Below are 44,647 nucleotides of genomic sequence, written 5' to 3' on the forward strand. Positions count from 1 at the left end.
GCTTGTATTCTCTTGTGCTGAGACAGCCGAAATAGATAAAAAAATTAAAAATAAAAACACTATAACAATTTTATTCAAATCATTTATCATTTTCATTTACCTCCGTTATTTTTTATTATTTTATTTAAATAAATGAAATTAAAAAGATAAATATGTACAAGTAATTAATAATAATTCTATACATCCACCTATAAATAATTAACGACACTGAATATAAAAAAATTTATATGATTAAAATTAAACTAATATCTATATAATGCTATGATAATAGCTTAGTATTAATATAAAATATTTATAATTATTACTTATTTATAAAAAAACTTTTTTTCTAAATCATTTTTCTTTAATGATCTTTGCTAAAAATGTGATATCTTTTCTTTTTATGAAAAAAACTTTTTCTAGTCCAAATTATGTCTTTAAAATATTTCATTTTTTTTATTAGGCTTTTGTTGAGATTCTATTTTATTTCTATTTTTATATTAAATTTTGCTTTTCTTCTTAAATTCCTTTCCAGAGTCTCTTTTATTATTTTTTCTATACTATTAATATAGCAATGCCTTTTCCAAAATTAAAAAATCACCTTAGATTTAATTGTAATTAATGATTAAAATAAGATTTGAGAATTGATATTTTCGGATAAATAATAATTTTTATTCCTTTTTTTAATAAATACGATTTATTGTCTATTATTTTTTTAATTTTAAACTAATATTTAAAGTATAACTAAGTTTAAATCATTTTTAAAGCTTTATATTTTAACTTGATATAGCTTAATTTTTTTAGCCGATATCTAATTTCAATTTAAAAAGGATTTCAACATAGTGCTATTAAAATGATAGCTTATAGTTTAAAATAATCTATCTTTCATTAAGGTTTAAATAATTCTTTAAATAACTTGAATCATTAATTTATCATAAATTTATAAAGTAAATTATTGCAAATTTATATAATAAAAAAATATGTATTATAAAAAAGTATAAAAAAGAGAATAATTTAGGTAAACTTTTTTTAAAATCCCATTCTAATAGCTAAAAATGTTGAAATACACTCCCCATAAATAATTATAAACACCTTCTAAAAATAGTGTAAAAAGGAAAAAATAGTAAGAATTTAAAATATTTCTTTAAACCACCTTTAGATAGAAATACTTAAAAATGAATAAAAATTATTTCGTTGAATTTAAGATGAGGTATTGATTTAAAATAAATGATTAATGGGAATTCTTTCTTAATGATATGGGGGTATTGGATAAATGAAATTAATGGAAATCCTTTCTTAACGTTATGGGGGTATTGGATAAATGAAATTAATGGGAATTCTTTCTTAACGCTAGATAGGAAACTATTGAAATCAATATTAAACCTAAAATTAAGCAAATAGCTAAATAAATACTTATTTTAAAATTCATAACATTCAGCAATATGTACATTTGTATAAAAGTTAATAAATACCCGCAAATAGATCCAGCTAATACTTGATTAGGGGAATGTTTACTTAAGACAACTCTACTCCACATAACTAAAGGAGCAATCAAGCCCATTAAAAATCCTAATGGATTAAAGAATATTAAAGCAGTAGCTGGACCAGTTACTCCCATAGCATGTACGCTTATTTTCCATTTTAGATTTATGAAAAAAACTATTAAAGTGTTAGTTCCATAACAAAACATTAAAGCAGTAGTTAATGGATTTGCATTTAAAAACCATAGGACAATGGCACCAGTTAAATAAATGATTACTGCAATTATAAAAGGAAAATGTCTGGAATGCCTATCTGTATAATCTCTATCGATTTCTTTATATTTGCTCCAAGATACAACAAAGAGAATTGGAAATATAGTGCCAAAAATCAATGATATAGATTCAATCAATAAGAGATTGCTATAATCAAGGGATAGATTGAATATTAAAAAAACGAATATTGCTAAAATTGGAGCTTCACAAAGGTAGGATACAGATTTAGCTATTTTATCATTAAAATCATCTGAATAGTGATTGTTCATATAATATCTCCTATTGCTGCAAAAGAGAATTTTCACCTTAGCTAGACATTTGCCTTAAGCTTTAAATTAAAGAATCAGCTAGAAAATTTCTATTGGCTGTTTTTCTATCGATAGTAATGTTTAATATTTCTATTATCTTATATTAATTTTAGCTTATAAATTTGTATAAATCCCTGTTTAATGTTTTTGTTAGTTCCTGTTTTAACAATTAATTTTAAATGTATAATAAAACATAACTATAATATCATATTGAAACTTATAATTTTTATAAAAATCTAAATTATTATTTTAACCTATAGTGATAGTTATGTCAATTAAAGAAAGTCTTGAAAAAGTTAGAGATAATGTATGGGAACTACCAAGTGATTATAAGAAGGAAATGAGGGTTCCTGGAAGATTGTATCTTGATGATGAATCTATTAAAGATATTGAAGAAGGGGCTCTTGAACAAGTGGCTAATGTAGCTTGTATGCCAGGTATTCAAGGTGCATCAATAGCTATGCCAGATATTCATTTTGGATATGGATTTAGTATTGGTGGTGTGGGAGCTTTTAATTATAATAATGGTGTTGTAAGTCCTGGAGGAGTTGGTTTTGATATTAACTGTGGAGTTAGAATGCTTAGAACCAACTTAAGTGAGGATGAAATCAAACCTAAACTTAAGGAACTTACTGAAGTTTTATTTAAAAATATTCCATCAGGTGTAGGAAGTAAAGGCCAAATAAGGCTTAAGGACAATGAAATTAATGAAGTTTTAGACTATGGTGCTTGGTGGGCTGTTGAACGTGGATTCGGTTGGGAAGAAGACCTTAAATTCCTAGAAGAAAATGGTAGGATGAAGGAAGCTGAATCTGCTATTGTTAGTGACAAGGCTAAAAAAAGAGGAATTCCCCAATTAGGTTCATTAGGTTCTGGAAACCACTTCTTAGAAGTTCAAAAAATTGATGAAATTTATGATGAAAATGTAGCTAAGGCATTTGGCCTTGAAGCGGGATCAATAGCTATTATGATTCATAGTGGTTCAAGGGGATGCGGACACCAGATCTGTTCTGATTATTTGAGGAAAATGGATAAGGCCTATAGGAATTATAAGATTAACCTTCCAGATAGGCAATTAGCCTGTGCACCTATTGACTCTAAGGAAGCACAAAGCTACTTAAAATCTATGGCTGCCGGAGCTAATTATGCATGGGCAAACCGTCAAATGATGTCTCATTGGATCAGACAATCCTTTGAGGAGGTATTCTCCCGTGATGCTGAAGATATGGGAATGACTACAATCTATGATGTTGCACACAATATTGCTAAAAAAGAGGTTCATAAAGTTAAAGGCTCTCATATGGAGGTTCTTGTTCACAGAAAAGGGGCTACTCGTGCATTTGGCCCTGGAAGACGTGAAATTCCTAAGGAATATAGTTCTGTAGGACAACCAGTTTTAATTCCTGGAACTATGGGATCAGCTTCTTATATTTTGCATGGTACTGACCTTGCTATGGAGGAAACCTTTGGTTCAACTGCTCATGGTGCAGGAAGGGTTTTATCTAGAACCGCTGCTAAAAAGCAATTTACTGCAGAGCAAATAGAAAAAGATTTAAATGCAAAAGGAATTCATGTAAAAGCGAATTCTGCTCCTGTTTTAGCTGAGGAAGCACCTGATGCATATAAGAATGTGGATTCTGTTGTTAAAACCTCTCACGATGCAGGTATTGCTAAATTAGTAGCAAAAGTTCTTCCTTTAGCAGTTACAAAAGGCTAATGTTTTCATTTAAATTATCATTAATTCTTTGTTTTTTTATTTTTATTGAGGTTGTTCTATGATTGGAATTATTGGTGGTAGTGGAGTTGAAGAGATAAGTGGCTTAGCAGAGGCATCTGAAAAAAGAATTGTTGATACTGAATATGGCTCTGTTGAAGTTTCTCTTTTAACAATCGGGGATAAGACAGTTGCCTTTTTACCAAGGCACTCTTTAGGCCATAGCTGTCCTCCCCATAAAATCAATTTTAAAGCAAACATTATGGCATTAAAGCAAATAGGGGTTAATCAGATTATAGCTACAAATGCAGTAGGCTCTCTAGATAGGGATATTGGCCCTGGATCTATTCTTATTCCAGATGACTTTTTGGATTTCACTGTAAATAGGGATAGAACTTTCTATGATGATAGAGTTATTCACATTGATATGACTGAACCTTTCTGTAATAGGTTAAGGGGAGCTATTTTAGCTAATTCTAATTCTGCTAATAAAGATTTGGTTGATGGAGGGACAATTGTTTGTACAGAAGGCCCTAGATTTGAAACCCCTGCTGAGATTAAAATGTTTAGGATCATTGGAGGAACAGTTGTTGGTATGACTACCCTACCTGAAGCAGTTCTTGCAAGGGAGAAAGAGATGTGCTATGCATCTATAGCAATTGTTTCTAATTATTCCACTTCAATTTCTAAAGAAAAATTAGGAGCTGAAGAAATCTATGAGATTATGGAAGTTAAAAAAGAGGAATTGATTAAATTAATGTATAATATAATTAAAGATTTGCCAGATGAGTATGATTGTGATTGCCATCATGCTTTAGGTGATGCAGAGATGTGATTTTTTATTCTATTTCTTTCTGATTCTTTTAACTCTTGTATATTCTTTTTAATTCTTTTAGCTTATATTGTCATTTATTTTTAAATAATTTAAGGAAATAGGGGGTTTAATCTCTATTTTTCTATTTTTTTAAAGAAATAGGGGGATTAATCTCTATTTCTCTATTTTTACACATGTTTATCAGGCTCTTTATTTCTTAATTAGGGATTACATACTCCACAAGGTGATTTTCCATCGGCTATTGCTGATTCTCTTGATTTATAGGTAATTAAATTTTTATCTTTTATTTTTTGAGCCCATTCACAGCTTGGCTTGTGGAATGAATCTGTTTTTTTGCTGGCATAGTAAAGGGTTCTATCTTCACTTTCATCATTTGAATCTGTGAGCTTTGTACTTTCATCTGAACTTTTAACTTCTGTGTTATCATTTGAACTGCTAGCTATTTGGCTTGTATCTTGGAGGTTTGTTGTGCTATTTATAGTAGTGGCAAAAAATGATAAACAAAGTGCAGTTATTGCTATAATTGCTACGATTCCAATAACTAATATTTTTTTATCCATACTTTCATTTTCCTTTTTTGAATCTTTAGAACTTCCAATTGCTTCTGTTTTATCGGATTTAAGTTCATTATTTTGAGAATATACTGGATTATGATTGATGTTTGTAATATTGACTGTTTTTGTATTGTTATACGTTTTATTATCGTTGTAAATGTTGTGGGATTTGGAATGCTGTTCAATAATGGTTTCATTATTGCTTGATGCATATTTCGGTTGTTTGTACTTTGGAATTTCAAAATCTGGATTTATATATTTTTTATAGAAATTAGTGCTTATTTTATATAGATTTTCATGGTTATGGTAGGCATCAGCCATTTCATTTTTAATTTTTTTATCATTGTGAACTTCTGCATTACGCTTTTTACGTATTCTATCATAATATTTAAGCTCATTCTTAGTTAATATTCCTTTTTTATTTAGGTCTCTTGTTCTTGTTTCTTGTGTTTCTTCACATAAGTTGTTTAATTTTTCGAATTTACAAATCTCTTTAGAGATTTTTTCTCCCATTTTTCCACATATGTGGATTGCACTCATTCCATCTCCCTCTATGATGCGCTGCTCCATTTTTCCACATTCTTCGCACCAATCGGGATATTCATCCTTTAAAAAAATAAAACAATGATCTTCCATAGAATTCTACCTCTAATCCTCATGTAAATTAATTTCATTGACCCTTTATAATTTTTTTAAGTTATTATGATTTTCATTGATTCTTTATAATTTTTTTTAAGTTATTATGATTTCATTGAGCTTTTAAGTTTTTTTAATTTTCCTATCTATTTATAATTATATTATATTTTTATAATTAATTAAATTTATTATAATTTTAGTATTTAATTATATTTTTCTTGCAATGCTGTTATAATTTTATAACAATTCTCTTATTTTATGAATTTTTTTAAGTTTAATTGGTGTCTGCTAAAATTATATTTTTTAATTTTTTTTGCAAATAAATGCATTTTAGGGCTTTTTAAAATAATTTTTATAGTTTTTAGAGACACTCTAATATTTTACTAAATGAAAAGCTTTATATCTAAGCAAGTTTATATCTTTGTTAGCATATCAACCACATAATCTAAAATTTTCAAACTATATCTTAAGCATTAAATTATAGATTTAACGAAGGGGTATAAATCTATAAGATTATGTTGTTGGCTAACACCAATAACTTACCATCAGAACTTTCCATCATTCCAATCACCTCTGTATTTCGGTTCTAAATCATCAAGGATTCTTTGTAATTTGTGCTGCTGGTCATCATTTCTCTCATGGTAATTTATTGGCTAATGGGCTTGGCGGGATTTAATTATTTAATAAGTTTAAAAGGGGGGCTTATTTTATAATTTGGGGGGGAATGCTCTTATTTAATGTGTTTTGTAGTTGAACTTTTTACCTTGAGGGGGGCTTTTTAATGAATGATTTCGCTTTAGTACAATTGATTTGGATAAAGAGGCTAGTAAATGAAACAAGTAGGATTAATACTTTAATCGAATGTAAAAAATTATCTCAAAATGATTTAAATAGATATAAATCTCTTATTTCTTCTATTGATGATTTTTCTGCATTTGTTATTAATTCTCAAAATTGGGGAGATAATAAAAGTATTTCTAAAATAGTTGATGAAGTTGAAATGGTTTTATTCCAGCATTTATATGCAAATGGATGCTTTTGAAGATGAAGAAGTTCATCTGGATTTGTCTGGAGATGATGAGGTCAATCTTAGGTTCAATAGTCCTTTTATTGAAGATAAATCCTTTGCTGTAATTGATGAGGGTGGTTTTAAATCTAATGATGATTCTAGACCTTTTAGCATGCCAGTATTGGAAGGGGATATTCTTCCAGATTCTGATAGATTGGATTTTATAGGGGGGAATATTGATTATTCTAGTTTAAGTGAGGATAATCAAAATAATTCAATTGATTCTATATTCGATATGGATGTGGATGAATCTTGTGAAATGTCTTTAGAAGAGTTCATAAGCTTAATTAGTGAAAGTCCAGAGAGTTTTTCATTTGCATTAAATCCTGAAGCATGTGGGGATGTTTTCAGTGAAGATTATAAAGTATCGTTAGAAGAATTTATTGCTAATGTCATTTATAGTTCTTCTAAAGATAAATCAGACTTTGATTTATGATTTGGATGATGATTAGTTTAATATTTTAATTATCTTCTAAATTCTTATTTTCTACTTTTATTTTAATCTCAGTTTTATTCATATTTCACTAATGAATATGTCTTCTATTTTAACATCAAACTTATGGGCTATTTTAAAAGCTAATTCAAGTGATGGATTATACTTGTTATTTTCAATAGCTACTATAGTTTGCCTACTAACTTCCAATTCATCTGCCAATTCTTTTTGAGTAATATTTTCAATAGCTCTATAGATTCTTAAATTGTTTTTCATAATCTCTCTCCTTCATCCATATATAATTTATAATTCATGTCAAGTTATATTTACTTATTGATTAATAGTATATACTTCATGTTAAATATTATTTACTATTCTTATGTATTTATATAGTATTATGAATATATATTCAAAATGTAATTGTGCTAAGTTTTAATAAATTATTTAAAAGTTTGGGATTTGAATTTTTTAATTTAATGTTTCTAAATAATTTAGAAAAAATATAAGGTTTTGTTAATATGGAAAAGGTTTTAACTTTAAAATATAGTTGTAAAGACTGTGGGTTTCAATGGAATAATCCCAAAAAAGAATACACTGCCTGTCCAGACTGTGAATCTGAAAATATTGAAATAATTAAAGGTAGCTTGAACGGTAATTTTGATGATAAGAATAAATCAATAGAACCATCAAAGCTTCAAATACCTAATGTCGGAGAAACTCCAGATTTTCCTTTAAGTGAAAGAAGGTCTTTCGGAGGGCCTGGAGGCGGTAGAGGACCATCAAAAGCATGTGAATGTCCTAAATGCGGTTATACCGCACCAAAAATTAGGGGATTTCCATGTATAAATATGAAATGTCCTGAATGTGGAACACCACTATGTGGATTTAAACATAAATGATTTAAAAAATATAAGGTTTTGTTAATATGGAAAAGGTTTTAACTTTAAAATATAGCTGTAAAGACTGTGGCTTCACCTGGATTACATTAAATGGTGAACATAGCCTCTGTCCAAAATGTCATAGTGAAAATATTGAATTTTTAGAGGAAGTAAAAGATTTAGATATTGATGCAATACTTGCTCATAATAAAAGAAGTGGGGGATGTTGTGGCTCTGCACGTGGAAAAGGCCCTTTAACTTGTGGTAAACCTATGCCTGACCATGCTAATCCAAATATGCCTCACCACAGACATGATAAGAAAACATGCTGCGGTTATAATGAATAATTAATGTTCATTGCCTCAAATTTTTATAATCTCTCCTTTTTTTTATTTTTTTTAATTTCATGGAATATTCTCATTTCATGAAATTTTTTTCTTTTTATTCTACTTTTTTTTTTTATCTGATTCCTATTTCTTCATGAAATTTTTTTTCTTTTTATTCTACTTTTTTTTTTTTATCTGATTCCTATTTCAAATCAATTCTCCTATTTATCCCATATTTAAACAATAAATTATTTATTATAAAGCTAATATAAATTAAGTTATGAGATATATTAGTTAACTGTTAATCATTTGAATTATTAAAATAGCTTAATAATTAAATTATATAGTTTGCTTAAATTATTTATATTATTTCTTTTTTGGAGGATTTTTAATGAATAAAAGTGATTTGAAAAGAGACCATTATATGTTGAAAGGTCCCCTTGCTAAGCAAGGCTATGACTGGTGGTGGCATTCTTTAACTGCATATAACAAGGAAACTGGTGAACCAAGGCCATTCTTTATAGAATACTTTGTATGTAACCCTGACCTTGCTGAAGATGAACCTACTTTAGGCCAAGACCCTAAAAACATTGAAGAAGGTAAAAAGCCTTCTTACTGTATGCTAAAGGTGGGGGCATGGGGAAAGGATCCTAAACAGATTCATAATTTCTATTCTATGAAGGACTTTGAATGTGCTAGTGATAAATTAGATTTAAAAGTTGGGGAATATAGCTTAACTGAAACTCATATGACTGGATATTGCAAAGTTACAGAAGAAGAAGCTCGTGAACATCCAGAGTATATGTGTGATGCAGGAGAAATGAAATGGGATTTGGATATTGACAAACAAATCGCTTTTAATGTAGGTTATGGTGCCAATAGCTTCTTTAGAAAATTAAATGCATTTGAAATGTTTTGGCATGCTGAAGGAATCAAAACTCAATATAAAGGCACTATCGAAATGGATGGTGTTGAATATGAAGTTATCCCTGAAAAATCATTTGGCTATGCCGATAAAAATTGGGGAGGGGATTTTACAAGCCCTTGGCTATGGATTTCCTCATCTAATTTAAGAAGTTTAATCACAGGCAAGAAACTTAATAACTCTGCCTTTGAAGCAGGTGGTGGAAAACCTAAAGCATTTGGCATTTCCCTTCCTCGCAAATTGTTAATTGGTTTCTATTATGAAGGGAAGATGTATGAATACAACTTTGCAAGGTTCTGGAATAATGTTCATGTGGACTTTGGCTTTAAGGAAGGTGAAGAGCTAAACGAATGGTTTATCAACTGTAGTAATTGGAATAGTAAACTTGAATTAAAATTATATTGTAAACGTGATGAAATGTTACTTTTCAATTATGAAGCACCTACTGGCAAAAAATTACACACCCGCCTTTGGAATGGTGGAAATGGCTATGGTGAAATTAAGTTAATGAAAAAGGATGGAACCTTGATTGACCATATAAAAATAGAAAATGCAGGTTGTGAATACGGAGAATATGATGATGATAGAACTCATAATGTTATAGATAAATAGATTTAAATCTATAGATTGAATTTTTCCTATCTTATCATTTATTCTTATGTTTTAATTTTAAGGGCAGATTCTGTGTTTTTTTATCTTATCATTTATTTTATGTTTTGATTTTTAAGCTTAGATGCTGTGTTTTTTTATCTTATCATTTATTTTATGTTTTGATTTTAAAGAGTAGATTATTATGTTATGGACTGATATAATTACATTAATTATTGTTTATCTTTATGTTGTTATCATATTCTTATTGGCAGAGAAAGTCTTAAAGACTAAAGCTGAAGTATCTCGTAAGTTTGTTCATATTATGATTGGTAATATGATATTTGCTATGCCATTTTTCTCAGATTCTTCAATTGCATTCTGGTTTATTACATTGCCTGTAACAATTGCATTGTTTTTCTTAACTGATTATTCGCCAGTAACTATTCACAATAGTATAACTGAATCTGGTCATGCTTTAGGATTATTCTTTTATGCAGGAATATGGTCAATTTTACTTTTAATATTCCCAATATTGATTGACTCTAATTTACTTTGGATTGTAGCAATGGCTATCGTTCCTTTGGTATATGGTGATGGCTTTGCAGCTCTTGTTGGTGGAAAATGGGGTACCCTTAAATACCATATATTTGGTGGAGAGAAAACTCTTATAGGTTCTCTTGCAATGTTTGTAGTAACTGCAGTTCTTTCTGTATTTGTATGGGTTATTTATAGTGCTGTAGGTTACAATATTCCAGAACTTAACGTTTGGTATATCTTGATTATTTCTGCTATAGCAACTGTTGCTGAAGCTATTAGTTATGGGGGAATTGATAATCTCACAGTTCCTTCTGTAACTGCAATTCTATATTATTTAGTTGCAAATTTCTTATAAAAGTCAAGCTTTTAGCCTTCGGCTAAAACCTTGACCAAAAATCTTAACGCACTTTGTAGTGTCTTTTTTATTTTTTACTTTTCTTAATTAAGTAACTTTAGTTTATTTTTATTTTAAATTAATTGTTTAATTTTTAAGGAATTATTTTCATTTATTTGATTATTATTTAAATTTTAAATGATATTTTTGCTATTTTATCCTATTTTATATTTTTGTTTTTATTTTAAACAATTTTAAATTAAAATAACTTTTGGTTAATAAAATAGAAAACTTTATATACTATGAAGTTCAACTATTATTTAGTTACAAAAACTAACTAAAAGATTTACATTAATAATTATTGATAAATTTTTAACAAATTCTTTTAATTTTTTATTTGGTTGTCTAAATTAAATTAATTTAGTTTAAACAATTGATTAAATGAATTATTTGAATTTTACTGGAATTGATTCTTTTAATTATTTATTGATGATTAAATTGTATTTATTTGGTTGTTTAAATAAATTGATGGTCTTTAAATCTTTAGTTTAATTTTAATGTATTGTTGAAATTTTTAATTTCAATTTGTTGTATTGGGCCGGTCTATTAATTTGGACTATTGGTTAAATTCAAACATTGATTGAATAATTTTAAAATTAATTCTAAGTTTAATTGATATTTCTGTGCTATCAATGATTATTAATAATCTTTTATTAGTGTAACTGAATCACATTTATATTTATTGGAATATTATTTATTAAAAAACAAAAAGGAGTTGAAGATTATGGCTGATGTAGAAATTAAAACCAAAGTTGCAGAAACATTATCTCAAAAAGATGTTGGTAAGAATATTGCTAAATTAGATATGGAATCTATGTTTAAACTTGGCCTTAAAGATGGAGATTTAATAGAAATTATCGGATCTAAAAATACTGCAGCTATCGCAATTGCCTCTCAATCTGATATGGAAACAATTGTTAGGATAGATGGTACTACTCGTAAAAATTCAGGTGCTTCAATAGGTGAAGAAGTCACTATTAAAAGAGCAGAAGCAAAAGAAGCTAAAAAGATTGTTCTCGCTCCTATTGATGCAAGAATTAGAATTGGCGGAGATTTGAATAGGGCATTTAGAAACCAGATAATGGTTCAAGGTGACTTAATAAATACTGGAATTAAAACTCCTCAAAGAAGAAGCTCTATGGGTGGAGGATTTTTCGATGATATCTTTGACGATATGATGAATGTTCCAGGTATTGGTGCAATGAGCCAAATCAAATTAGCAGTTGTTAGTACAAATCCTGGAGGAGTTGTTAAAGTTGGACCAAACACTAAAGTAGAAATCAATGAAGAGCCAGTTGATGTTTCTAAATTAGACGGTGTTTCTAATCTTGTAGATATTAGTTACGATGATATTGGAGGCTTAAAAGAGGAGGTTAAAAAGGTAAGAGAGATGATTGAAATTCCTCTTAAAAAGCCGGAATTATTTGATAAATTAGGTATTGCTCCTCCAAAGGGAGTTTTAATGCATGGACCTCCAGGTACTGGTAAGACATTACTTGCAAAGGCTGTAGCAAATGAAAGTGATGCTCACTTTATTGTAATTAATGGTCCTGAAATCATGAGTAAATATGTCGGTGGCTCTGAAGAGAACTTAAGAGAATTCTTTGAAGAAGCAGAAGAAAATGCACCATCCATTATATTTATTGATGAGTTGGATGCTATTGCACCTAAACGTGAAGAAACTCAAGGTGAAGTGGAAAGAAGAACTGTTGCACAACTTTTAACCTTGATGGATGGACTTAATTCAAGAGGTCAAGTGGTTGTTATCGGTGCAACAAATAGGCCAGATTCCCTTGATGGTGCACTTAGAAGACCTGGTAGGTTTGATCGTGAAATCGAAATTGGTGTACCTGATAAAGAGGAACGTAAAGAAATCATGGAAATCCATACAAGAGGAATGCCTCTTGATGAAGATGTTGATTTAGATGATTTGGCGGATACCACTCATGGTTTTGTAGGTGCAGACCTTGAAGCATTAGCTAAAGAAGCAGCTATGAGAGTTGTAAGAAGAATCATTCCGGACTTAGGTGCTGATGATGAGATTCCACCTGAAGTTTTAGAAAAACTTGTAGTAACTAAAGATGACTTTAAATCTGCACTTAGAGAAATTCAACCATCTGCTTTAAGAGAAGTTCTTGTACAAGTTCCAAACGTTGTTTGGGATGATGTTGGTGGATTGGATGAAGCTAAACAAGAATTGAAAGAAGCTGTAGAATGGCCTCTTAAATATCCAGATAAATTTAAAGAATTTGGTGTAAGGCCACCAAAAGGTACTTTATTATATGGTATTCCAGGTACTGGTAAAACCATGCTTGCAAAGGCTGTAGCAAATGAAAGTGAAGCTAACTTCATTGCAATTAAAGGACCAGAACTCTTATCTAAATGGGTTGGTGAGTCTGAGAAAGGTGTAAGAGAAGTCTTTAGAAAAGCAAGACAAACTGCTCCTACTGTAATATTCTTCGATGAAATTGATTCTATTGCAAGTTCAAGAGGAGCAGAATCTGGTGATTCTGGAGTAACTAAACGTGTTGTAAATCAATTATTAACTGAAATCGATGGTCTTGAAGAGTTAGAGGATGTTGCAATTATTGCAGCTACAAACAGGCCGGATATTATTGATCCAGGTCTTATGAGGCCAGGTAGATTTGATAGACATATTAAAGTTGACACTCCTAATGAAGAGGCAAGACTTGCAATATTTAAAGTTCACACTAAGGATATGCCTCTTGCCAAAGATGTAAAACTTAAAAAATTAGCTAAAAATACCGAAGGATATGTTGGAGCAGATATTGAAGCAGTTTGCCGTGAGGCTGCAATGTTATCTTTAAGGGATAATATAGAAGCTAGCGAAGTTTCAGCAAAATTCTTCGATGAAGCTATGGAAAAAGTGAAGCCAAAAAGTGTAAGTGATGAAGAAGAGTTAATCCAATATTACTAATTGGACTAATTCCTTCATTACTTTTTCCTCCTATGATTAATGTTTTCTAAATTATTAAATCACAAATTATACCAATAACCCATAAAAATACACTATAAAACAAATCATATTTAATATATCATATAATATAAAAACACTAAAAACACCTATAATATGTGTAAATGAAATAGGTTTAATAATGAATTAAAGAATAGATTTTTTATGCCTTTTAATCTATCTTTAATTCATTATCTTGTGTTTTTTATTCTCTTTTATTTATTTATTTTTAATTCATTTTTCTGTGTTTTTTTATTCTTTTTTTATTTATTTTTAATTCGTTTTTCTGTGTTTTTTATTCTTTTTTTACTAAATTTTTTATTAAACTTCTAATTATTTTTATCATTTTTTATTTCAAAAATCTATTTATTTAAAAAATAATAAATTAATTATTAAGTTGAATTATTAATCTAAAAATTTTTAATAGATATTTGATTGTCTGATTAATTAATAAAATTGTGGGATTATTATGGATAAACATGTGATTGAAGCTTTAGGTAGAGCTAAAATAACAATTCAAGATGGAAAAGTTGTTGATATAGGGGAACCTATGATTGAATACTGCCCTTTATTTCATAAACATAGGGGAATTGAGAAATTAACAGAAGATGAAATTAGAAATAATATTCAATTTAGAATAGATGACTTTGGAATGTGTAAATCTAATCGCCAATTGAGATTAAAGGACTTTTTGTCATTTGGCATTTCTGAAATATTATCTACCTTGCTTGCTGATGAGATTATAGATTGTGCTGTAATGGTTTGTGAAGGTTGTGGAACTGTAATCGTCTCAGAAAGCGATTTAGCTCAAGGAGTAGGTGGAAGAGTTTCAGGGCTTGTTGAAACTAGTCCAATTCCAGAACTTATCAGTGAATTTTCACCAAATCATATTGTGGATGGAGAAACTGCAATAATTGATCAGGTTGAAGGATTTAAATTAGCTGTTGAAAATGGATATAAAAATATTGCAGTAACGATTGCATTTCCAGAGGATGGGATTATTATTAGGCAGCTAGAAAAAGAGTATGAAGATCTAAATGCTTATTTATTTGCAGTTCATACAACTGGCCTTTCTAGGGAAGAATCAGAGCTTATATTTGATTTAAGTGATGTAGTTACTGCATGTGCTAATAAACACTTAAGGGATATTGCTTATGAGGAAGAAATATTCTCTGTAGGTAGTTCTATTCCTATTTATGCTGGAAGTGAAAAAGGTGAAGAATTTATTAAACTAAGATTGGACAAAATAGGAGGTCCTAAAAAGAAAACAGGAAACTCTAAACATCCCTATCCTTTAATTTAATTTATTTTATTTATTTAAATCATTTTTCATTTTAGATTTTTAATGCTGCTTTTAGAGAAGTGTCCATTTATAAGCTAATTAAAATTATTAAAGAATTGATTAATTAAATGAATGTTTTTTAAATAAATATTCAAATAATTAATTGAAAAGCATAAAATTTATCTTGTGAAAAATATAAAATAAAATTGGTGAAAAGTATAAAATAAATACGATGAAAAGTATAAAATAAATACGATGAAAAGTATAAAATAAAATAGGTGAAAAGTATAAAATAAATATGATGAAAAGTATAAAATAAAACAGGTGAAAAATATAAAAAAGTGATTATGATGAAAAAATATTTGCCAAGATATACTGACCAGGAACTTAAAGAATCTCTAGAATATATGGGTGCTGTACTGATAACTGGTCCGAAGTGGTGCGGTAAGACTACAACAGCCAAACAACAATGTAGAAGTCTAAAAGAATTACAACATCCTATTCATGGAAAATCTTACTTAAAACTTGCAGACACTAATCCGATAGAACTCTTAAAAGGTGAAAAACCAATCTTAATTGATGAATGGCAAATGGCACCAGAACTATGGGATACTGTAAGATATTTGGTAGATGAATCAGATGAAGATGGACTATATGTCTTAACTGGCTCAACAATAGTAGATGAGAGTAAAATCATGCACTCAGGAGCAGGTAGGATAAAAAGAATTCTAATGCGTCCAATGAGCTTATATGAAAGTGGAGAATCCACAGGGGCAATATCATTAATTGACTTATTTGACAATGAGGATTTAAACATTGATGGTATAACATCAAATTTAACAATAACTGATTTAATATTTGCTACTTGCAGAGGTGGCTGGCCAGAATCATTAAGCAAAAAAACTAAAAAACAGCAATTGGCAATTGTATCTGATTATATAGACATAATATGCAATAGCGATATCTCAGAACTTGATGGTGTTAAACGCAGCCCTCAAAGAGTAAAGGCTATCTTAAAATCTTACGCTAGAAATATATCAACATTAGCAACTAAAAAAACACTCATGAAAGATATAAAGGCAGAATACAACGATATTTCCCTACCAACATATAATTCATATATCAATGCTCTTGAAAGATTATATCTTATTCAAAACATTCCTGCATGGTCACCTAACATCAGATCTGCAAATACCATTAGGAAATCCTACAAAAAGGAATTCATTGATCCATCAATAGCAGTGGCAAGTCTTAATCTAACACCTGAAAAACTATTAAAAGACTTTGAAACATTTGGATTTATATTTGAAAACCTATGTATACGTGACTTATTAGTTTACTCAAGTTCAGTTAATGGGGAAGTATTATATTATAATGATGATAGTGGCCTTGAAGCAGATTGCATCATTTATCTAAGTGATGGAAGATATGCATTAATAGAATTTAAATTAGGTAAGAGAGAAATTGATAAAGGAGCAGAAAATTTACTTAAATTAAAAGAATTAATTAAAAAAAGTGTAAAAAACAAAAAAATTGATTTAGAAGAACCAAGTTTTCTAGCTGTAATTACAGGTGGTGAAATGGCATACACTAGAGCTGATGGAGTGAAAGTCATCCCAATAGGATGCTTGCGATAAATGTTTTTTGGATTAGAATGCAGTATGCCCAATTATTAATAGTAATCTTCTCATTGTTTTTGATATTATCAATTGAATTTTGTGATTGCAACTATTTATTATAGTTTCATGTTCAACTAATTTTTAGAAGTAAATTACAATTTTTTAAGTAATAAATGTAAAAATATTTATATAATCAATACTAAATTATTAATTACCCTTTAGTATGATAAGTATGTGAGATGGGCAAATGTTATTAAATGAATTATTTGGAGAAAATGCAAGGATAAAAATATTGGAAGAGCTTTTAACATATGTTGATTCATTTTTAACTGCTGAAGAAATATCTAGGATGGCTGATGTTTCATCAAAAACAGTTTATATTCATATGAATCAATTAGAAGAAATTGGCATTTTAGAAGTTGAAAAAAAAGGTGCTAAAAGGTTTAAATTAAATTCTAATGATGAAAGAGTTTTGGCATTAGGATTAATAGAAGCTAATGAATTTTTAAGAAGATCAAATAAATATGAGTTATCCTTCGAGAGTAGTGAACTTAATCCTGTAGCTATTAAACAATATTCAAATTATGATGAAATTGAAGCATTGTCTGATGAAGTTCCTACTTTAGAGTTTTCAATTACATTTTAAGGGGATGTTATTATGAATGAAGAAAAAAAAGAATTGAATTTGTTTATTCCAGAAGATTTGGCAGAATATTATATTACTGGAGGAGCAATCGCTTCATCTCCCTTTGATATAAGATTAATTTTATTTAAAGATGAAATTGAAAAAAACAATGATATTTTAAATGGTCATAATGTAGGGATGATAAGAACTGCAAAAACAGAAATCATCATATCTCCTGTTGTTGCAAAGCAATTAAGGGATTTGCTTGATAAAGAATTACAGAAATATGAGGATGATTAATTTTTGATTATTTTGGAGGCATTATGATAAATATTGATGATGATCCAAAAGAGATAATCAAGGAATTATGTGAAACTGAAAAAAACATTTTATTTATTTTAGGTAAAATGAGAATTTCAGTTAAAAAGAATTTCAATGAGCATTCTCTAAAAAAGAGATTAAGCAATGATGATTTAAAGGAATATAATAAAGCATTTTCTAATTTGTGTACTAGTGGAATAATAGTTATGTATAGACCTGGAAATTTTGGAGTTTCTAAGCAAGGTCGAAGAATAACGGATGAAATTGTTGAGCAAAAAAGACAGAAGATATATTCTGATTTGAGGATTTTAATACTTCAAGTTTAATTTTGTTTAAGATATTAAAATTATTGAGGTTTTTTATGGTTGTTGTATAGGTAAAGCAAAAAATCTTCTTATGAAAAAATTTTATAAACTTAATCTGCATATAGCACTTCAGAAATATTATAGAATTTACGAATTTCATTTCTGTGATTTTCTAGAATCAATAATTTTAAATATTTCTTTTAACAAAATATAATTTAGGTCTTTGATATATGAATTTAATTTATCCTTCATTATTATTATTATTAATCATATATGTATAAGTATTTTATTTAAATCTATCAAAGACCTACTTTTTATATAGCTAAAAATACAGTTGTATTTTTAGAAATAAAACTATTTTTTAGGTGAATGAATAAAAATAGGGAATATTTAAAGGAATTTACCTATTAAAAAATTCAGACTCCTAATGATTTTTTAATCGTTATTTTATTCTTTTTTGATTATTTTAGTTAATAACTGTTGAATATTAGTTAAGTTTATATAATTTTTAAAACATATTTTTTTTTAATGAGAAGACTTAATTATAACTTTTTTTTAAGTATTTTTCTTTTTAATTTTTTTAAAATTATTTATTTTTATTAATTTTTTATATAAAAATTAAGTATTTTATCAATTTATCAATTTATCAATTTACTTAGATTATGGTGTAATTATATGGATTCAAAAAAGGAAGTAGTTCTTATATTATCTGGGGGATTAGACTCATCTACTTTATTATATAAATTATTAGATGAAGGCAAGGATGTAACTGCTCTTAGTTTCAACTATGGTCAAAAAGCAAGTATAGAGATTGAAAGGGCATCTGAAATATGCAAAATGAATGATGTGAATCATTTTGTATTTGATATACAGAATATTGTAGACTTGCTTAGCAGCAGTTTAACAGATAAAGATAATGATAATGTTCAAGAGCCAATCAACACAGTAGTTCCAAGCAGAAATACAATATTGCTTGAACTTGCAACTGCCTTTGCAATTAGCAATGAAAAGCAAGAGGTTTATTATGGTGCAATTAAAGCGGATATTGGAGATTATCCAGATACCACTCCTGAATTTTTAAAACAGATAAATGAATTAAATAAAGTTAATAATTATGAATACATTCCTATTTGCGCTCCTTTTATTAATACAGATAAAAAAGATGTTGTAAAAGAAGCTTTAAAATTGGGAGTGCCAATAGAAAAAACTTGGAGTTGTTATGTAAACAATGATGGAACTCCATGTGGTGAATGTTTTAGTTGCAGATCAAGAATAAAAGCTATTGAAGAAGCTAAAAAAGAATTAGGTATGGATTAATCAAATTAATTTATTAAATAGTTTAATTAAATAAAATTTAATTAATCCATTAAATAATTAAATTAAAAAAACTAAATCTGATTAAATTATTATAAATTATGGAGGAATAATATGTTAAGATTAGTATCAGAACATAGGATATATGGCTGTCATAAATTAAAAGATCAAGGTGGAAAATGTACTCAATGGCATGGACACCAATATAAAGTTATTTTAACACTTCAGGCACCTTATAAAGATTTAGATTACAGAAATATGATTATGGACACTTATGACATTGAAGCGATCTTCAATGAATTCATTGGTGTGGATCATTTAAATTTAAATGAATTTATGGATTCTGAAAATCCTACTATGGAAGAAATGAGCAAATTCTTCTATGACGGATTAAAAGATAAGATTGAATGTTTAGTAAGTGTCGGAGTTTATGAAACTCCAGAAACTGGCGTAACTTATACTCCAATGGAATAGTTATAAAGTTTTAGGGTTAATATTTATTTTAGTATGGATTAGTTTTCTTTATTATTTATTGCAAATTAATATTTTTTAAATTAGGTGATTAAAATTTGCAAATTAATATTTTTTTAAAGTAGGTGATTAAAATTAAAGTTAGTGAAATCTTCACATCATTTCAAGGAGAAGGGCCTTATGTAGGAACTCCTGCTACTTTTTTAAGATTGTACGGCTGTAATTTAAACTGTGAGTGGTGTGATACTGATGTTTCTACTTATGAAATATTATCTGTTGGGGATGTTTGTGAAATTCTAATAAGTCAAATGGAATTTAACAATATCAAAACATTAATCATAACTGGTGGAGAACCTACTTTACAAATGGATGAAATTAAAGGCTTAATTAAAGAACTTCCAAAGGATATCAAAATTCAATTAGAAACTAATGGTTCTATTTTTGATTATATTACTGAAATAGAATATGTAATTAGCCCAAAAGAAAACAAAGAAAAAGTATTTGAAAATTATTATAAATATGAAAATACATTCTTTAAATTTGTTATTAGCTCTCAAAAGGATATAAATGAAGTAATCTCATTAAAAAATAAATATAATTATAATAAAACAATTTGGCTACAGCCTGAATTTAGTCAAGATATTGAAATTACTAATTTGCTTAGGGAGAATTTCCCTCGCCTAGAGAATGTAAAACTATCTGTTCAAACTCATAAGTATTTAAACCAACGGTGAGTTTATATTACTATGGATTATATATAACTTATCTCAGTTACCTTAAAAATGTACTTATATTATTAAAATAAATATATTAATAAATATTAATAATTTGTTATTTTAAATTGAGCTTTGTATTTTAAAATTTAAGTGTGGAACTATGTATAAAAAAATTTTATTACCAACTGATGGATCCGAATACTCTGTACGTGAAATTGAAAGAGCTACTAAGCTATTGGCAGAAGATGGTGAAATTATTATTCTTTCTGTTGCAATGGAATTAAGAAAAACGGCCTTTCAAAGAAGCAAGGACATTGATAAAGCTAATAAAGAAGCTCTTAAAGAAGCTAATGATAATGTTAAAGCAATGAAAGAAGGTTTTGATGATAGTGTTAATGTAAAAACTAAAGTTGTTGTAGGCTTCCCTGCAGAATCAATTAATGAAGTTGCAGAAGAAGAAGGCTGTGATTTAATTATCATTGCTTCCTCTGGTAAAAGTGGACTTAAGAAATTTGTTATTGGTAGTGTTGCAGAGAGAGTACTTAAAGACTCTGAAAAAGATGTTTTATTAATTCATAATTAAATTAATAAATCATTCATTTTTTTTTTAATCTTTGTTATTTGTTGTTGTTTTTTTTTTCAAATGTTTTTATTTTTTTAATCTTTGTTATTTGTTGTTGTTTTTTTTTCAAATGTTTTTATTTTTTTAATCTTTGTTATTTGTTAGTATTTTTTTAACTTTTTATTTCTATTTCTTATCTTTTTTATTTCTATTTCTTATCTTTTTTAGTTATTTTTAGTTATTTTTAGTTATTTTGACTTGTTTTTAGCTATTTTTGATATCACATACTTTTTATACTTAATTAGTTACAAAATATTTAAATATTTATTTAAGTATAATCATTTTGTAGATAGTTTACTATGAGATTAAGATTTTATTAGTTTTTTTTTATTTTTTTTATTTTTTTGTATTAATTAATTTTAGTTTGATTTCATAGTAATTATTTAAAAAGATTTAAAATTGCTAAGATTTAATAAAATTAGAGGAGTGATATTATGGTAGATAAAAAACCTACTGCTGATACTTGGCCTGTTGTTAGTGGAGATTATATTGTAGGAGACCCAGAAAGCCCTATTGCTGTAACTACTTTAGCTTCTCACAATGAAGATATTCCAGCTGCTGCTGGAGCTGCTATTGCGGGGCCTTGTAAAACTGAAAACCTTGGTATTGAAAAAGTTGTAGCAAACATTATTTCAAACCCAAACATCAGATTTTTAGTTCTTTGTGGTGCTGAAGTGCAAGGTCACATTACTGGTCAAAGTTTCCAAGCATTACATGAAAATGGTTGCGACCCTGAGAAGAAGAAAATCACCGGAGCTACTGGTGCTATTCCATTCGTAGATAACCTTCCACTGGATGGTGTAGAAAGGTTCCAACAACAAGTAGAACTTGTTAGTATGATTGATAATGAAGATGGTGGAGCAATCACTGCTAAAGTTAAAGAATGTATAGAAAAAGATCCGGGTGCTTTAGAAGAGGATGCTTTGCTAATTAATTTAGATGAAAAAAGCAGTAAAGAAAGTGCAAAATTGAATGTATCTTCTAGAAATGAAGATGTAGAAATAGATGCCGAAGCATAATTTATTTTTTTATGTATTTTGTGATTGTAAAAAAGTTTAGGCTTAAAAATAAAAATTTATTATTTATTTATAAATAAAATAATTAAAAATAAATTTAAACCTATAAAATTTTACAGTCCCTTTATTTTTTATATTTTTTAGTAGTTTTAACTATCCCTATTTTTTTAGTAGTTTTAACTATCCCTATTTTTTTAGTAGTTTTAACTATCCCTATTTTACATGGTTTTTTCTTTTTTTAGTATTTTTAGCTATCCCTATTTTTTATAACTAATAAAATGATTTAAATGAGGTATTTTGGGAATATATTACTTTTTACTTTTATTTTTTTATAACATTTATAGATTTATTAGAAATGGTATTAACTTGATTTTCCATTTTTTCTTTTTGGTCTCCAGTTAACCCTTCAAAGAGAATTTTATCGAATTCTTCAAATATTTTCATACATTTTTCAAATGTTTTCACTCCTTTTTCTGTTAAATGTAAATTACGGCGAGCATTATTCTCTTTGTCAATGGTTTTATAGACTAATTCCTTTTCTTCCAATTTTTTAAAAGTTTTTGTAATATTTGCTTCTGAAACATTTAATCCATTTGCAATTTTTCTTTGGCTAATTCCATCTTTATAATAAATCCTTGATAAAAACATGGCTTCTGCAGGATTAATGTTTAGATTTTTACTTTTACTTTTAAAAAAATCTTCAAATCCCTTTCTCATATTATACCAAGAATTTAAAAAACTTTTTTCATGATTAAAAACGGAATCTTTTTTCATATTATGCCTCCTACTATTGTATTTATATATTAAGTTTTTAATATATATAAATTTATTGATGAATTTGAATATATACATAATTAAATGGAGATTTCATACTTTAATGTATAATTTTATTCATTTTTAATAATTATTTATTTTAAATAAATTTTATTATATTACAATTTTGTTTACTTATTATTGATATATTCATTGATTATTATTAGATTTTTATATCTTGTTTATTAATTTATTTAGTAATTTTTTATTTTTTTAATTATCATTAACTTAATTAAGCATGAATCGATTTTAAGAATATCTTTAAATATTTGATTTTAGAATATTATGGAGCTTTTATTATTTTAAATTGGAATTATTAAATCAGTAAAGATTTAATGATAAAATATATTTAACTTGTAAATCTAATTATAATTAATTATTTTTTTATTTTATTAATTGGGGTATTTTCATGGATAGGAATAAAATAATAGTAAAAACTAGTGTTATTGGGATAATGGTAAATTTAATTCTTGTTGCATTTAAAGCAACTATTGGAATAATGGTAAATAGTATTGCAATTACATTGGATGCAGTAAATAACTTAACTGATGCTTTATCTTCGATTATTACTATTATTGGAACAAAATTAGCAGGTAAGGCTCCAGATAAAAAACATCCTTATGGTTATGGTAGGATAGAATACTTTTCATCTGTAATAATATCTGTTATTGTTTTATTAGCAGGTATAACTGCTTTAGAGGAATCATTTCCAAAAATATTTAATCCAGTTCTTGCAGATTATAATTTTGTTTCAATTTTCATAATTGCTGTAGCTGTAGTTGTTAAATTCCTTTTAGGAAGATATGTGAAAGATAAAGGAAAAGAGATAAATTCCCAATCATTAGTTGCATCTGGTAGTGATGCATTGTTTGATGCAATTCTATCGTTGTCTACAGTAGTAGCTGCTATTATTAGTTTAATTTGGAACATTAGTTTGGAAGGTATCCTAGGAACTATAATTGCACTTGTTATTATAAAAGCAGCTATTGAAATGTTATCTGAAACATTAAGTAGTATGATTGGTACTCGTGTAGATAGTGAGATAACTGATAGGCTTAAAGAAACTGTTAAATCATTCGATGAAGTTTTAGGAGCTTATGATTTGGTACTGCATAATTATGGTCCAACACAATTGATGGGTTCTGTACATGTTGAACTTAAGGATAATATGACTGCAAGAGACATACACAAGCTAACAAGAAAGATTCAATACCATATAAACAATGAATTTGGGATTGTTTTAACTGTAGGTATATATGCATCTAATACAGATAAGGAATTTGGAAAAATTAAAGAGGATCTTATAGAAATTATTAAAAACTATCCGGAAATATTGGAAATGCATGGTTTTTATGTGGATGATGATATTAATTTGATTACTTTTGATATTATTGTTGATTTTAATGCAAATAGCCATAAAGTAAAAGAGAAGGTTTTAGAGGAAATTAGAAATAAATATCCAAACTATCAATTTGATGCATTATTAGATGCAGATTACAGTAATTAATTTCACTAGGATTTTCATTGTTTTCATTATTTTCTAATTATTCTTTTTTTTAAATGGCTTTAACAATTTATCTAATTCTAATCATTAAAACAATTCCTTAATTATTTTATTTTTTATTTAATTCAATGGGAAATATTATTTGATTCTAGGAGAGGTATTTTAATTTTTTTATAAATAATCTGGATAAATAGCTTAGAAAAGTAGTATTTAAAATAAGAAAAAAATAAATTATGGGGGAGCTTTAATAGCTCTCCCTTTATTATTTATTATTTATTTTTTAGTTATATTGCAGTCCATCCACCGTCAATACAGATTAATTGGCCTGTACAGTAACTGGAAGCATCGGATGCTAAGTAAATTGCAATACCATCCAATTCACCAGGTTCACCTAAACGGCCTGCTGGACAGTATGCTTTAATAAGATCCATAAATCCGTCTAATGCTATGGAATCTTCGGTTAATTCAGTTGCAAATACTGCTGGGCCAATTGCATTTACAGTAATGTTGTATTGTGCCCATTCAACAGCTAAATCTTTAGTTAAGTTCATCACTCCACCTTTTGCAGAGGAATATGCACTAATTCCTCCTCCAGGGAAGATTACTCTACTGTGGATAGAACCAATGTTGATGATTTTACCGTAATTTTGTTTAATCATGATTTCTCCAACAGCTTTACACATATAATATACACTGCTTAGGTTAATGTTTATGATACTATCCCAGTTTTCTTTAGGCTGGTCAACAACCATTAAGTTGTTTCCAATACCTGCTGCATTAACTAAAATATCAATTCTTCCATAAGCATCCATTACTTTTTGAACAGATTCTGCAATGTTGTCTACATCACTAACATCAGTTACTGCATAGATGACTTCGCAGCCATATTCGTCTTTTAATATTTTAGCATTTTCTTCTAATCTGTCTTCTCTACGAGCGAATAATGCCATTTTTGCACCTTGGCTTGCGAAAGCCTGAGCAATTTGCCAACCTAATCCTGATGATGCTCCAGTAACAAGTGCCACTTTATCTTTAATGTCGAAATAGTTTTTCATTTTAAATCTCCTAAAAATTTTCCAACTTTTGTTGGTTATATAATAATTTAGTTTTTCAATTATTTAAATATATGTTTATTCATTTTTTTCAAAGTTAAAAAAGATAATATCCTTAATTTATTTAGTTTGATTAAATTTTGTTCATTTATTTTATATTATGCTATTCAAAGATTATTTTTAATAACTTTATTTTTTTAGGCTGTCAAAAATTTATAAATTTTTCTAAACTTTTTTTAATTTTAGCATATTGGAGCTATTTTTATTTTTTTATTTTTTTTAATGCAGTGATACATTTGTTTTTTTATTTTTTTTAATGCAGTGATATATTGTTTTTTTATTAACTTTTTTAAAATATAAAAAATTAATTAAATGAGTAATTACAAAATTTTATATGATAAATTATTAAGTTTAGTAAAACTATTGTAAAAAGGTGCTTTAATGACACAGATGACTGAGGCAAAAAAAGGTAATATTACACCTGAAATGAAAGCTGTTGCTGAATTTGAAAAGGTAGATGTAGATAAGATCTTAAAGGGACTTGCAAATGGAACTATTGTAATTCCAAAAAATATTGATAGAGAAACAAAAGCTTGTGGTATTGGTCAAGGATTATCTACTAAAATTAATGCAAATATAGGTTCATCAAATCAAATTGAGGAGATTGATTTAGAAATTAAAAAAGCGAAATTAGCAGTTGATTTTGGTGCAGATGCAATAATGGACTTAAGTACAGGTCCTAAATTACTAGAATTCAGAGAGAAAATTATGGATTCTGTAGATGTTCCTATAGGAACTGTTCCTATTTATGAAGCAGGAGTTATTAAATTAAATAACGGTAAAGAAATCATTGATATGGATGAAGATGATATATTTAATTCAATCATCCATCAGGCTCGTGATGGTGTTGATTTTATGACGCTTCACTGTGGTATTAACTGTGATCTAGTTGATAAACTACAAAAAGCTAAAAGAATGATGGGTATTGTAAGTAGGGGAGGAACTTTCCTTGCATCATGGATTCTACACAATGAAAAGGAAAACCCATTATATGCTAACTATGATTATCTTCTTGAAATTGCATTAGAGCATGATATTACCCTTTCTTTAGGTGATGGACTGCGACCAGGCTGCCTATCTGATGCAACGGACACTTCTCAAATTCAAGAGCTGGTTACTTTAGGAACACTTGTAAAAAGAGCTCAAGAGCTTGGAGTTCAAACGATGGTAGAAGGTCCGGGGCATGTTCCATTAAATCAAATAAAATCAAATATGGAAATACAAAAGACATTATGTCATGGAGCTCCATTTTATGTTTTAGGCCCAATTGTTACAGACTTAGCACCAGGTTATGATCATATTACCTCTGCTATTGGAGGAGCTATTGCTGCTTCAAGTGGAGCTGATTTCTTATGCTATGTAACACCTGCAGAGCACTTATCCCTACCTTCATTAGAAGACGTTAAAGAAGGTGTGGTTGCAAGTAAAATCGCTGCTCAAGCTGCAGATCTTGCTTTAGGTTTAGAAACTGCATGGGATAAAGAAGTAAAGATGGCAACTGCAAGGAAAAATTTTGATTGGGAGGGCCAATTCAATCTGGCTTTTGATAAAGCTAAAGCATATCATTATAGAAATAAATGTGAACTTAAAGATGATGAAATGTGTTCAATGTGTGGAGAATATTGTGCAGTTAAAATAGCTAAAGGAGACTTTTGATCAATACTTACCTTTCAAATATTATAACTAACGATTTTTAAATAGTTTAATTTAGGGGATTAAAATGAAATATGGGGAACTTGTTAAAGTTTACGAGGCATTAGGTGCAACTACAAAAAGATTAGAAAAAAGAGATATTTTAGCAGATTTTCTTAAAACTGTTGATGTTGAAGATTTAGAAAAGATTACTTTAATGGCTTTAGGGCGTGTTTTTCCTTCTTGGAGTGAAGATGAACAGGGTATTGGTGATAAGCTAATCATGAGGGCTGTTGGAGATGTTGTAGGAGTATCGGTAGAATTAGTTGAAGATGCTGTTCGTGATGAAGGGGATATTGGAGCTGCTGCAGAGAAATTATACGCTAAAAAGACTCAAATGACATTTTTTTCACAAGCTTTAACTGTTAACTTTGTTTATAATCAACTAAGAAAATTAAGCACAATATCTGGAAGTAGATCTACTACTCGTAAAATTTCTAATATTCTTGAGCTTTTGTCCTCTGCTTCAGCAATTGAAGCTAAATATATTTGCAGAACTATTTTAGAAGAGCTTAGAATTGGTGTAGGGGAAGGAATTATTCGTGATGCAATATCCCTTGCCTTTGATATTGATAAAGCAGTTGCTGAGCGAGCTCATATGTTAACAAATGATTTAGGTCTTGTTGCAAAAGTAGCAAAGGAAGAAGGTGAAGAGGGACTTAAAAAATTAACATTGATTCCTGGTAGGCCAGTAAAACCAATGCTTGCACAGTTATCTGAAGCTATTGATATAAGTATTGAAGAAATGGGATGTGCACTTTGTGAGACAAAATATGATGGGTTCCGTACTCAGTTCCATAAGAATGGTGATGAAATTACTTTATTTACTCGTCGCTTAGAAAATGTTACATTGGCATTTCCTGATGCAGTTGAATTAATTAGGGAAGGGCTTCCAGATGAAGATTTTATTGCAGAGGGGGAAATTATAGGTTTTAAAAATGGTAAACCTCAGCCATTCCAAAGTGTATTACAAAGGGTTAGAAGAAAATATGATATTAAAGAAACTATGAAAAATGTACCTATAAAAATCTTTTTATATGATTTGCTTTACTTTAAAGAGCCAACAGTTGATGAGCCAATTATAAAACGTAGAGAAATCTTGGAGAGTATTGTAGATTCCTCAAATCCAGAACTAAATCTTAGTGATATTGTTAAAGTAAGCCCTGAGAATATAGGGGATGCAGTAGATTTATTTAATAAATCAATTGAAGGGGGACATGAAGGAATAATGATTAAAAACTGTGCAGAACCATATATTCCGGGAATTCGTGGCAAAAAGATGTTGAAATTTAAAGCAGAACCTGAAACATTAGATGCTGTTGTTGTTGGAGGAGTGAAAGGAATTGGTAAAAGGGGAGATTTCATAGGTTCTTATGAAATAGCTCTTCGTGATGAAAATGACCAGTTACAAACTATTACTCATGTAGGAACAGGCCTTTCTGATGATGACTTAGCAAATCTTACTGAAAAGATGGAAGAGCTTAAAATCACTGAGAGGGGAACTCGTATAACTGTTCATCCAAAAATTATTTTTGAAATTGCATATAGTGAGATTGTAAAAAGCCCAGAATACTCAGCTGGTTACTCTTTACGCTTCCCAGTTGTAAAAAGAATCAGAACAGACAAAGGATTAGAAGATATTGATACAGTTGAAAGATTAGAATCAATGTTTAATGGCTAATATTTTTAAATCCATTTTTTTTATTTTCTACTTTTTTTAATTTTTATTGAGTTAATTTATTTTTTATTTTCTACTTTTTTTAATTTTTATTGAGTTAATTTATTTTTTTACTTTACTTTATTTTTTTAATAAACTTTATTTTTCTATTTTTAATTTACTTTTCTATTTCTAATTCATTATTCTATTTTTAATTTATTTTCATATTTTATGGAATATTATTAACTTTTTATAATTTTATAGTTTAATTATAATCTTATTTCTAATTTTAAGAAATATTTATATCTTATTAGTTTAATAAATCTATTTAAGTCCTTAATTTATTTTTTAAATAGATTAATTTTATAAATATCTTTTTGAGGTGGTATTATTCAAATTACAGATGAAAAAATATTTAAAATTGCATTGATTACATCTCTTATGGGGATTATTGGGATGTTGGTTTTTGCATCATATATTGAACCAAAAGAAATACAAATAAAAGAGATTACAAGAGACAATATTGGAGAAACAGTAGCTATTACAGGGGTAGTTGAATCTATAAAAGAATCATCAAGTGGCAGTTCTTGTTTTATAGAATTGAATGATGGAACAGGTAAAATAAATTTAATAATTTTTGAATCAACACTAGTTGAACTTAAAGAAGCAGGTAATGATTTAAATAGTTTTAAAAATCATAAAGTGAGGGTCATTGGCAGTATAACTGAATATAAATCTTCAATGGAGTTAATTTTATCTAATTCAAATTCGATTAAACTAGTTTCTTAATTTATCTTATTTATTAGATTAAATTTCTTTCTAATTTCTTATATGATATTAAATTTCATAATTGCTACATTCATATAGCTTATAATTATTTTAATTGATTTTTATTATTGTATTTTTAGTTATAATTATTTTATTTTTTTACAGCTAAAATGAAGTTTTAGAGATTCAAGTTTAATATTAATGAAAGAACATAATATTGAAAATCTTCTTAGCTTTGATTGGAAATTCAAAGAAATTGAATATATTAATTTAATCATGGGATAAGTTTATTTTTTTTTTTTTTTTTTTTAATTTGTATGGGATAAGTTTTTTTTAATTTTTGTGGGATAAGTTTATTTTTGATAAAGTATTTAAACTTTATAAACAAAAATATATTTAAATTTAAGAAACTTTTAACTTACTTAGTATTTAATTAATTATTAATTTTATAAGGTCATAAAATGGTAAAAAAAAGATTATTTGGTACATTTGGTGTAAGAAGAACTGCAAATGATGTTTTAACTCCTGAATTTGCATCACGTCTTGCTGCAAGTTATGGATCTATTGTTGGAGGAACTATAGCTATTGGTGGAGATACAAGAACAAGTACTCCAATGCTTAAATATGCAATCACTGCAGGATTGCTTTCTTCTGGCTGTGATGTTGTAGATTTAGGAACTCTTCCTACTCCTGCTATTCAGTATGCTGTAAGAAATTATTATGATGGAGGTATTATTGTAACCGCTTCTCATAATCCTTCAAAAGATAATGGGCTGAAATTTGTAGATGAGTTTGGTATAGGTACTTCTGATGATATGGAAATTGAAGTTGAGAAACTATACTTCGACTCAGAACCTAATCGTGCATCTTGGGATAAAATTGGGGATGTTTTCACTAATGATACTATAATTAAAGAGTATATTGCAGAAACATTAAAAAGAGTAGATGTAGAATCTATTAGAAATAGAAAACTTAAAGTTGTTCTTGATTGTGGTTCAGGGGCAGGTTCTTATACAGCTCCATATATTCTTAAAAATTTAGGTTGTGAACTAACAACAATTAATTGTCAAGCAGACGGATTCTTCCCAGGAAGAGATCCAGAGCCAATTGAAGCAAACCTTCAAGATTTAATTAATACTGTGAAAAAATTAGGTGCTGATATTGGCCTTGCTCATGACGGTGATGCAGATAGAACCATTTGTATTGATGATAAAGGAAACTTTGTTTTAGGTGATAAAACCTTTGCACTTGTTGAAAAACAAATGTTAAAAGAAAATGGAGGAGGTATTATTGTAACTACTGTAGCTACTTCTCAAGCTATTTATGATATTGCAGAGGAGTACAATGGTGAAGTAATAGCTACTGCTGTTGGCGATTTACTTGTTGCAAGGGAACTTAAAGATACTGATGGTTTATTTGGTGGAGAAGAAAACGGTGGTTTAATTTTCCCAGATTTTATCTATGGAAGGGATGCAGCTATGACTGTAGCAAAGATACTTGAAATTCTTGTTAAAGAGGATAAACCATTATCTGAACTTGTAGCAGAGCTTCCAGTTTATTATCAAGAAAAATTAAAAATCAGTTGTCCTGATGATTTAAAAGAAGATGTAATGGATAAAATAGCAGATGAGATTAAAGAAACTACTGATTTTGAGCTTGATACAACTGATGGAGTTAAAATCTTGAAAGATGATGGTTGGGTAATTATCAGACCTTCTGGTACTGAACCAATCTTTAGATGTTTTGCTGAATCTGATTCTCAAGAGAAAGCAAATGAAATGGCTAATTGGGGAATTAGCTTAGTGGAAAAATATAAAAACTAAACTATAAATGAAGATTTTAAAAATTTCTATAAGAGCTATTATTAATAGCTTTATTTCCCTGAGGCTCAATCAAGTCCTCCTTATATAACTTTGCCAGTTGAACAAGCGGGAACTCCTACAATTAACTATGAAACATATTCTTATGAACCAATTAATGGAACCTATAATTTAATGGATAAATTTGTTAATGTAGTTGATAATTTAGATTTTTAACTCTTTTTTAAAACTTTTTTATTTTTATTATTTTACTTTTACTTTTTTAATTTTTTTCAAAGAATCTATCTTTAATTTACTTTTAATTTTTTGCTAGGAATTTATATTTTATTCTTTTTAATTTTTTACTAAAAATTTATATTTTATTATTTTAGTTTTAAGTATTATTAAATTATAGTTATATATAGTAAACCTATTTTTAATTAATCAATACTTTAATTAAATTAATCCAAATCAATTTTTTATTTTTTATCATTGTCCTAATACACATAATTAATTATTAAAAATAGTTAAAATCAATTAAAATTATTAAAATATAATAAAATATAGTATTAAATTTGGATTATTAGAAATAGTTAAATGCTAAAATTACATATTGTCAAGACATTCCATTTTTAAAACTCTTGCATCATCATTTGATGGGTCTAAAGCAAGAACTTTAGTAAAAAGGATTTCAGCTTCATCAAATTTATCAAGCTCCATTAAAACCACTCCTTTGTTTAGAAGGAAAGATGTGTTTTTTGGTTCAAGCTCAATAGCTCTGTCATAACATTTAATAGCTTCTTCAAAACGACCAAGATCAAGTAGCGCATTACCTTTTCTATTTTGTGCAGATGCATCTATTTCAGAATCTTCTAAACATAATTCTAAAGCTTTATCATAGGATTTTAATGCTTCTTCAGGTCTTTCCATATCAGTTAAAACATTTCCACGTGCATTCCAGACTTCGGGATTAGAATCATCTATTGTAATTAATTTATCATAAACTGCTAAGGCTTTATCAAACTCTGCTAGGATTTCTAGAATAAATCCTCTCCAATAAAGAACTATGGGGTTAGTTGGATTAGCATTTAATGCTCCATCACTTGCAACTAAAGCTTCTTCTACCTTTCCAGAGTTAAGCATAGCTATTGCCTTATTGTTCCAAATGTATTCATTACTTCCTTCAAGCTCTAAAGCTTTATCATAACATTCAATAGCTTCATCAAAACGGTCTAATCTACTAAGATTGTCTCCTTTTTTATTTAAAAGATAAACATCATCAGGATCTATTTTTAAAGCAGCATTATAACATAATGCAGATTTATCATATTTTCCTGTATCAAATAGAATATCTGCTCTTTGAGTAATCATCTCTTTTTGATCTATTTTTTCTCCTTTCCATTTATTGATGTCTAATTTTTCAAAATAAATAACTTGGAATAGGTCATCATCTGAGATTCCATTGGGATACATTTTTTTAAATTCCCTAATCATTTCACGAGAATCTTCGTATCCTTCTTCTTGAGCTAATTCCTCATTATTTTTTATTTCTTTAAAGGGAAGGGTTTTAACATCAATAACTTCAGCTTCAAAAATTTTCTTTTTTTCTTTAGAAGCTAGGTTCCAATAGCAATGAAGTCTATCTCCTACTTTTAAAGGTGTTTTCCATAATTTCCTTATAGTCATAGCTTTTTTATTGGTAATTATATTGATATTTTGACTTCCAAAGGACATTATTGGCATCTTATCACCTTTTTTGGAGAATTTTATTAAAAAAGAGTTAATAAAATAATTTAAAAATTGAATAAATTATAGAAAAAATTAAAATTAAATTAAGATTACTTTTTCTATTTTATATATTATTATCTTTATAGAAAAATTAATAAACTTATCTATTTAATTTTAATAAATTTTTAAAATAACTTATTAGTTTAAACAGATAAAATTTTAAAAATAGGCATTTTATAGGGATGATATAATAATTTATTAGTTTAAACTAATAAGTTATTTTAAAAATAGATATTTTATAATGCTAATATAATAATTAATTAAATTTAAACGCTTTTTTGACCAAATTCTGCAGTTTTCACATTTATATTTTGGTTTGGATGTAATTTTTTAATCTTTTTAGCAATATTTTCCATATCATGAGGATTTGGTTCTTCTGCTTCTGCTAAAGATTCATCTAAAACACATCTATTTCTAAATTGTTGTAAGGTGTATAAATCACAATCTACTTCATTAGCTATTGTAAATAAGTCTTCTTCTTTAAGTAATGCTGGACAATAGGTAGTTCTGCATTCTAAAATGACATCTTCATGTTCATTTACAATTTTCATACATTCTCTGACTTTATCTCCAATATCTGCTTTAATTATTTCATTATACTTATCGGATGGAGCTTTAACATCCATAGCGACATAATCAACTAAATCTAAATCTAGGATTTTTCTTAATCTATCTGGATAGACACCACTTGTATCTAATTTAGTCTTAAGACCAATTTCTTTAACATATTTAAAGATTTCAATTACATCTTCATATTGTACTAAAGGTTCGCCACCAGATATTACAACAGCATCAATAAATAGTGCAGAATCATCGATTTTTTCATAGATTTCTTCTAAACTAATTTCAGTTCCCCTTTCTAATATTTCACTATTGCTACAGTAAGGACATTTAAGAGGACATTTTGCTAAAAATATTACAAAAGACATATTTTTAGGATATTCAATTGATGAAGTAACTGTTGCACTGTATTCCATTTTATCAAAAACCTATAAAATCTTTTAATTCTTTTTCATTGCTTTTATTTTTATTACTTTTATTTTTATTAATTTTATTTTTATTACTTTTATTTTTATTTTTATTATTTTTATTATTTTTATTATTTTTATTATTTTTATTGCTTATTTTAATCATCATTTATTGATTTATTCATTTAGAATTTCTTTCATAACTTCAATGAATTTTTTGTCTTCTTCTAATGTACAAATGCTTATTCTAATATAATAATCATCTAATCCTTTAAAAGAGCTACAATCTCTAACAATCATTCCTCTTTTCATAAACTCTCTTGTTAACTCTGCTGCTCGAAATCCAGTATTATGGATATCAATTAAGATAAAGTTAGAATAGGATTTATAGGCTTTTACAGATTTCATTTTAGATATTTCATCATATAAGAAATCCCTACTTTCAATTCCTTTTTCAATTGACTCTTCAATATATTCACTATCTTTTATTGTAGTTAAAGCAGCTATATAAGAAAGCTTTGTAAGTGAGAAAACAGGTTTAATTCTGTGCATGTATTCAATAATCTCTTTAGTTGAAATGCCATAACCAATTCTCATACCTGCAAGGCCCATTACTTTAGACATGGTTCTAATGATGAAGATATTATCATATTCTTCTAAAAGGTTTACATTATTTGTTTTTGAGTATTCAAAGTATGCTTCATCTATTACAACTATTGCATCACATACTCCGCCTTTAGATTTATTTGTTTTATTTAAGATTGCTCTAAATTCATCCTGGCTAATTAATCCACCGGTTGGGTTATTTGGAGTGCATAAAAATAAGATCTTTGTTTTTTCATTGATAGCATCAAGTACAGAATCTAAATCCAAAGTATTGGTTTTGAGATTCCATTTAGCATAATGGGGAATTGCACCATAGGGCTTAAATAAAAATTCATAATACATATAAGAAGGTAAAGGGACTATAAATTCATCTTTCTCTTCAATAAAAGTTTTTGCTAAGGTATCAATAAGCTCATCTGCTCCATCTCCGCCGATGATTATTTGCTCTTGTTTTACATCGGAGTATCTTGCAAATTCTTTTTTAAGTTCTTCTAAATCAGATTCCGGATATCTGTTAATGTTTTTAAGTTCTGCTTCAATAGCCTCTTTTACTTTTGGAGATGGTCCCCATGGGTTTTCATTAGATCCTAATTTGATGATATCTTCTTTTTTCACTCCGAATTCTTGTGCAATTTCTTCTTTGGATCTTCCTGGAACATATGGGTCTAATTCTTCCACTGCATTACGTACTTTCATTATTTTTCCTTCTTTAATAATAAATCTTTAATAATAAGTTTCTTAAATAGTAATTCTCTAAGGATGGTTATAATTTTTAATTTCTTTAAAATTTAATTCATTAAAAGTTAGATCATACTAATAATTATATGATTTTAATAGCTATTAAATCTTAATAAAAATAAAAAAAACTTATTTATTTAGCTAAATCTTTTAAGTATTAATTATTTTATTTTATTTTTAATAGTTATTTAAATATTTTAAAAAAAAGTAGATGAATAGATGATTTATTCATCATATTCATTTGCAAGTTCAACATAGTGTTCTGCATTCCAAAGAATGTGCTCTCTTTGTTCTTGACTAGTTTCTTTAATGAATTTTCCAGGAACTCCTAAGATTAAACTATTTTCTGGAAATTCCTTATTTTCACCAACTACTGCACCAGCACCTACGATTGAATTTTTACCAATTTTAGCACCATCTAATACAGTAGCATTCATTCCTATAAGGACATTGTCTTCAAGAACACATCCGTGAACTACAGCGCAATGCCCTACAGATACATTATCTCCAATTTTAAGAGTTAAGCCTAAGGAGGAATGTAAGACACAGTTGTCTTGGATATTAGTATTTTTACCAATTCTTATAGGGCCTGAATCTCCTCTAATTATTGCTCCATGCCAAATAGAGCAATTTTTACCAATTTCAACATCACCGAATACTTGTGCACCAGGGAATATTTTTACGGGTTCATCGAGTTTCATAATATACTCCTTTTTTAGTTTTTTTTATTAATTATGATAAATTAATAAGTTTATTTTGGGTTATGGACTCCTCCTAATGGGACTTGTCCTGTTTCTTTTTTATTTTGAATAATATGTTCTTGTCTTACTAGTACTCTCATATCAGACTCTAGGTCTTCATATAATAAAACACCAGAACCAATTGTAGACCTTACTCCAATTTTAACTCCAGGACTTAAACTTGAGTTAATACCAGTTTTTACAGAATCTCCTACAATTGCGCCTAATTTACGCCTTCCAGTATCAGTTCTTTTATTTTTAATAGTGGTTTTTACAGTTTTATTATCGAAACGTAAATTAGCGATATTAGTTCCAGCTGCAATATTACAGTTAGAACCTAAGATTGAATCTCCAACATAACTTAAATGACTTACATTCGTATTTTCCATAATAATTGAGTTTTTAATTTCTACAGCATTACCAATGTGAACATTATCTCCAAAGTAGGAATTTCCTCTAATATAAGAATTAGGCCCAATATCACAGTTTTTACCAATGTATACTGGCCCTTCAATATAAACTCCTGAACGAATGAGGCTGCCTTCGTCTAAAAACACTTCTCCATGGATGGTAGCTCCTTCTTCAACAGTTCCTATAATCTCTCCTTCAATATGATTAAGTAATTCCTCATTAATTTCAATTAATTCCCATGGCTTTCCAATATCCATCCATTCCTTAGTGGTTTTATGTCCTTTAACTACTTTTCCATCTGCAATCTGAAGGGATAATGAATCTGTAATTTCATATTCTCCTCTTGGTGAAATTTCAGTTTTTTCAATTTTATCGAAAATATCTTTATTAAAAATATAAATACCTGTATTGATTAAATTACTTGGAGCTTCTTCTTTTTTAGGCTTTTCAACAATATTAATAATTTTATCTCCATCTAATTCAACAACACCAAATGCACTTGGATCTTCTACTTCAGTTAATACTATCAATGTGTCTGGTTTGGATTTTTCATAATCTTCAATGATTTCACTAAGTATTTCAACATCTAATATGATATCTCCATTAAGAGTAATTAGACTGTCTTTGATGAAGTCTTTTCCATAACCAATTGCATCTGCAGTTCCTTCTAATTTACTTTGGGTGGCATAACTGATATTTACTCCAAGCTGTGAACCATCTTTAAAGTAATCTTTAACTATTTCTTCTTTATATCCCACGACAAGAAGAATATCTTCAATGCCACAATCACGTAATGCCTCTATATTGTATTGTATAATAGGTTTTCCAGCAACAGGTAACATTGTTTTAGGTTTTGTAAGAGTTAGAGGTCTCATTCTTGTTCCTTCACCTGCACTTAAAATTATAGCTTTCACCTTATTCCTCCCAGTTTACTGATTTTATTATAAGTTATTTAATTTCCGTGTTATTAAATATTTTCCATTTTTTCTTGACTATAATATAAATTTTTTATATAATTTTATATCTTTAAATCAGAGATTAAATATAAATTTTTTATATAATTTTATATCTTTAAATCAGAGATTAAATATAAATTTTTTATATAATTTTATATATTTAAATCAAAGATTAAAATATCTTATTCTTATATTACTTTTTATTCATTTAAATAATTATTTAAATTATTCTAATTTTATCTATTTTTCATACCTTAAAAGTGATATATTATAAAAATTGCTTTGCACATATTAGCTATATTAATAAAAAAGTTTTTTATATAAGTTTGTACATAATAGAATTATAGTTAATTTTAACTAATTTTTAATTAATTAAATTATTTAAAAAGGTGATTATATGGTAAAATATGTTTGTATGCATTGTGAATATACTTGGGACTCTGAAACTGGGGATGAAACTTATAAAGTACCAGCAGGGCCTATAGAAGACTTCCCAGATGATTGGGTATGTCCTCAATGTGCTGCAGGTATTGAAGGAATTATTACCGAAGATGAATAAGTTTTCTTTTAATTCTTTTACCTTTAAAAATTTTTATTTTTATTTTTTATCAATTTTTTCTATTTTTACTATTTTTATAGGCTTTTATATTTTTAAATAAATTTTTATTCATTTTAAGCTATTTTCTTATTTTTATTAATAAAATTAGGTTTTAAATTCTTTTTTTTTTTTAAATGATTTAATTAAAAATAGAATATTCTAAATGAATAAAAAAGTGATAATAAGAAAAAAAGAAAGTTTAGAGAATATTTAAATATTCTCTTTAATTATTTTAATACAAGTGTCTTTAATTTTGTCTGCTTTTTCTTCGGTTTTAGCTTCTAAAGTTATTCTTACATAATCTTCAGTTCCAGAAGGTCTAACTAAAACCCAACTTCCATCATTGAAACTTAAACGAACACCATCAATTGTATTAATTTCAGAAATATCATCAAAGGAATTAGATAAAAGTTCTTCCATATTTTCCATAACAGCTATTTTTTCTTCTTTAGAACAAATAACCTTTTCTCTAATATTTGGATAATCATTGAAGCTATCTAAAAGTTTTGATAATTTTCCCTCTTTAGATACGATTTCTGCCATTCTAAGACCAGACAATATTCCATCTGGACACATACAGAAGTCTGGATGTAACCAAGTACCAGAAGGTTCTCCTCCAAAGTTAGCATTTTCTTTAATTATAACATCAGCAACATTGACATCTCCAACTTTGGTTCTTAAGACTTTTCCACCTACCTCAGTCATTGCTTCATCCATACATAGTCCTGCATCAACAGTAGTAACTACTGTTCCACCAAATTTCTTTGAAACAAGTGCAAGAAGCTTATCAAAGGCTGAAACATTACCTTTTTCATCAACAGTAATCATTCTATCTGCATCGCCATCATGAGCAATTCCTAAGTCAGATCCAGTTGCTACAACTGCTTTCATAAGGCTTGAAAGGTTTGCTTCATTTGGTTCGGGGTTTCTAGCTGGGAAGAATCCATCAACCTGTGAATTTAAGGTAATTACTTCACAGCCTGCTTTTCTAAATATGATTGGTGAAAGTTCAGATCCTGCACCGCATGCACAATCAATAACTACTTTAAGTCCAGGTTTAATATCTACAATTTCTAATAAATCATCGATATATTGTTTTTTAATTTCATCATTGTAGCTTATTATTCCAATCTTATCCCATTCGACTTTAGCAAAATCCTCATTATAATAGATTTCTTCTATCCTTTCCTCTTGCTCTGGAGTGTAAGCCATTCCATTTTCATTCCAAAGTTTAATTCCATTGTATTGTGAAGGGTTGTGAGATGCAGTAATCATTATTCCAGCATCTGCACCAAGCTTTAAAGTTGCATAACCTACAAGAGGTGTTGGAACCATAGCTATTTTAATAACATCTAGGCCATCTTCAATTAATCCTGCAGTAATAGCTTGTTCTAACATTCTATTTGTAGTTCTAGTATCATAGCCAATAACAACCTTTCCAGTATTATTCAAGTATTTAGCTAATGACTTACCTATTTTTAATGCTAATTCTGAGCTAATTTCTGAACCGATTTTGCCTCTGATTCCAGAAGTTCCAAATAGTTTTTTCTCTTCCATAATTTAACCTCTATAAATAATAATTTTAAGCTCCAAACTTATGTGCATATCCCATTAAATCAGTAAGAATATTCATTACATCGGCACCTCTGATTCTACAGAGGCCTCCTTTAGCTACTGCATATTCGTTATATTCACAAACATCATCTACTCTTACTTCAGGACCGTTAATCAAAACAGGAACTGGGTCTCCTGAGTGATTTTTAACTGAAATTGGAGTTGAATGGTCTGCAGTTAAAAAGATATAAGAATTTTCCAGTTTAAGAACTTCCTTCATAACAACTTCATCTACTTTTTCAATAAATTTTAATTTTTCTTTTGCATCACCATCATGTCCAGCTTCATCAGCACCATCAATATTAATTAATAAGAAGTCATGTTCACTATTGTTTACTTGGTCGATGATGGTGTCTCTAATATTTTCTAGGTTAGTATCGGTTCCCCCAGTTACACCTTCCATTTCTATAATATCCATACCTGCAAAACGACCAATACCCATAATAAGTCCAGTTTCTGCAATACAAGCAGAATTAACCTCATATTTATCGTTAATAAGTTCTACTTCAGGTACTTCGCCGGCACCACGTGGAATAATAATATTTGCAGGTGCTTCACCTTCTTCTATTCTTTTAAGATTTACTGGATGGTCTTTAATCATTTCATAAGATTTAGCCACTAATTTATTTAAAATATCTGCAGTTTTTTCTGCTTCTGGACTAGTATCAAGAGCTTTAACCTCTTTAGGTTTATTTCCTTCTACTTTAGGGTCAGCATCACTTACTTTACCAGATAATCCTTCCCCTCTAAGTACTAAAACTGCTCTATGGCCGGTTGATTCCTTGAATATGATTTGAATGTCTTCATACCCTTCAATTTTCATTGTATTTAAAGTTGCTACAATTTCATCAGTTCCATCTCTGATTCTTCCAGCACGTCTGTCTGTAATGATTCCATCTTTATCTGAAGTTGAAAAATTGCATCTAAATGCTATGTCTCCAGGAATAACATCTACACCAACACCAGATGCTTCAAATGGCCCTCTTCCAGTGTATACTTCATAAGGGTCGTAGCCTAAAATAGATAAATGTGCTGTATCACTACCTGGAATGATTCCAGGAGCAATTGGATCCATTAATCCAGTTATTCCTCTTTCAGCCATTTTATCCATATTTGGAGTTTTTGCTGCTTGAAGTGTAGTTTGATTGTTAAACTCTTTTAAAGGACGGCCACCCATCCCATCCATAACTAGTATTATTCCTTTCATTTTTTCACCATCACAATAAAATAGAAAATTAAAATAAAATTATTTTTTTTAAAGATTTTTAATTTTGAACTTAAATTTTGTATCTAAATAAATATTTTCTTACACTATTAAAATATTTCTATTATTTTAAAAAGCAATTATTAATGACTATAATAATTTACCATTAATAAATAGTATGAATTTATATGTTTATAAAATTTGTTTTTATTTTTTGAATTTTCATTAAAAAAAATTTTAAAAAAGTAAGTATTAATTAAGTTTTAAAAATAATTTACTAAAAATAATTTATTAAAAATAATTTATTAAAAAAAGTTTTTATAAGAATAAGAATTAAATAAGCTTAAAACTAAGTAAAAAATGGCTAAATTTAGAAAAATATTTAAAAAATTCAAAGAAAAATTAAATGATTGAATATTAATAAGAATAGAATTTACTTACATCACCGAAACAATACCTATAATAGCTCCACAAATAGTGGCAAGTAAATTAACATGTTCATTGTTGATGTAATTTCTTCTTTCAAGAACTGCTCCAAGGATACTATCTATAAAACAGCCTATAGTTCCTGAAATTACTGAAATTTTAATCGCTATTAAAGGGTCTGGCAGTACTCCTAATAAAAATGAAGCAATTCCAATTATTCCTGCACCTACAATTGCTGCTGAAGTTCCTAAGATTGATATTGCACCATCAGTTCCTGCAGGTACTTTTTTAAAGGTAGTTATTAAACGAGGCTCTTGAAGAACACCTATTTCACTAGCTAATGTGTCTGCTGTAGCTGTAGCTATTGCTCCGATAAATCCTCCAGCTAAAGGAAGATAATAACTTCCAAATGCTGCCATTAGAAAAGCCACTAATCCATTAGAGATTACATTTTTTGCAGTTCTAGTTTTTTCATATTGCCCTATTTCTTTTTTATAAGGTTTTGAAAAGCGTGTAGCAAGTATACTTAATATAAAAAATAGCACGATTAAAATAAACCAATGAACCCCTGCTGAAAAGATTATTATAATTCCCATAATAATCATTATTAAGGAGCCTAGCATGTCTAAACTTTTCCTTTTATAACTTATTCCACCTAAAATAAACAGAAGTATTACATATCCCCAATTTATCATTAAAGTTTCTTGCATAGAATCACATTCTAGTTAAATATAGTATAAGCTAGTAAATTTAGTATAATCATAGAAATTTAGTTTAGTATAATTATAAAAATTTAGTTTAGTATAATTATAGAAAATATATCGAATTCATTATAATTATAGTATAATAATACAGTAAGTATAAATATAGTTAAATTTAATAAAGTTTAAGCTGAATTCATAACTTAGTTATTTATTTAAAGTTAATATTTATTAAATATTTATTTTTATTTATTTAAATAATTTATCTTATTTTATTAGTTTATTTAACTAGAAACTTTAAGTTTTATTTTAATTAAGTTATTTTATGACTATTTAAAATAATTAAGCTAAGTTAATATGATTTAAGAAAATTATAATTTAAAAAAGTGGATTTAAAATTAGTATAAAATTAGTATAAGGCTAGTATAGAACTAGTATAACCTTAATATAAAATTAGAATAGTTAGAATAGTTAAAATTATGCATTATTTAATTTAAAAAGGTTTAAAAAAGAAAAAATAAAATATTAGATTTATTTATCTAATACTTTACTTTTGATGATTTCTACTCTTTTAAGAGGATAGATCTTTTTAGCTTTGTGGTAAATTTCAGAAGCTAATCTACCGTTTACAGAGTTTTCTACAAGTTCATCAAAGGTTTTTTCGCTTGCTACTCTAGTAACTAATTCGTTAATAGTTTCTCTCATGAATTTTTGCTGGGAGGATTTCGCCCTTCTAGTAGTAACAGCTAATACATGGAGTTTTAATTTACGTTCATCTTGGGTAGTTACAACAACAGGAGCATCGATTCTACTGGTTCCTCTTCTAATCATACTTCTTACATAATCAGTAGTGGTTTTGTGTCCAGTAAATTTAGTGTTTGCAGTATTTCCATTAATGTTATCCACTTCAAATTGTAATTTGATGTATTGTTTGGAGAAGTCTCCAGTTAATTCTCTCATAGTAACTTCTACATTTCTTCCATATACAAATTCTGGATCTCTTGCAGGTGTGGTACCTATTTCTTTATCTCCAAATGCTACAGGAGTTTTAATAGTATACCAAGATTTTTCTTTCCAAGTGTCACGTACTCTACGTCTTGCTTTTTTTGCCATTTATATCATTCCTCTTTTTTTTGACGTAATTATTTTTTTAGAATAATTATTTTTTAATTTTTTAAGTTTTACTTTTTTTTAAATAAAACTTCTTTTTTTTTTTAAATTGTATAAATAAAACATAGCTATAGCTAAACTATAATTAAAGTATAAAATAGTATAGAAATCTAGCTATTATATGAATTTTAGTTTTAATCTAATTTCTAAAATAGTTTTTTATTAGATTAAGTAAAAAATATAATATTAAAATTTTTTTTTTTTTTAACAGGCTAATGGGTTAATGTCACTTAAGATATCTGGAGTGACATTATATCAAAAATAGATACAAAAATAGTTATAAAATTTGATTATAAGCTAAATAATTTTTATAATCTATAATTTGCCTGCTTTGGAATATATCCATTTAATTTAAAATAATATCATAAAAGTTTTAAATAAGTTTAAAACCCGCCCATAAAGGTTATAGTTAGTTTTAATTTTCATAGTATTTAAATATTTTCAATATTTTAATTTTGGATAATTTGATATTAAGGTCGTTTAAATTTTTTAACTATTTTATAGTTTTTATCTAAACTTTCTACCTACATTAAAGGCATCAGCTATTTTATCTCCTACTTTAAAGTAGTCATATAAAACATCATCATAAACTATTGGATTAAGTAATTTTAAATCAACCTTTCCTTTTTCACCTAAAACATCTTCACTTACTTGTATATTTAAGATTTCTCCTGTAATTTGTGTATGGCTTCCTATCTCAATTATATTTATAGCTCTACATTCAACTGAAACTTTTAATTCATTTATTATAGGGGCATTAACTTCCTGAGCTTTAGTTGTAGTAAAACCTAGCTTTTCAAGTTTATCCTCATCATATCCAGATGCAATACCTAAATAATCGGTTTCAGCAACTTGATTTATTGGAGGTTGTAAAATTTTATAGGCTTATTTTATTTTTATGTGATTTTTTGTCCAGTTTTTCATTTGGTAGTCTAAAAATGTTAGAATTCCATTTTTAGTTTTGTAAGTTTTCTTAATTTTTTCTGGATTTGTTTGTCTGTAGTAATTTTCTACTTTATTTGATGTTTTTTCAATATTTTCATCATCTAAGTATTCTATGTATCTTTTGAAGTGATTTAAGACATGTTTGTTTACAAATTGCATTAAAACTTCTGGAATCGAATCATTAATTTTCTATAATAATTTTTAAATTTTTCAATCGCTTTTTTTGAAGAATTTTGTTT

General features: G+C 27.9%; 41 protein-coding genes and 1 pseudogene. 26 read left to right on the forward strand and 16 right to left on the reverse strand.

Going from position 1 to position 44,647, the window contains the following annotated elements; translation table 11 throughout:
• Positions 1-1,306 precede the first annotated feature (1,306 nt).
• Complete coding sequence (locus BM020_RS05800) at positions 1,307-2,002, reverse strand: phosphatase PAP2 family protein (RefSeq protein ID WP_067145255.1); 696 nt, start codon at positions 2,000-2,002, stop codon at positions 1,307-1,309.
• Positions 2,003-2,309: 307 nt separating this feature from the next.
• On the opposite strand from BM020_RS05800, the gene BM020_RS05805 reads away from it, so the two are divergent.
• Positions 2,310-3,758, forward strand: a complete 1,449-nt coding sequence (locus tag BM020_RS05805; RefSeq protein ID WP_074798564.1) for an RtcB family protein — start codon at positions 2,310-2,312, stop codon at positions 3,756-3,758.
• A 58-nt stretch (positions 3,759-3,816) separates the two neighbouring features.
• Positions 3,817-4,590 carry an S-methyl-5'-thioadenosine phosphorylase gene (gene mtnP, locus BM020_RS05810; RefSeq protein WP_067145259.1) on the forward strand — a complete coding sequence of 258 codons (774 nt, stop codon included), beginning with the start codon at positions 3,817-3,819 and terminating at the stop codon, positions 4,588-4,590.
• A 200-nt stretch (positions 4,591-4,790) separates the two neighbouring features.
• Here mtnP and BM020_RS05815 read toward each other — a convergent pair whose 3' ends face one another.
• On the reverse strand, positions 4,791-5,780 hold the full coding sequence (locus BM020_RS05815) for an Ada metal-binding domain-containing protein (RefSeq protein ID WP_067145261.1): 990 nt from the start codon (positions 5,778-5,780) through the stop codon (positions 4,791-4,793).
• Positions 5,781-6,561: 781 nt separating this feature from the next.
• Between BM020_RS05815 and BM020_RS05820 the strand changes: the two genes are divergently transcribed.
• On the forward strand, positions 6,562-6,822 hold the full coding sequence (locus BM020_RS05820) for a hypothetical protein (RefSeq protein WP_074798565.1): 261 nt from the start codon (positions 6,562-6,564) through the stop codon (positions 6,820-6,822).
• Entirely contained in the window at positions 6,776-7,285 is a 510-nt protein-coding gene (locus BM020_RS05825; protein WP_159428550.1) for a hypothetical protein, read from the forward strand. The genes BM020_RS05820 and BM020_RS05825 overlap by 47 nt, the downstream gene beginning before the upstream one ends.
• Positions 7,286-7,363: 78 nt before the next feature.
• Here BM020_RS05825 and BM020_RS05830 read toward each other — a convergent pair whose 3' ends face one another.
• On the reverse strand, positions 7,364-7,558 hold the full coding sequence (locus BM020_RS05830; RefSeq protein ID WP_074798569.1) for a helix-turn-helix transcriptional regulator: 195 nt from the start codon (positions 7,556-7,558) through the stop codon (positions 7,364-7,366).
• Between the two features lie 242 nt (positions 7,559-7,800).
• Between BM020_RS05830 and BM020_RS09440 the strand changes: the two genes are divergently transcribed.
• The 15 genes from BM020_RS09440 (at position 7,801) to mtrA (ending at position 22,201) form a co-directional block, all read left to right on the forward strand.
• Complete coding sequence (locus BM020_RS09440; protein WP_143743963.1) at positions 7,801-8,181, forward strand: hypothetical protein; 381 nt, start codon at positions 7,801-7,803, stop codon at positions 8,179-8,181.
• Positions 8,182-8,207: 26 nt separating this feature from the next.
• Positions 8,208-8,507, forward strand: a complete 300-nt coding sequence (locus BM020_RS05840; protein ID WP_067145268.1) for a DNA-binding protein — start codon at positions 8,208-8,210, stop codon at positions 8,505-8,507.
• Between the two features lie 370 nt (positions 8,508-8,877).
• Entirely contained in the window at positions 8,878-10,023 is a 1,146-nt protein-coding gene (locus BM020_RS05845) for a tocopherol cyclase family protein (protein ID WP_067145270.1), read from the forward strand.
• Between the two features lie 181 nt (positions 10,024-10,204).
• Positions 10,205-10,894, forward strand: coding sequence for a diacylglycerol/polyprenol kinase family protein (locus BM020_RS05850; protein ID WP_067145272.1), 690 nt, complete (start codon positions 10,205-10,207; stop codon positions 10,892-10,894).
• A 763-nt stretch (positions 10,895-11,657) separates the two neighbouring features.
• Positions 11,658-13,871: a CDC48 family AAA ATPase gene (locus BM020_RS05855; RefSeq protein ID WP_067145274.1), complete on the forward strand. Its 2,214-nt coding sequence runs from the start codon at positions 11,658-11,660 to the stop codon at positions 13,869-13,871.
• 505 nt (positions 13,872-14,376) lie between these two features.
• The gene (locus tag BM020_RS05860; protein ID WP_067145276.1) at positions 14,377-15,210 is read left to right on the forward strand and encodes a methanogenesis marker 8 protein; all 834 of its coding nucleotides are present in this window, start codon (positions 14,377-14,379) and stop codon (positions 15,208-15,210) included.
• A 329-nt stretch (positions 15,211-15,539) separates the two neighbouring features.
• The gene (locus BM020_RS05865; RefSeq protein ID WP_067145278.1) at positions 15,540-16,826 is read left to right on the forward strand and encodes an ATP-binding protein; all 1,287 of its coding nucleotides are present in this window, start codon (positions 15,540-15,542) and stop codon (positions 16,824-16,826) included.
• A 229-nt stretch (positions 16,827-17,055) separates the two neighbouring features.
• Complete coding sequence (locus BM020_RS05870) at positions 17,056-17,454, forward strand: winged helix-turn-helix domain-containing protein (protein ID WP_067145280.1); 399 nt, start codon at positions 17,056-17,058, stop codon at positions 17,452-17,454.
• 12 nt (positions 17,455-17,466) lie between these two features.
• A complete protein-coding gene (locus BM020_RS05875; RefSeq protein ID WP_074798570.1) occupies positions 17,467-17,733 on the forward strand; it encodes a DUF3467 domain-containing protein in 267 nt (88 codons plus the stop codon).
• 23 nt (positions 17,734-17,756) lie between these two features.
• Positions 17,757-18,080 (forward strand): hypothetical protein, encoded by a 324-nt coding sequence (locus BM020_RS05880; RefSeq protein WP_067145282.1) that lies wholly within the window; start codon positions 17,757-17,759, stop codon positions 18,078-18,080.
• A gap of 654 nt (positions 18,081-18,734) precedes the next feature.
• Entirely contained in the window at positions 18,735-19,376 is a 642-nt protein-coding gene (gene queC, locus BM020_RS05885) for a 7-cyano-7-deazaguanine synthase QueC (protein WP_067145284.1), read from the forward strand.
• Positions 19,377-19,487: 111 nt separating this feature from the next.
• Positions 19,488-19,847 (forward strand): 6-pyruvoyl trahydropterin synthase family protein, encoded by a 360-nt coding sequence (locus BM020_RS05890; protein ID WP_067145286.1) that lies wholly within the window; start codon positions 19,488-19,490, stop codon positions 19,845-19,847.
• Positions 19,848-19,969: 122 nt separating this feature from the next.
• Entirely contained in the window at positions 19,970-20,578 is a 609-nt protein-coding gene (locus tag BM020_RS05895; protein ID WP_067145288.1) for a 7-carboxy-7-deazaguanine synthase QueE, read from the forward strand.
• Between the two features lie 142 nt (positions 20,579-20,720).
• Positions 20,721-21,143, forward strand: a complete 423-nt coding sequence (locus BM020_RS05900) for a universal stress protein (protein ID WP_067145290.1) — start codon at positions 20,721-20,723, stop codon at positions 21,141-21,143.
• Positions 21,144-21,616: 473 nt separating this feature from the next.
• Positions 21,617-22,201 carry a tetrahydromethanopterin S-methyltransferase subunit A gene (mtrA, locus tag BM020_RS05905; protein WP_067145292.1) on the forward strand — a complete coding sequence of 195 codons (585 nt, stop codon included), beginning with the start codon at positions 21,617-21,619 and terminating at the stop codon, positions 22,199-22,201.
• A 318-nt stretch (positions 22,202-22,519) separates the two neighbouring features.
• Here mtrA and BM020_RS05910 read toward each other — a convergent pair whose 3' ends face one another.
• The gene (locus BM020_RS05910) at positions 22,520-22,972 is read right to left on the reverse strand and encodes a MarR family transcriptional regulator (protein ID WP_067145293.1); all 453 of its coding nucleotides are present in this window, start codon (positions 22,970-22,972) and stop codon (positions 22,520-22,522) included.
• Positions 22,973-23,420: 448 nt separating this feature from the next.
• Between BM020_RS05910 and BM020_RS05915 the strand changes: the two genes are divergently transcribed.
• The gene (locus tag BM020_RS05915; RefSeq protein WP_067145295.1) at positions 23,421-24,518 is read left to right on the forward strand and encodes a cation diffusion facilitator family transporter; all 1,098 of its coding nucleotides are present in this window, start codon (positions 23,421-23,423) and stop codon (positions 24,516-24,518) included.
• A gap of 281 nt (positions 24,519-24,799) precedes the next feature.
• On the opposite strand, the gene BM020_RS05920 is transcribed toward BM020_RS05915, so the two are convergent.
• Positions 24,800-25,570 (reverse strand): SDR family oxidoreductase, encoded by a 771-nt coding sequence (locus tag BM020_RS05920; protein WP_067145298.1) that lies wholly within the window; start codon positions 25,568-25,570, stop codon positions 24,800-24,802.
• A gap of 438 nt (positions 25,571-26,008) precedes the next feature.
• Between BM020_RS05920 and thiC the strand changes: the two genes are divergently transcribed.
• From thiC to BM020_RS09895, 5 genes are all read left to right on the forward strand, one after another.
• On the forward strand, positions 26,009-27,283 hold the full coding sequence (thiC, locus tag BM020_RS05925) for a phosphomethylpyrimidine synthase (protein WP_067145300.1): 1,275 nt from the start codon (positions 26,009-26,011) through the stop codon (positions 27,281-27,283).
• A gap of 64 nt (positions 27,284-27,347) precedes the next feature.
• Complete coding sequence (locus BM020_RS05930) at positions 27,348-29,000, forward strand: ATP-dependent DNA ligase (RefSeq protein WP_074798573.1); 1,653 nt, start codon at positions 27,348-27,350, stop codon at positions 28,998-29,000.
• Between the two features lie 432 nt (positions 29,001-29,432).
• A complete protein-coding gene (locus tag BM020_RS05935) occupies positions 29,433-29,765 on the forward strand; it encodes an exodeoxyribonuclease VII large subunit (RefSeq protein ID WP_234970524.1) in 333 nt (110 codons plus the stop codon).
• A gap of 440 nt (positions 29,766-30,205) precedes the next feature.
• Entirely contained in the window at positions 30,206-31,567 is a 1,362-nt protein-coding gene (glmM, locus tag BM020_RS05940) for a phosphoglucosamine mutase (protein ID WP_074798575.1), read from the forward strand.
• Between the two features lie 90 nt (positions 31,568-31,657).
• Positions 31,658-31,780 carry a hypothetical protein gene (locus BM020_RS09895; RefSeq protein WP_256379536.1) on the forward strand — a complete coding sequence of 41 codons (123 nt, stop codon included), beginning with the start codon at positions 31,658-31,660 and terminating at the stop codon, positions 31,778-31,780.
• 369 nt (positions 31,781-32,149) lie between these two features.
• On the opposite strand, the gene BM020_RS05950 is transcribed toward BM020_RS09895, so the two are convergent.
• The 5 genes from BM020_RS05950 to glmU all read right to left on the reverse strand — a co-directional run bounded on the left by BM020_RS05950 (position 32,150) and on the right by glmU (position 37,708).
• The gene (locus BM020_RS05950) at positions 32,150-33,286 is read right to left on the reverse strand and encodes a tetratricopeptide repeat protein (protein ID WP_067145308.1); all 1,137 of its coding nucleotides are present in this window, start codon (positions 33,284-33,286) and stop codon (positions 32,150-32,152) included.
• Between the two features lie 311 nt (positions 33,287-33,597).
• Complete coding sequence (locus tag BM020_RS05955; protein WP_067145310.1) at positions 33,598-34,308, reverse strand: anaerobic ribonucleoside-triphosphate reductase activating protein; 711 nt, start codon at positions 34,306-34,308, stop codon at positions 33,598-33,600.
• A 168-nt stretch (positions 34,309-34,476) separates the two neighbouring features.
• Positions 34,477-35,601, reverse strand: coding sequence for a histidinol-phosphate transaminase (gene hisC, locus BM020_RS05960; protein ID WP_067145312.1), 1,125 nt, complete (start codon positions 35,599-35,601; stop codon positions 34,477-34,479).
• A gap of 266 nt (positions 35,602-35,867) precedes the next feature.
• The gene (locus tag BM020_RS05965) at positions 35,868-36,344 is read right to left on the reverse strand and encodes a gamma carbonic anhydrase family protein (RefSeq protein ID WP_067145314.1); all 477 of its coding nucleotides are present in this window, start codon (positions 36,342-36,344) and stop codon (positions 35,868-35,870) included.
• A 50-nt stretch (positions 36,345-36,394) separates the two neighbouring features.
• Positions 36,395-37,708, reverse strand: a complete 1,314-nt coding sequence (gene glmU / locus BM020_RS05970) for a bifunctional sugar-1-phosphate nucleotidylyltransferase/acetyltransferase (RefSeq protein WP_067145316.1) — start codon at positions 37,706-37,708, stop codon at positions 36,395-36,397.
• Between the two features lie 439 nt (positions 37,709-38,147).
• Between glmU and BM020_RS05975 the strand changes: the two genes are divergently transcribed.
• Complete coding sequence (locus BM020_RS05975; RefSeq protein ID WP_074798578.1) at positions 38,148-38,309, forward strand: rubredoxin; 162 nt, start codon at positions 38,148-38,150, stop codon at positions 38,307-38,309.
• A gap of 249 nt (positions 38,310-38,558) precedes the next feature.
• On the opposite strand, the gene glmM (BM020_RS05980) is transcribed toward BM020_RS05975, so the two are convergent.
• The 6 genes and pseudogenes from glmM (BM020_RS05980) to BM020_RS06005 form a co-directional block, all read right to left on the reverse strand.
• A complete protein-coding gene (gene glmM / locus BM020_RS05980; protein WP_074798580.1) occupies positions 38,559-39,905 on the reverse strand; it encodes a phosphoglucosamine mutase in 1,347 nt (448 codons plus the stop codon).
• Positions 39,906-39,930: 25 nt separating this feature from the next.
• Positions 39,931-41,169, reverse strand: coding sequence for a 2,3-bisphosphoglycerate-independent phosphoglycerate mutase (locus BM020_RS05985; protein WP_074798582.1), 1,239 nt, complete (start codon positions 41,167-41,169; stop codon positions 39,931-39,933).
• Between the two features lie 434 nt (positions 41,170-41,603).
• Positions 41,604-42,302 carry a TIGR00297 family protein gene (locus BM020_RS05990; protein WP_200781250.1) on the reverse strand — a complete coding sequence of 233 codons (699 nt, stop codon included), beginning with the start codon at positions 42,300-42,302 and terminating at the stop codon, positions 41,604-41,606.
• Between the two features lie 522 nt (positions 42,303-42,824).
• Positions 42,825-43,406, reverse strand: a complete 582-nt coding sequence (locus tag BM020_RS05995; RefSeq protein WP_067145322.1) for a 30S ribosomal protein S3ae — start codon at positions 43,404-43,406, stop codon at positions 42,825-42,827.
• Between the two features lie 564 nt (positions 43,407-43,970).
• Positions 43,971-44,339 (reverse strand): flavin reductase family protein, encoded by a 369-nt coding sequence (locus BM020_RS09975; RefSeq protein WP_083405379.1) that lies wholly within the window; start codon positions 44,337-44,339, stop codon positions 43,971-43,973.
• A gap of 9 nt (positions 44,340-44,348) precedes the next feature.
• Positions 44,349-44,647 (reverse strand): annotated as a pseudogene (locus tag BM020_RS06005) (ISNCY-like element ISM1 family transposase); the annotation flags it as partial.

Source organism: Methanobrevibacter olleyae, from assembly GCF_900114585.1.
Classification (GTDB): domain Archaea; phylum Methanobacteriota; class Methanobacteria; order Methanobacteriales; family Methanobacteriaceae; genus Methanobrevibacter; species Methanobrevibacter olleyae.

What these genes read in the sequence shown, in the direction of transcription:
- BM020_RS05800 (WP_067145255.1), bottom strand. Translation starts at nt 2,002, where the DNA reads ATGAACAATCACTATTCAGATGATTTTAATGATAAAATAGCTAAATCT.
- BM020_RS05805 (WP_074798564.1), top strand. Translation starts at nt 2,310, where the DNA reads ATGTCAATTAAAGAAAGTCTTGAAAAAGTTAGAGATAATGTATGGGAA.
- mtnP (WP_067145259.1), top strand. Translation starts at nt 3,817, where the DNA reads ATGATTGGAATTATTGGTGGTAGTGGAGTTGAAGAGATAAGTGGCTTA.
- BM020_RS05815 (WP_067145261.1), bottom strand. Translation starts at nt 5,780, where the DNA reads ATGGAAGATCATTGTTTTATTTTTTTAAAGGATGAATATCCCGATTGG.
- BM020_RS05820 (WP_074798565.1), top strand. Translation starts at nt 6,562, where the DNA reads ATGAATGATTTCGCTTTAGTACAATTGATTTGGATAAAGAGGCTAGTA.
- BM020_RS05830 (WP_074798569.1), bottom strand. Translation starts at nt 7,558, where the DNA reads ATGAAAAACAATTTAAGAATCTATAGAGCTATTGAAAATATTACTCAA.
- BM020_RS09440 (WP_143743963.1), top strand. Translation starts at nt 7,801, where the DNA reads ATGGAAAAGGTTTTAACTTTAAAATATAGTTGTAAAGACTGTGGGTTT.
- BM020_RS05840 (WP_067145268.1), top strand. Translation starts at nt 8,208, where the DNA reads ATGGAAAAGGTTTTAACTTTAAAATATAGCTGTAAAGACTGTGGCTTC.
- BM020_RS05845 (WP_067145270.1), top strand. Translation starts at nt 8,878, where the DNA reads ATGAATAAAAGTGATTTGAAAAGAGACCATTATATGTTGAAAGGTCCC.
- BM020_RS05850 (WP_067145272.1), top strand. Translation starts at nt 10,205, where the DNA reads ATGTTATGGACTGATATAATTACATTAATTATTGTTTATCTTTATGTT.
- BM020_RS05855 (WP_067145274.1), top strand. Translation starts at nt 11,658, where the DNA reads ATGGCTGATGTAGAAATTAAAACCAAAGTTGCAGAAACATTATCTCAA.
- BM020_RS05860 (WP_067145276.1), top strand. Translation starts at nt 14,377, where the DNA reads ATGGATAAACATGTGATTGAAGCTTTAGGTAGAGCTAAAATAACAATT.
- BM020_RS05865 (WP_067145278.1), top strand. Translation starts at nt 15,540, where the DNA reads ATGAAAAAATATTTGCCAAGATATACTGACCAGGAACTTAAAGAATCT.
- BM020_RS05870 (WP_067145280.1), top strand. Translation starts at nt 17,056, where the DNA reads ATGTTATTAAATGAATTATTTGGAGAAAATGCAAGGATAAAAATATTG.
- BM020_RS05875 (WP_074798570.1), top strand. Translation starts at nt 17,467, where the DNA reads ATGAATGAAGAAAAAAAAGAATTGAATTTGTTTATTCCAGAAGATTTG.
- BM020_RS05880 (WP_067145282.1), top strand. Translation starts at nt 17,757, where the DNA reads ATGATAAATATTGATGATGATCCAAAAGAGATAATCAAGGAATTATGT.
- queC (WP_067145284.1), top strand. Translation starts at nt 18,735, where the DNA reads ATGGATTCAAAAAAGGAAGTAGTTCTTATATTATCTGGGGGATTAGAC.
- BM020_RS05890 (WP_067145286.1), top strand. Translation starts at nt 19,488, where the DNA reads ATGTTAAGATTAGTATCAGAACATAGGATATATGGCTGTCATAAATTA.
- BM020_RS05900 (WP_067145290.1), top strand. Translation starts at nt 20,721, where the DNA reads ATGTATAAAAAAATTTTATTACCAACTGATGGATCCGAATACTCTGTA.
- mtrA (WP_067145292.1), top strand. Translation starts at nt 21,617, where the DNA reads ATGGTAGATAAAAAACCTACTGCTGATACTTGGCCTGTTGTTAGTGGA.
- BM020_RS05910 (WP_067145293.1), bottom strand. Translation starts at nt 22,972, where the DNA reads ATGAAAAAAGATTCCGTTTTTAATCATGAAAAAAGTTTTTTAAATTCT.
- BM020_RS05915 (WP_067145295.1), top strand. Translation starts at nt 23,421, where the DNA reads ATGGATAGGAATAAAATAATAGTAAAAACTAGTGTTATTGGGATAATG.
- BM020_RS05920 (WP_067145298.1), bottom strand. Translation starts at nt 25,570, where the DNA reads ATGAAAAACTATTTCGACATTAAAGATAAAGTGGCACTTGTTACTGGA.
- thiC (WP_067145300.1), top strand. Translation starts at nt 26,009, where the DNA reads ATGACACAGATGACTGAGGCAAAAAAAGGTAATATTACACCTGAAATG.
- BM020_RS05930 (WP_074798573.1), top strand. Translation starts at nt 27,348, where the DNA reads ATGAAATATGGGGAACTTGTTAAAGTTTACGAGGCATTAGGTGCAACT.
- BM020_RS05935 (WP_234970524.1), top strand. Translation starts at nt 29,433, where the DNA reads ATGTTGGTTTTTGCATCATATATTGAACCAAAAGAAATACAAATAAAA.
- glmM (WP_074798575.1), top strand. Translation starts at nt 30,206, where the DNA reads ATGGTAAAAAAAAGATTATTTGGTACATTTGGTGTAAGAAGAACTGCA.
- BM020_RS05950 (WP_067145308.1), bottom strand. Translation starts at nt 33,286, where the DNA reads ATGCCAATAATGTCCTTTGGAAGTCAAAATATCAATATAATTACCAAT.
- BM020_RS05955 (WP_067145310.1), bottom strand. Translation starts at nt 34,308, where the DNA reads ATGGAATACAGTGCAACAGTTACTTCATCAATTGAATATCCTAAAAAT.
- hisC (WP_067145312.1), bottom strand. Translation starts at nt 35,601, where the DNA reads ATGAAAGTACGTAATGCAGTGGAAGAATTAGACCCATATGTTCCAGGA.
- BM020_RS05965 (WP_067145314.1), bottom strand. Translation starts at nt 36,344, where the DNA reads ATGAAACTCGATGAACCCGTAAAAATATTCCCTGGTGCACAAGTATTC.
- BM020_RS05975 (WP_074798578.1), top strand. Translation starts at nt 38,148, where the DNA reads ATGGTAAAATATGTTTGTATGCATTGTGAATATACTTGGGACTCTGAA.
- glmM (WP_074798580.1), bottom strand. Translation starts at nt 39,905, where the DNA reads ATGGAAGAGAAAAAACTATTTGGAACTTCTGGAATCAGAGGCAAAATC.
- BM020_RS05985 (WP_074798582.1), bottom strand. Translation starts at nt 41,169, where the DNA reads ATGAAAGGAATAATACTAGTTATGGATGGGATGGGTGGCCGTCCTTTA.
- BM020_RS05990 (WP_200781250.1), bottom strand. Translation starts at nt 42,302, where the DNA reads ATGCAAGAAACTTTAATGATAAATTGGGGATATGTAATACTTCTGTTT.
- BM020_RS05995 (WP_067145322.1), bottom strand. Translation starts at nt 43,406, where the DNA reads ATGGCAAAAAAAGCAAGACGTAGAGTACGTGACACTTGGAAAGAAAAA.